This window comes from Marinobacterium sp. MBR-109, assembly GCF_040547565.1.
Lineage (GTDB): Bacteria > Pseudomonadota > Gammaproteobacteria > Pseudomonadales > Balneatricaceae > Marinobacterium.
Genome location: NZ_JBEPPZ010000010.1, coordinates 57672 through 114541, shown reverse-complemented (window position 1 = coordinate 114541; position 56870 = coordinate 57672). Strand labels below are relative to the sequence as shown.

The 56870-nt window shown below is 58.1% G+C and carries 54 protein-coding genes and 4 tRNA genes (2 of these 58 cut by a window edge); 32 read left to right on the top strand and 26 right to left on the bottom strand.

Translation table 11 applies throughout. The features are described 5' to 3' along the window. From ABIE60_RS13265 to ABIE60_RS13250, 4 genes are all read right to left on the bottom strand, one after another. Positions 1-371, bottom strand: partial view of an EAL and HDOD domain-containing protein gene (locus ABIE60_RS13265; protein WP_354470001.1) — the beginning only. The gene continues 877 nt to the left of window position 1, outside the view; only the first 371 of its 1248 coding nucleotides appear in the window; the start codon lies at positions 369-371; its stop codon lies beyond the left edge, outside the window. A 110-nt stretch (positions 372-481) separates the two neighbouring features. Next, a complete protein-coding gene (locus tag ABIE60_RS13260; protein ID WP_354470000.1) occupies positions 482-1021 on the bottom strand; it encodes a DUF411 domain-containing protein in 540 nt (179 codons plus the stop codon). An 83-nt stretch (positions 1022-1104) separates the two neighbouring features. After that, positions 1105-1500, bottom strand: coding sequence for a hypothetical protein (locus ABIE60_RS13255; protein WP_354469999.1), 396 nt, complete (start codon positions 1498-1500; stop codon positions 1105-1107). A gap of 83 nt (positions 1501-1583) precedes the next feature. Next, positions 1584-2483, bottom strand: coding sequence for a DUF1853 family protein (locus ABIE60_RS13250; RefSeq protein ID WP_354469998.1), 900 nt, complete (start codon positions 2481-2483; stop codon positions 1584-1586). 223 nt (positions 2484-2706) lie between these two features. Between ABIE60_RS13250 and ABIE60_RS13245 the strand changes: the two genes are divergently transcribed. From ABIE60_RS13245 to ABIE60_RS13235, 3 genes are all read left to right on the top strand, one after another. Further along, on the top strand, positions 2707-3297 hold the full coding sequence (locus tag ABIE60_RS13245; protein WP_354469997.1) for a class I SAM-dependent methyltransferase: 591 nt from the start codon (positions 2707-2709) through the stop codon (positions 3295-3297). A 181-nt stretch (positions 3298-3478) separates the two neighbouring features. Then, the gene (locus ABIE60_RS13240) at positions 3479-3619 is read left to right on the top strand and encodes a hypothetical protein (protein WP_354469996.1); all 141 of its coding nucleotides are present in this window, start codon (positions 3479-3481) and stop codon (positions 3617-3619) included. A 70-nt stretch (positions 3620-3689) separates the two neighbouring features. After that, positions 3690-4478, top strand: coding sequence for a TIGR00266 family protein (locus tag ABIE60_RS13235; RefSeq protein ID WP_354469995.1), 789 nt, complete (start codon positions 3690-3692; stop codon positions 4476-4478). 219 nt (positions 4479-4697) lie between these two features. Here the strand turns inward: ABIE60_RS13235 and ABIE60_RS13230 are convergent. Further along, positions 4698-4774, bottom strand: a tRNA-Arg gene (locus ABIE60_RS13230). Between the two features lie 288 nt (positions 4775-5062). Here ABIE60_RS13230 and ABIE60_RS13225 point away from each other — a divergent pair. The 5 genes from ABIE60_RS13225 (at position 5063) to ABIE60_RS13205 (ending at position 10456) form a co-directional block, all read left to right on the top strand. Then, positions 5063-5500, top strand: coding sequence for a c-type cytochrome (locus tag ABIE60_RS13225; protein ID WP_354469994.1), 438 nt, complete (start codon positions 5063-5065; stop codon positions 5498-5500). Between the two features lie 96 nt (positions 5501-5596). Then, positions 5597-6445, top strand: a complete 849-nt coding sequence (locus ABIE60_RS13220) for a DNA ligase (protein WP_354469993.1) — start codon at positions 5597-5599, stop codon at positions 6443-6445. 95 nt (positions 6446-6540) lie between these two features. Then, the gene (locus ABIE60_RS13215) at positions 6541-7437 is read left to right on the top strand and encodes a phosphate/phosphite/phosphonate ABC transporter substrate-binding protein (protein WP_354469992.1); all 897 of its coding nucleotides are present in this window, start codon (positions 6541-6543) and stop codon (positions 7435-7437) included. Beyond that, on the top strand, positions 7434-9566 hold the full coding sequence (locus ABIE60_RS13210; protein ID WP_354469991.1) for a putative bifunctional diguanylate cyclase/phosphodiesterase: 2133 nt from the start codon (positions 7434-7436) through the stop codon (positions 9564-9566). Before ABIE60_RS13215 ends, ABIE60_RS13210 begins: the two co-directional genes overlap by 4 nt. Then, a complete protein-coding gene (locus ABIE60_RS13205) occupies positions 9545-10456 on the top strand; it encodes a hypothetical protein (protein WP_354469990.1) in 912 nt (303 codons plus the stop codon). Before ABIE60_RS13210 ends, ABIE60_RS13205 begins: the two co-directional genes overlap by 22 nt. A gap of 17 nt (positions 10457-10473) precedes the next feature. Here the strand turns inward: ABIE60_RS13205 and hisF are convergent, their stop codons facing one another. Genes hisF through hisB form a run of 4 tightly spaced genes read right to left on the bottom strand, consistent with a single transcriptional unit; the run spans position 10474 to position 13296 of the window. Then, the gene (gene hisF, locus ABIE60_RS13200) at positions 10474-11247 is read right to left on the bottom strand and encodes an imidazole glycerol phosphate synthase subunit HisF (RefSeq protein WP_354469989.1); all 774 of its coding nucleotides are present in this window, start codon (positions 11245-11247) and stop codon (positions 10474-10476) included. Positions 11248-11258: 11 nt separating this feature from the next. Beyond that, positions 11259-11999 carry a 1-(5-phosphoribosyl)-5-[(5-phosphoribosylamino)methylideneamino]imidazole-4-carboxamide isomerase gene (gene hisA / locus ABIE60_RS13195; RefSeq protein ID WP_354469988.1) on the bottom strand — a complete coding sequence of 247 codons (741 nt, stop codon included), beginning with the start codon at positions 11997-11999 and terminating at the stop codon, positions 11259-11261. 52 nt (positions 12000-12051) lie between these two features. After that, positions 12052-12699: an imidazole glycerol phosphate synthase subunit HisH gene (gene hisH, locus ABIE60_RS13190; protein ID WP_354469987.1), complete on the bottom strand. Its 648-nt coding sequence runs from the start codon at positions 12697-12699 to the stop codon at positions 12052-12054. Between the two features lie 3 nt (positions 12700-12702). Further along, positions 12703-13296 (bottom strand): imidazoleglycerol-phosphate dehydratase HisB, encoded by a 594-nt coding sequence (hisB, locus tag ABIE60_RS13185; protein ID WP_091827547.1) that lies wholly within the window; start codon positions 13294-13296, stop codon positions 12703-12705. A 150-nt stretch (positions 13297-13446) separates the two neighbouring features. Between hisB and ABIE60_RS13180 the strand changes: the two genes are divergently transcribed. From ABIE60_RS13180 to ABIE60_RS13165, 4 genes are all read left to right on the top strand, one after another. Beyond that, positions 13447-15600, top strand: a complete 2154-nt coding sequence (locus tag ABIE60_RS13180) for an AsmA family protein (RefSeq protein ID WP_354469986.1) — start codon at positions 13447-13449, stop codon at positions 15598-15600. Beyond that, a complete protein-coding gene (gene mutY, locus ABIE60_RS13175; RefSeq protein WP_354469985.1) occupies positions 15597-16640 on the top strand; it encodes an A/G-specific adenine glycosylase in 1044 nt (347 codons plus the stop codon). The genes ABIE60_RS13180 and mutY overlap by 4 nt, the downstream gene beginning before the upstream one ends. A gap of 15 nt (positions 16641-16655) precedes the next feature. Further along, complete coding sequence (locus ABIE60_RS13170; RefSeq protein ID WP_206837742.1) at positions 16656-16928, top strand: oxidative damage protection protein; 273 nt, start codon at positions 16656-16658, stop codon at positions 16926-16928. Positions 16929-16983: 55 nt separating this feature from the next. Then, positions 16984-17059: transfer RNA gene (locus ABIE60_RS13165), tRNA-Phe, on the top strand. Between the two features lie 58 nt (positions 17060-17117). Here the strand turns inward: ABIE60_RS13165 and ABIE60_RS13160 are convergent. Then, positions 17118-19475 carry an EAL domain-containing protein gene (locus ABIE60_RS13160; protein ID WP_354469984.1) on the bottom strand — a complete coding sequence of 786 codons (2358 nt, stop codon included), beginning with the start codon at positions 19473-19475 and terminating at the stop codon, positions 17118-17120. A 202-nt stretch (positions 19476-19677) separates the two neighbouring features. Between ABIE60_RS13160 and ABIE60_RS13155 the strand changes: the two genes are divergently transcribed. From ABIE60_RS13155 to ABIE60_RS13125, 7 genes are all read left to right on the top strand, one after another. Continuing rightward, entirely contained in the window at positions 19678-20301 is a 624-nt protein-coding gene (locus ABIE60_RS13155) for a cation efflux transmembrane domain-containing protein (RefSeq protein WP_354469983.1), read from the top strand. Positions 20302-20759: 458 nt separating this feature from the next. After that, positions 20760-22208 (top strand): COG3014 family protein, encoded by a 1449-nt coding sequence (locus ABIE60_RS13150; protein ID WP_354469982.1) that lies wholly within the window; start codon positions 20760-20762, stop codon positions 22206-22208. Between the two features lie 18 nt (positions 22209-22226). Then, positions 22227-22643 (top strand): DUF1425 domain-containing protein, encoded by a 417-nt coding sequence (locus ABIE60_RS13145; protein ID WP_354469981.1) that lies wholly within the window; start codon positions 22227-22229, stop codon positions 22641-22643. After that, complete coding sequence (gene lpoB, locus ABIE60_RS13140; protein WP_354469980.1) at positions 22640-23263, top strand: penicillin-binding protein activator LpoB; 624 nt, start codon at positions 22640-22642, stop codon at positions 23261-23263. The genes ABIE60_RS13145 and lpoB overlap by 4 nt, the downstream gene beginning before the upstream one ends. Before the next feature lie 21 nt (positions 23264-23284). After that, entirely contained in the window at positions 23285-24715 is a 1431-nt protein-coding gene (locus tag ABIE60_RS13135; protein WP_354469979.1) for a DUF6844 domain-containing protein, read from the top strand. An 11-nt stretch (positions 24716-24726) separates the two neighbouring features. Next, positions 24727-25920 carry a hypothetical protein gene (locus ABIE60_RS13130; RefSeq protein WP_354469978.1) on the top strand — a complete coding sequence of 398 codons (1194 nt, stop codon included), beginning with the start codon at positions 24727-24729 and terminating at the stop codon, positions 25918-25920. A gap of 317 nt (positions 25921-26237) precedes the next feature. Continuing rightward, positions 26238-26369: a hypothetical protein gene (locus tag ABIE60_RS13125; protein WP_354469977.1), complete on the top strand. Its 132-nt coding sequence runs from the start codon at positions 26238-26240 to the stop codon at positions 26367-26369. Positions 26370-26473: 104 nt separating this feature from the next. On the opposite strand, the gene ABIE60_RS13120 is transcribed toward ABIE60_RS13125, so the two are convergent. From ABIE60_RS13120 to znuA, 3 genes are all read right to left on the bottom strand, one after another. Beyond that, positions 26474-26560: transfer RNA gene (locus tag ABIE60_RS13120), tRNA-Leu, on the bottom strand. Positions 26561-26636: 76 nt separating this feature from the next. Beyond that, positions 26637-26723 (bottom strand) — tRNA-Leu (locus ABIE60_RS13115). Positions 26724-26783: 60 nt separating this feature from the next. Next, complete coding sequence (gene znuA, locus ABIE60_RS13110) at positions 26784-27767, bottom strand: zinc ABC transporter substrate-binding protein ZnuA (RefSeq protein ID WP_354469976.1); 984 nt, start codon at positions 27765-27767, stop codon at positions 26784-26786. Between the two features lie 68 nt (positions 27768-27835). On the opposite strand from znuA, the gene ABIE60_RS13105 reads away from it, so the two are divergent. The 5 genes from ABIE60_RS13105 to ABIE60_RS13085 are packed head-to-tail and all read left to right on the top strand — an operon-like array spanning position 27836 to position 32405. Beyond that, positions 27836-28333, top strand: coding sequence for a Fur family transcriptional regulator (locus tag ABIE60_RS13105; RefSeq protein WP_354469975.1), 498 nt, complete (start codon positions 27836-27838; stop codon positions 28331-28333). Further along, on the top strand, positions 28326-29114 hold the full coding sequence (znuC, locus tag ABIE60_RS13100; RefSeq protein WP_354469974.1) for a zinc ABC transporter ATP-binding protein ZnuC: 789 nt from the start codon (positions 28326-28328) through the stop codon (positions 29112-29114). The genes ABIE60_RS13105 and znuC overlap by 8 nt, the downstream gene beginning before the upstream one ends. Next, positions 29107-29904, top strand: a complete 798-nt coding sequence (gene znuB / locus ABIE60_RS13095) for a zinc ABC transporter permease subunit ZnuB (protein ID WP_354469973.1) — start codon at positions 29107-29109, stop codon at positions 29902-29904. Before znuC ends, znuB begins: the two co-directional genes overlap by 8 nt. Continuing rightward, complete coding sequence (locus tag ABIE60_RS13090) at positions 29901-31238, top strand: MATE family efflux transporter (protein WP_354469972.1); 1338 nt, start codon at positions 29901-29903, stop codon at positions 31236-31238. The genes znuB and ABIE60_RS13090 overlap by 4 nt, the downstream gene beginning before the upstream one ends. Positions 31239-31298: 60 nt before the next feature. After that, a complete protein-coding gene (locus ABIE60_RS13085) occupies positions 31299-32405 on the top strand; it encodes a PQQ-dependent sugar dehydrogenase (protein WP_354469971.1) in 1107 nt (368 codons plus the stop codon). 2 nt (positions 32406-32407) lie between these two features. On the opposite strand, the gene ABIE60_RS13080 is transcribed toward ABIE60_RS13085, so the two are convergent. From ABIE60_RS13080 to prlC, 3 genes are read right to left on the bottom strand one after another with little or no spacing between them, the layout of a single operon-like run. Then, on the bottom strand, positions 32408-33034 hold the full coding sequence (locus ABIE60_RS13080; protein ID WP_354469970.1) for a DNA-3-methyladenine glycosylase I: 627 nt from the start codon (positions 33032-33034) through the stop codon (positions 32408-32410). Beyond that, the gene (locus ABIE60_RS13075) at positions 33024-33299 is read right to left on the bottom strand and encodes a YheV family putative zinc ribbon protein (RefSeq protein WP_354469969.1); all 276 of its coding nucleotides are present in this window, start codon (positions 33297-33299) and stop codon (positions 33024-33026) included. The genes ABIE60_RS13080 and ABIE60_RS13075 overlap by 11 nt, the downstream gene beginning before the upstream one ends. A gap of 11 nt (positions 33300-33310) precedes the next feature. Next, positions 33311-35341, bottom strand: coding sequence for an oligopeptidase A (gene prlC / locus ABIE60_RS13070; protein WP_354469968.1), 2031 nt, complete (start codon positions 35339-35341; stop codon positions 33311-33313). A gap of 116 nt (positions 35342-35457) precedes the next feature. On the opposite strand from prlC, the gene ABIE60_RS13065 reads away from it, so the two are divergent. After that, positions 35458-35997 carry a gamma carbonic anhydrase family protein gene (locus ABIE60_RS13065; RefSeq protein WP_354469967.1) on the top strand — a complete coding sequence of 180 codons (540 nt, stop codon included), beginning with the start codon at positions 35458-35460 and terminating at the stop codon, positions 35995-35997. Between the two features lie 6 nt (positions 35998-36003). On the opposite strand, the gene ABIE60_RS13060 is transcribed toward ABIE60_RS13065, so the two are convergent. The 7 genes from ABIE60_RS13060 to ABIE60_RS13030 all read right to left on the bottom strand — a co-directional run bounded on the left by ABIE60_RS13060 (position 36004) and on the right by ABIE60_RS13030 (position 44266). After that, the gene (locus ABIE60_RS13060; RefSeq protein WP_354469966.1) at positions 36004-38376 is read right to left on the bottom strand and encodes a Lon protease family protein; all 2373 of its coding nucleotides are present in this window, start codon (positions 38374-38376) and stop codon (positions 36004-36006) included. Between the two features lie 89 nt (positions 38377-38465). Further along, positions 38466-39296: a shikimate dehydrogenase gene (aroE, locus tag ABIE60_RS13055; protein ID WP_354469965.1), complete on the bottom strand. Its 831-nt coding sequence runs from the start codon at positions 39294-39296 to the stop codon at positions 38466-38468. A gap of 1 nt (position 39297) precedes the next feature. Next, the gene (hemF, locus tag ABIE60_RS13050) at positions 39298-40212 is read right to left on the bottom strand and encodes an oxygen-dependent coproporphyrinogen oxidase (RefSeq protein ID WP_354469964.1); all 915 of its coding nucleotides are present in this window, start codon (positions 40210-40212) and stop codon (positions 39298-39300) included. A gap of 186 nt (positions 40213-40398) precedes the next feature. After that, positions 40399-41463 carry a 5-(carboxyamino)imidazole ribonucleotide synthase gene (gene purK / locus ABIE60_RS13045; RefSeq protein WP_354469963.1) on the bottom strand — a complete coding sequence of 355 codons (1065 nt, stop codon included), beginning with the start codon at positions 41461-41463 and terminating at the stop codon, positions 40399-40401. A 3-nt stretch (positions 41464-41466) separates the two neighbouring features. Continuing rightward, positions 41467-41955, bottom strand: coding sequence for a 5-(carboxyamino)imidazole ribonucleotide mutase (gene purE, locus ABIE60_RS13040; RefSeq protein WP_354469962.1), 489 nt, complete (start codon positions 41953-41955; stop codon positions 41467-41469). A gap of 138 nt (positions 41956-42093) precedes the next feature. Beyond that, entirely contained in the window at positions 42094-43212 is a 1119-nt protein-coding gene (dprA, locus tag ABIE60_RS13035) for a DNA-processing protein DprA (RefSeq protein WP_354469961.1), read from the bottom strand. Between the two features lie 13 nt (positions 43213-43225). Further along, positions 43226-44266, bottom strand: coding sequence for a LysM peptidoglycan-binding domain-containing protein (locus ABIE60_RS13030; protein WP_354469960.1), 1041 nt, complete (start codon positions 44264-44266; stop codon positions 43226-43228). Between the two features lie 163 nt (positions 44267-44429). Here ABIE60_RS13030 and def point away from each other — a divergent pair, with 163 nt between their 5' ends. The 5 genes from def (at position 44430) to ABIE60_RS13005 (ending at position 50113) form a co-directional block, all read left to right on the top strand. Further along, complete coding sequence (gene def / locus ABIE60_RS13025; RefSeq protein WP_354469959.1) at positions 44430-44945, top strand: peptide deformylase; 516 nt, start codon at positions 44430-44432, stop codon at positions 44943-44945. 62 nt (positions 44946-45007) lie between these two features. Continuing rightward, entirely contained in the window at positions 45008-45958 is a 951-nt protein-coding gene (gene fmt, locus ABIE60_RS13020; protein ID WP_354469958.1) for a methionyl-tRNA formyltransferase, read from the top strand. Further along, positions 45951-47279 (top strand): 16S rRNA (cytosine(967)-C(5))-methyltransferase RsmB, encoded by a 1329-nt coding sequence (gene rsmB, locus ABIE60_RS13015; RefSeq protein WP_354469957.1) that lies wholly within the window; start codon positions 45951-45953, stop codon positions 47277-47279. Before fmt ends, rsmB begins: the two co-directional genes overlap by 8 nt. Then, positions 47276-48655, top strand: a complete 1380-nt coding sequence (trkA, locus tag ABIE60_RS13010) for a Trk system potassium transporter TrkA (RefSeq protein WP_354469956.1) — start codon at positions 47276-47278, stop codon at positions 48653-48655. Before rsmB ends, trkA begins: the two co-directional genes overlap by 4 nt. A gap of 9 nt (positions 48656-48664) precedes the next feature. Next, the gene (locus ABIE60_RS13005) at positions 48665-50113 is read left to right on the top strand and encodes a TrkH family potassium uptake protein (protein WP_354469955.1); all 1449 of its coding nucleotides are present in this window, start codon (positions 48665-48667) and stop codon (positions 50111-50113) included. On the opposite strand, the gene ABIE60_RS13000 is transcribed toward ABIE60_RS13005, so the two are convergent. Next, positions 50114-51010: a lysophospholipid acyltransferase family protein gene (locus tag ABIE60_RS13000; RefSeq protein WP_354469954.1), complete on the bottom strand. Its 897-nt coding sequence runs from the start codon at positions 51008-51010 to the stop codon at positions 50114-50116. 175 nt (positions 51011-51185) lie between these two features. On the opposite strand from ABIE60_RS13000, the gene glyQ reads away from it, so the two are divergent. Further along, positions 51186-52151, top strand: coding sequence for a glycine--tRNA ligase subunit alpha (gene glyQ / locus ABIE60_RS12995; RefSeq protein WP_354469953.1), 966 nt, complete (start codon positions 51186-51188; stop codon positions 52149-52151). Next, positions 52151-54199 (top strand): glycine--tRNA ligase subunit beta, encoded by a 2049-nt coding sequence (gene glyS, locus ABIE60_RS12990; protein ID WP_354469952.1) that lies wholly within the window; start codon positions 52151-52153, stop codon positions 54197-54199. The genes glyQ and glyS overlap by 1 nt, the downstream gene beginning before the upstream one ends. Positions 54200-54626: 427 nt before the next feature. On the opposite strand, the gene istB is transcribed toward glyS, so the two are convergent. Next, positions 54627-55382 carry an IS21-like element ISSpu5 family helper ATPase IstB gene (gene istB, locus ABIE60_RS12985; RefSeq protein ID WP_354469951.1) on the bottom strand — a complete coding sequence of 252 codons (756 nt, stop codon included), beginning with the start codon at positions 55380-55382 and terminating at the stop codon, positions 54627-54629. 11 nt (positions 55383-55393) lie between these two features. Next, positions 55394-56870 carry the 3' portion of an IS21 family transposase gene (gene istA / locus ABIE60_RS12980; protein ID WP_354469950.1) on the bottom strand. 65 nt of this gene lie beyond the right edge of the window, so only the last 1477 of its 1542 coding nucleotides appear in the window; the start codon falls outside the window, past its right edge; it ends in the stop codon at positions 55394-55396.

Below are 56870 nucleotides of genomic sequence, written 5' to 3'. Positions count from 1 at the left end.
CCCTGCTGCGCCAGCCCCTTCACTCGGGCAATGAACTCGGGCGTTATATCCGAGTGGCCCAGAATTTCCAGCACGAAATTCTGCTTCGGCAGTTCGGGCACATCATTGTTGAGCAGGAAGCTGTCCGTTACCTTGAGGAAACAGGGCAATGACTGAACCGACCCGCCCTTGGTGATACTGGAGTAGGTGCCCAGCAATACACCGAGGGTGGCATCTTCATCCTTCAGACCTTCAACAAAATTGCCATCCGTATCACGGAACAACAACTCGAAGGCGACCACATCCTGGCTCTTGGTATAGATGGGCTGTCGCGCCATCAACACCTGGAGCTGCTGTTCATCTGCCATGATCTGAGGGCCGGTCGACGCCACTGTTGACTCCTTGTAGGTAGACTACCTGTATCACATTCAAACGGGAGTTAGAGTATATCGACTCACTCCCGCAGAGAACAGAGCCCTTACTAAGCTATAGGTTACAGGCTTCAATACTGCTCGGCCTGCTCGTCGATGGTGGCATACACCTCGTAGCTGCCATCCTTTTTCACCAGCAGCACCTGGTAGGGACTGAAGCGATCATCGACTTCCATACCCGGACTGCCCATCGGCATGCCCGGCACGGCCAGCCCCAGTGCATCGGCGGGTGGCTGCTGCAGGAAACGCTGCATCAGCTTGGCCGGTACATGGCCTTCAAACAGGTAGCCCTGTTCGGACACGGCAGTGTGACAGGAGTGGTACTGCCCCTGCAGGCCCATATCCAGCTTCAGCTGGGTCAGGTTATCAGGGTGATGGGGCACTGAGTGAAAGCCTGCATCGTCGACATGGTCCATCCAGTCCACGCAGCAGCCACAGGTTGGACTCTTGTAAACGCGCAGGTTCATGGCATCCGCCCTGGCTTGCTGGACCGTTTCCTGCACTGCCGGCTTCGAGGCGTCTGAGGTGGTCTGAGAGTCGCTGCAGGCGCTCAGAAAGGCGGTAAATGTCACTAATGAAAGGGCCGCAAGGCCGGTACGATAGAAGGACATGGAATTTCTCCTCTGTGCGAACGCTCGGCCCACACAATGCTGTTTCAAGGGGAGGGAGCCAGGCTCCCGAAGCACACTTCAGATCAGTACGCGGGTCTGGGTGGCTGATAGCGGGAGAAAACCGGTGCATCCGGTGGCTGTAACAGATAGGTATGGCGGTGCACGTCCGCCGGTCGCAACAGCACCATCGGACTGCTCAGTACCAGCGCGCTGCCCTGAGCACAGTGGTCGGCGCAGTCAGCTTGAAGATTGTCGCAACAAGCCGCTTCATGAGGCTGCTCCAGATGGCAGCCGCTGCCCGAAGGCTGATGCGCAGTGATCATCGGTGACACGCAGTGATTACTGACAGGTTGCTGCTCGGCGGGAAGCGCCGCCTGAACCAGACTGAACAGCTGCAGCACCAGCACAGCCACCAGCATCAGAGCCACAAGGGCCTGAGGGCGATGGGAGTCAAAATGGTCAGTGCGGGTCTGAAACACGTCGGATTCGTCAATTGAGATCTCAGTGCCTAAGGTACCCACAAGCAGTCACGGGTTCAATGCTGCTGAGAGAACCGCTGGTACTAAGCTTTCTCCATGCTGGTATAAGGCCATCCATCCGGCACCAGAAAAAAACGCTTTGTCTCGCGCCATACACCGCTATTTCCATCCTGCCCCAACTGTGCAAACAGCTTTGGTGGGCCTCCGGCCGCAATGCGAGCGGCCTGCTCAAGCGCCAGCGCGCCATCCGGCCGGCACGTCTGATGCCAGGGGCCCAGCCAGTCAGGCTTGTTCAGCTGCACACTGGTTTCCAGCCGTAATTCACTTACCTGCGATGCTCGCAGCCAGTCGCCACGCAAGTGGTTCTCCGACACATTGGGCGGCAGCGGCAGCGCACTCTGCCCGGCTGGATAAAACAGGTACCCCGGCATCAACAACCGTGATCGTGCCGGCTGCGGCAACCCTTGTTCAGCCAGCATAGTCCGCGTGGCGGGCTGTTCAGCCATCTTCACCTGATGACCAAGCAGGCGCTCGGTTTTCAGATCCAGCCGATCACGGCTGTTGGGGCCGTACCAGTACGGGTCATCAGCCCCGGCCGCCAGATAGAATTTCACCGCGATTTCATGATGCTCTACCTCACCGCTGACCGGGTTGCGCAGGAGAAAATCCAGCTCTCCCAGTGTATGACCCTGTTCACGCACCTGAAGGTTGTGCCCCAGCAACTCCCAGCCCAGTACTCGAGTCATCAGACAGGCATACAGCTGCTCGAAGTACAGGCCAAGGCGCAGCTCTGCCGCCGTATTCAGTTGCTGCAGCAGGTCCGGGCATTGCGCCAGACGATCGATACGCTGTCTGTAGTCCTGCGGCAGCGCTGCTGTCAGGTCAAATACTCGCTCATGTCTTAACAGTGATGGCGCCCGGCAGAGCCAGTGCATATGGCGCAGGCTGCGCGGCAGGGACTCAATTTCGCTTGCCTTGTACATCAGCTTCTCCGCAGGCCCGGGCTCTTTATTCGGCATCATAGCCCATACTGATTCAGGTTTGCGGTTATAGTGATATGTCAAAAAACAAACCAGCTGATACATTATCCCGGTTCGGTTCTGCACCGTGCCGCTGAAACAAGCGTATCAATTTGACAAAAGGCCCCCGCAACACCGGCTCGATTCACTAAGGGTGAACCTGCCCGGCTTGAAATGAGGACACATCATGTGGGACCAACGCTACAGCAGTGACACCTTCGTCTACGGCACAAAGCCCAATGACTTTCTGGCCGAGCAGGCTCATCGCATACCGGCCGGCACCGTACTCTGCCTTGCCGAGGGGGAAGGGCGCAATGCGGTCCACCTGGCCGGGCTGGGTTTTGAAGTCCATGCCGTCGACCTTTCATCGGTGGGACGCGACAAGGCACTGAAGCTGGCACAACAGACCGGTGTTGATATTCGCTATGACGTGGGTGATTTGGCCCACCTGGAGCTGGGCGAAAACCGTTGGAGTGGCATCGTTTCCATCTTTGCCCACACGCCTTCAACCCTGCGCAGGCAGCTGCACGGCAAGATAGCGCAGGCTCTCAAACCCGGAGGCGTATTCATCCTTGAAGGTTTCAGCCTTGACCAACTGGCCAGCAGCGGCACGGGTGGGCCACAGAACCCCGACATGCTGATGTCACTGCACGAGCTGCGTGAAGAGCTGTCGGAACTTGACCTGCAGATTGCGCAGGAGGGGATCCGCCGCGTTGATGAAGGCGAGCTGCATCAGGGTGAATGCTGCGTGGTACAGATAGTGGCGGTGAAAGCCTGAAATATACAAACGCTATCTGAACGATAATTTTTAATAAATTCCATTGATTCGAAGTGCTCTGCAGAGTGGGTCCGTTACGTATAGTGCCTAACCGGTACATCTTTAACTGAATTCACGGCGCGTTAACAGGAAGAACATTCAATATTGAAACTCTTTTCAATCCCAAGAGCACTGCAGCAACATGCCCCCCCAAGCGGCCAGCATGATGGACAGCCGTCATACCCAGATGCAAACCGGACTGAGCCATATTCGTGAGGCCGGCAGCGCAATGCGGCAGGAAAGTGATCACCTGGGTCGGCTGGCGGCCAAATTCAGGTTGTAAATACTGATTTCGATCCTTTCCGTTATACTCCTGCGCAACAATACGGAGCAAACCGACAGGAGAAACCCCCATGCGTTGCCATGAAGTGGATTACGAGCTGATCGGCTCGGAGATGCAGCTGGTTGAAGTGGAGCTTGACCCGGGCGAGACCGTCATCGCCGAAGCCGGGGCCATGACCTATATGGAAGAGGAGATCGCCTTTGAAACCAAAATGGGCGATGGTTCCAATCCCGACGAGGGCCTGATGGGCAAGCTGTTCTCCGCCGGCAAGCGTGTATTTACCGGCGAATCGATCTTCACCACTCACTTCAGCAACCGCGGCAGCCACAAGCGCCGGGTCGCCTTTGCCGCGCCCTACCCGGGCAACATCGTGCCACTCAACATGGCCCTGCTGGGCGAAAAAGTGATCTGCCAGAAGGATGCCTTCCTCTGTGCTGCGCTGGGCACCCGCATCAGCATCACCTTCAACCGTCGCATCGGCGCCGGCTTTTTCGGTGGTGAAGGTTTCATCCTGCAGAAGCTGGAAGGCGATGGCATGGCCTTCATTCAGGCTGGCGGCACCGTGGTGGAAAAGAAACTGAACGGCGAAACCCTGCGCGTGGATACTGGCTGTCTGGTCGGCTTTACCGAAGGAATCGACTACGACATCCAGCGCGCCGGCAACCTTAAATCGATGGTGTTTGGCGGTGAGGGTCTGTTTCTGGCCACACTCAGAGGTACCGGCACTGTCTGGCTGCAAAGCCTGCCGTTCTCACGCATGGCCGACCGCATCCTGGCCCATGCTCCATCCAATGGTGGCAAGGATCAGGGCGAAGGTTCGGTGCTGGGCGGTATTGGGCGGGTGATTGGCGGGCGCTGAGTAGAGCTTTATTTATCCAGTACACACAAACTCGCCTACTACCCGATACCGATGGTCTTCGTCATCACTCAACTCAATGGGCAGGAAATGCTGTCCACTGTGATCAGATTGTGACCAAGCCGGAATTCAGACTGTGCAAGCTTTTCCACGCGCGCCGTAGCTCAGCTGGATAGCGTAGCTGTTCCGAAGGAACTCAATGAGATAGGGAGAAGTAAAAAATGGCGCGCCTGGAGGGATTCGAACCCCCGACCAACAGGATCGGAACCTGCTACTCTATCCAGCTGAGCTACAGGCGCGTAATAGAAGTGTTTGCGGCCCATATAGTACGGATCAGAGCCGTGTTTGCCAAGCGAATTCTAATCCCCCTGCCATCAGTCAGGTGATCTCTGCGACTAAAAGGCAGGTATAAAGTGGCACGGGAATGCTTCAACTCAATTTCCGTATGGGCTTTTTTGCCGGTATAATCCCGGGTCAGATTTTTGTGTGCGCAGTCATGTCTGCATCGGGTCCTGCCTCCACGGCATTTTCGACCGTCAGCCAGGCATCGCTGCCCCGCCAACTTACCAAGTGATGAGGTCGTGACTGTGAATAAATTTGCTGCAAAAGCTGCATCTGCACTCTGCGCGTTTGGTCTGGGCATGGCCCTGACTGTATCGGTTCAGGCTGCTACTCCTGCTGAAGAACAAATCATCGAACGCATCAAGCCTGTCGGTTCGGTCTGCGTTGAAGGCGACGAGAACTGTGGCGGTGCCGCTGCTGTTGCCGCCGCTGGCAGCTCTGCCGGTGGCCGCTCTGGTGAAGATGTATACAAGGCCAGCTGTGCAGCCTGTCACGGCACCGGCGTACTGGGCGCACCCAAGTTTGGCACCAATGAGATGCAGCTGCGTCTCGACGAAAAGGGCATGGAAACCCTGTTGACGCATGCTCTTAATGGCTTCAATGCCATGCCACCGCGCGGTACCTGCTCAAGCTGTTCCGATGAAGAGATTCAGGCGAGCATCGACTACATGCTGGAAAACTGATACCTCTCGGGTACTTTGACAAGGGCTGCTTCGGCGGCCTTTGTTGTTTCTGACCGGCACGGATTGCCGGCCAAATCTGATTCAAGGATGACGTTCATGTTCAAACCTGCCTCTGCCTTGCTGCTTGGACTTCCTTTCGCTCTGCAGGCAGCCCCGGCATCTTCGCACACCCCCATGCTTGCCACCTCGATTGGTCCTGACGTTGTGCAACCTGAAAGTCTGCATGACTGGCTGGTCAGTGAAAAATACGATGGTGTGCGCGCGTACTGGGATGGTCACCGGCTTTACAGCCGCAGTGGCTATCCGATCAAGCCACCCTCCGCAATTACGCAGAACTGGCCCGACACCCCGCTGGAAGGCGAGCTATGGATTGGCTATGGCCGTTACAGCGAGGTCGCAGCCCTGATCAATCGCCATCAGACAACCCCTGATGACTGGCAGAATGTTCGTTTCATGCTGTTTGATCTTCCACACTGGCCCGGCACTTTCCGCCAGCGCTCGGCTCGGCTTGAAGCCTTGATATCGACAACTGAAGCCGCCAACCTGGTGGCGATTCACCAGCACAGTGGGCTGGATCAGCCGGCTCTGGAAAGAATGCTGGACGCAACGATCAATCGCGGCGGCGAAGGGTTGATGCTGCACCGGGGCAGTGCCCTGTATCAGTTCAGCCGCAGCAGTGACCTGCGCAAACTGAAACGGCATCAGGATGCCGAGGCCATTGTGGTGGCTCATTTGCCAGGCAAAGGCAAATATGCGGGTATGCTGGGTGCGTTACTGGTCGAGCTGGAGGATGGGCGTCGTTTTCGCCTCGGCACCGGTTTCAGCGACGTAGAACGCGCTGAGCCTCCCCCCGTTGGCAGCCAGGTCACCTTCCGTTATGACGGGTTGACGACGCATGGGCTGCCACGTTTTGCCCGTTTTCTGCGAATACGTCGATCTGAATGACATCGCTCAAGCTCAGGGTATGCCTGTATATGGTTTTCATTCACGGGGTAACGTAGGATCAGTGTCTGTAGGGTCGACTTCTGAATGCGATAACCATGACACTTTCCAGTCTCACCATTGCCCCCTTCCGGTTGTGCAGCGCACTGTTTTTGCTGCTGCTCAGCATGCCCGTGGTTGCACAAACACTGGTAATCGCGCAGATCAGCGATCGGCCCAAGAAGGATTTTCGCCAGCTGCGACCGATGGTGCAGTTCATGGCAAAAGAACTTGAGGCGCATGGCTTCCGCCGCGGTGAAGTGCGCCTGTTTCCGGATTATGAGCAGTTGAGTGCTGCCATCAGGGCGGGCGAGGTTCACTGGGTGACAGAAACACCGTTGACCGCCGCACGCCTGGTGCAGGCAGAACTGGCAACACCATTGCTGCGCAAATGGAAACGAGGACAACGCTCCTACCAGAGCCTGATCTATGTACGTGCTGACAGTGATATCAACACACTGCAGCAGCTTAAGGGCAAAACAATTGCACTGGAGCATCAGGACTCTTTCAGCAGCTACCTGCTGCCCCTGATGGCGCTGCAGGCGGAAGGACTTAAACCACTCAAACTGGACAAGCCCGGTCAGCTCCCGCCTGCAGATCAGGTGGGTTATCTGTTCAGTCGCAATGAGAAGAACAATGTTCTCTGGGTCGACAAGGGCGTTACGGCCGCGGGAAGCGTGAACGATGGAGACTGGACAACGCCCGGCCGACTGCCTGCCGGTTTGACCGAAAAGATGCGAATTATCTACCGCTCAGAGCACTACCCGCGCGCATTTGAGCTGGTGACGCCGGCGCTGGCGCCCGCTGCCGCCCAGGCACTGGCACAGCGGCTGCTGACGCTTGATGACGAGCACAATGCACTACTGCAGCGCTATGAGCAGACCAGCCGCTTTGAACACGCCAGCGCAAAGGATATGCAATTGCTGCAACAGCTCTCTACCGGAATAGCGCCATGAAGCCACTGCGTTCATTGGCTGATCGATTGACGCTCAGTTTTGCGCTCGTTGCCTGTGTGCTGGTGGCGATTTTGATGCTGATTCTGCTGTCGGCATTCGGGCGTTTCAACCAGTTCACAACCGAAAGCGGCCAGCGCCATCTGTCCGAGGTGCTCAAAACTCAGCTGGAACAGGATGCTGCCCTGCTGGCCGATACCCTCAGCGCACAGCTGGATATCCCGCTGTATCACCTGGACCTGACCGAGATCGGAAAGCAGCTGCGGCAGGTACAGGCCCAGCCGGGACTTGATTATGTACTGCTGTTCGACCATGAGCTCAAACTGGTACACGATGGCTCAGAAGCGGTAGCCGACTACGGCCGCTCACTGGAAAGCCTCACCCAGGTTCCGGGCGATGCGGAACAGGCCTGGGTGGGCAGCACTCTGCACCTGCTCAAGCCGATACAGGTTTCTCGCCAGACTATCGGTCAGCTGGCACTGGCGGTGGACTTTACCCGTGCACTTGAAAATCTGACCGCGCACAGCCATGCCATCTCGGCAGAGGCTGCGCAGAAACAGCGGCAGCTGGCAGGCCAGCTGGTGATGGGGTCTGTGATCCTGCTGTTGCTTGCACTGCTGTTTACCTGGCTGTTCTGTCGCCGTCTGTTCCGCCCACTGCGTCAGTTGGCGGACAAAAGCCTGCGCTACGGAGAGGGTGACAAAAGCGTCAATTTTGGCATGACACAACAGGATGAGCTGGGTCAGCTCGGCAACGCACTGGAACAGATGCGGCGCAGCCTTGAACAAAGCCATCACCAGACCAACCAGCTTGCCTACCTGGACAACCTGACACAGCTGCCCAATCGACACTGGTTCCAGCAATCACTGGAACGGCTGCTGCAGTATGCGGAGCGCAACGGGCAGCGACTGGGAGTGGTGTTCATCGACCTGGATCATTTCAAGGAGGTGAACGATACCGCCGGTCACGACATGGGCGACCTGCTGCTGTTCGAGGCCGCTGCCCGACTGCGCAACCTGTTGCTGGAACTGGATGTCTGCGACCCGGAAACCGGTGAAGTACTGCTGGCACGCCTTGGCGGTGACGAATTCGTAACGCTCTATCCCGCACCCGAGCGCAGTGACCAGGTAGCCGAGCTGGCTGGCAAGGTTGCCGAGACCCTGGACCAGCCATTCCTGATCGATGGGCGCTATTTCAACATCTCCAGCAGCATTGGCATTACCCTCTACCCTGATGATGGCATCAGCAGCAGCGAGATCCTTAAAAACGCGGATATCGCCATGTATGCCGCCAAGCAGAGCGGCCGCAACCAGTACGCCTTCTTCTCGCCGCAGATGAATCAGGCACTGTCCGAGCGGCTGGAGATCCTGCAAGGCGTTCGCACGGCACTGGCAGAGTCCCAGTTTCATCTTGAATACCAGCCGGTAATTGATCTGCGCAACGGCCGTATCCGGGCCGCTGAAGCCCTGCTGCGCTGGAACCACCCAGAACAGGGCCTGATCTCGCCGGCACGCTTCATTCCGTTAATCGAAGATTCGGACCTGATGGAACCGGTTACCCGCTGGGTCGCTCACCAGGCCATCCATGATCTACTTGAGCTGCAAACGTTGTATCCCGGTTTTGTCATATCGATCAACATCTCCGGGGCCGCGTTGCATCAGGCCAGCACCCGGGAGTTTCTGACCGATCTGATCCAGAAGCAGGGCGTGCCGCCTCACTGCCTCAGTATTGAACTGACCGAGACCAGCATGATCCGTCATCTGGATGACTGCCGCGACACCCTTACACAGTGGAAAGATGCCGGGATCAACATCTGGATCGATGACTTCGGTACCGGTTACTCCTCACTGAGCTACCTGCATCAGCTGCCGATTGACGGTCTCAAGATCGATCGCAGCTTTATTCGTGAGCTGAGGCCCGAGTCTGATCACTCGCTGGTCGAATCGATCGTGACCCTGGCCCGCAGCATGAAACTCAAGACCGTGGCCGAAGGGATCGAAACCGACTCCCAACTGGCCTGCATCACCGCGTTGGGCAGCCACTATGGTCAGGGCTTTGGCCTCTATCGCCCCATGCGTTACTCATCCCTGAAACCGTTGCTGGAACAACAATGTACCGAAACCTGCTCCTGAGCGGCCTGCTGCTGGGTAGCCCGGCACTGGCGATGGATCTTGAACTGAAGACCGACCTGGAATACAGCCGCAGTCCCGAAACCCGTGAAATCCAGTACAAGAAAAGCGGCGCTTTTGATGAACTGGACGTAAAGCGCAAAACCCGCTGGGAAAGCAAATCCCTGCTCACACTGGGATTTTGGGAAGGTGAGCGCTGGGAGTGGCAGGGTCGATTGGGGATGAACTACCGCCGCACACAGGACATGAGCCTGGAGTTTCGTGAAAACGGCTCACTCAAGAACGACAAGAGTCGAACCGAGTGGCGTACCACACCCGTTATCGGCGCTGGCTTTCGGTACGATATCGGCCGTGCGCTGGGTGGCTACCGCTGGCGGCTGGACGGCTATCACGATCGTTTTATCGATGTAGCCTACAAGGCCACCAGCGTTGCACCGGATGCCAATCCCCGCAGTGGCCGCGGTACAGGGTATGAGTCGAAGCTACGCTTGAACGGCGAATACATGACGCCGATCAGCAGCCTGTTTCTGCAGCCCCGGCTGGAGGTAAAGCATCAGTATTTCAGCCAGTGGCATGACAGTGCCCGTGGCCGTGACGAAGCGGCCGAACAGGAGTTGCAGTACGAGGCCAGCCTCTGGCTGAACTGGATTCCGCCGCTGGATGGTTGGGAGCTGACTCTGGGCCCTACCTGGCAGCTGGAAGACAAGGCGGAGCGGGATCGGGACAGCCAGCAATGGAGCTGGGAAGACGAGGAGCGCTGGCTGGGACAGATCCGACTGGAATACGAGTCGCCCATGCCGGGGTTTGAATTCGAGTTCAAGATCGAGCGCCACCTGAACGGGCCCGATCGACGCGAGATGAAGTATCAGGCCGAGCTCAGCTACGAGTTCTGAGCCCGGCCTCAGCCGGTTTACAGACGCACTTCAATCCCGTGCTGGCGCATGTATTCCTTTGCCTGCGGGATGGTGTATTCATTGAAATGGAAGATCGAGGCTGCCAGAACGGCATCGGCCTTGCCCAGGGTGCAGCCTTCCACCAGATGGTCCAGATTGCCCACACCACCCGAGGCAATAACGGGCACATGCACCGCTTCACTGATGGCACGGGTCACGCCCAGGTCGTAGCCGTTTTTGACACCGTCCTGATCCATTGAAGTGAGCAGAATCTCGCCGGCACCATAGTCGACCATTTTCCTTGCCCATTCCACCGCGTCCAGTCCGGTCGGCTTGCGGCCGCCGTGGGTGAAGATCTCCCAGCGGTCGGGTTCGCCCGGCTGGCTGACCTTCTTGGCATCAATCGCCACCACGATACATTGGCTGCCAAATCTTTCCGCCGCTTCGCGCACGAAGTCGGGATTGGTCACCGCCGCGCTGTTGATCGACACCTTGTCGGCACCCGCATTGAGCATGGTGCGGATATCCTCGCAGGTACGAATGCCGCCCCCTACAGTCAGCGGAATGAACACCTGAGACGCCATTTTCTCCACGGTATGCACCATGGTGTCGCGGCCTTCATGGGTGGCGGTAATGTCGAGAAAGGTGATCTCGTCAGCGCCCTGTTCATCGTAGCGCTTGGCCACTTCTACCGGGTCGCCGGCATCACGAATATCGAGGAACTTGACCCCTTTCACCACGCGGCCGTTTTCCACGTCGAGGCAGGGGATGATGCGTTTTGCCAGAGCCATCTCGTGTCCTCTTACTTGGCAGTCAGCTGATCGCTCAGCGTCTGGGCCTCGGCCACATCCAGCGTGCCTTCATAGATGGCACGGCCGGTAATGGCGCCCAGAATACCCTGGTCAGCCACCGCCGCCAGCGCCTTGATATCGTCGATATTGGTCACCCCACCGGAGGCGATCACCGGAATACCGGCTTCACGCGCCAGCTCCACGGTGGCGTCCACGTTCACGCCCTGCATCATGCCATCACGGCTGATGTCGGTGTAGACAATGGCACTGACGCCATCGTTCTTGAAGCGCTTGGCCAGATCAACCGCCTTCACATCGGTGACTTCGGCCCAGCCATCGATCGCCACATAGCCGTCCTGTGCATCCAGGCCCACAATGATGTGGCCCGGGAACCGCTTGCACATTTCAGTCACGAATTCCGGCTCTTTCACCGCCTTGGTGCCGATGATGACGTACTCAACGCCGGCATCCAAATAGGCCTGAATGATTTCGGCAGAACGGATGCCACCACCGATCTGGATCGGCAGGTCAGGGTAGGCCTCCGCAATCTTCTTCACGATCTCGCCGTTGACCGGTTCACCGGCAAAAGCACCGTTCAGGTCAACCAGATGCAAACGACGGCAGCCGGCTTCGACCCATTTGGCGGCCATTTCGACCGGGTTGTCAGAGAATACGGTGGAGTCGTCCATGCGCCCCTGACGCAAACGAACACAGGCACCATCTTTAAGGTCAATCGCGGGAATAATCAGCATATCGGGTCAGGTCCAGAATAATCAGTCAAAAGTTGTCAGGCGAATGTTTATTTCAGGGGCGGCCATCCCAGTTGAGGAAGTTCTGCAGCAGCTGCAGCCCCACCTTCTGGCTTTTCTCGGGATGGAACTGCACCGCAAACACGTTATCGCGCGCGATCGCCACATCGAAGTCGACGCCGTAGTTACAGGAGGCCGCCACCAGCTCGCGCTGTTTCGCCTTTACGTAGTAGCTGTGTACGAAATAGAAACGACTGCCATCTTCTATGTTGGCCCAGAGCGGATGATCCTGAGTCTGGTAGACCTGATTCCAGCCCATGTGCGGCACTTTCAGACGCTCGCCGCTGGCATCTTTCAGGTCGTTGCCAAAGAAATTGACCCGACCCTCAAACTCACCCAGACAGTCGACACCGCTGTTCTCTTCGGAAAACTCCATCAGTGCCTGATAGCCGACACAGATACCCAGAAACGGCTTGCCCGACGCGATCGCTTCACGCACTTCGGCATCAACACCCAGGCGGCGGATCTCGGCCATACAGTCACGAATTGCCCCCACACCGGGCAACAGAACACGGTCCGCACTGCGCACCTGCTCCGGGTCAGCGGTTACCCGCACCTCAACACCGGGCTGAACATGCTCCAGCGCCTTGGCCACCGAGTGCAGGTTACCCATGCCATAGTCGATTACTGCAATACTGCTCATGACTTACAGGCACCCCTTGGTGGAGGGCATAATCCCTTCGCCACGCGGATCGAACTCCAGCGCCATGCGCAGAGCACGGCCGAACGCCTTGAAGACGGTTTCAGCCTGATGATGGGTGTTCTTGCCTCGCAGGTTATCGATATGCAGCGTCACCTGAGCATGGTTGACGAAGCCGTGGAAGAATTCACTGAACAGGTCAACATCGAAACCGCCCACACGGCCACGGGTGAAATCCACATGCATTTCAAGGCCGGGACGGCCGGAAAAGTCGATAACCACACGGGAGAGTGCCTCATCCAGTGGTACATAGGCGTGGCCGTAACGACGGATGCCTTTCTTGTCGCCCACCGCCTGCTTGAACGCCTGACCAAGGGTAATGCCGATATCTTCCACGGTGTGATGGTCATCGATATGCAGATCGCCGATGGCACTGATCTCCAGATCGATCAGGCCATGCCGGGCGATCTGATCCAGCATGTGATCCAGAAAAGGCACACCGGTATCCACATCCAGCTGCCCGGTGCCATCAAGGTTGATTGCAACACTGATCTGGGTCTCCAGCGTGTTGCGGGTTACCTGGGCTTTGCGCTCGGCCATCTTTCTCTCCGCCATGGGTTTTACCAAAACGATCATTATACATTCAACCGTCGCTTAACGGCAGGCTCATTGCCAACTGACAGAATCTGCCGCTGAGTTCCGCTATACTCGAATTCAGTTTAAACCCCAGGGAAAACACAGGGCCAATATATGAAAGCGATCAAGCTGATAGCCGTTATCTTCCTGCTGATCATTGCACTGCTGGTGGCGGCCGCCATCGCTGTGGTGACGCTGGTTGATCCCAATGACTACAAACCCCAGATCCGCGCTGCAGCGTTGAAGCAGGCCGGTATCGAGCTGGATATCGCCGGTGATATTGGCTGGTCCTTCTACCCCTGGCTGGCACTTGAGCTGAACAATGTTGGCGTGGGTTATCCTGAAAAACCGTCACTGGGCCAGCTTGCCCGGGCCGAAATTTCGGTCAGCATTCCGGCACTGCTGGGTGGCCAGCTGCAGATGAATCGTATTCTGATTGATGGCCTGCAGCTGGAGCTGGTACAGACCGCTGAAGGCAACAACTGGACAGGTGCAGCGGCAGAGAGCAGTACCACCTCACCATCACAGGAAGTGACCGAGTCTTCGGCAACCGCTGACCCCGGCAAGGCCCTTGAGATCGATATCGAGGCGATTGAGCTGAGCAACGCTGTACTGACCTTTACCGATCAGACCAATGACAGCCGCATCGAACTGAGTGACCTTAACCTGACCACTGGCCGCGTCAGTCTGGACCAGGCATTTCCGCTTGAGCTGAGCTTTGCCCTGCGCCAGTTTGCCGCCGACCAGCTGCAGCTGAGTACTCAGGCCAAACTGGATGCTGACATTACGCTGGACCTGGCCCAGAACCGCTACCGTCTGGACAACCTTAACTCCACCCTGAAGCTGATCGAGGGTGCGGCTGTTCCCGCAGCACTCGAGTTTGCGCTTGCTGCCAGCATCGATGCCCATATCAACGAGCAGCAGGTGGACATCACCGGCCTCAGCCTCAAGGCGGACCCGCTGACCCTTAACGGTGACATCAAACTGCGCAACTTCAGCCAGCCCGAACTCAGCGGCTCTTTGCAGAGCAACAGCTTCAACCCGAAGCAGCTGCTGACTCAACTCGGTCAGAGTGCACCGGAAACGGCGGACAGCAACGCCCTGACCAGCGCCTCCTTCAAGGCAACCCTTGGCGGTCAGGCCGGTACAGTACAGCTCAAACCGCTGACTCTGCAGCTGGATGATACCCGCCTGGACGGTGAAGCCAGCTTTGTACTCGACTCTCAGGTGATCGCACTCAAACTCAAGGGCAACATTCTTGATGCAGATCGCTATCTGCCACCGGCAACCGGCTCAGCCGCCAAAGGGTCGGACGGCACCGGCACCGACAGCAGCTCAACGGCTCGCAGCACTGGCTGGCCCAAAGACGAGATCATTCCACTGGAGCCCCTGCGCGCGCTGAACCTCAGTGCTGACCTTGATCTGGACAGTCTGAAGGTCAACGGCATCAACCTGAGCAAGTTCGGCTTGAGCCTGAGCGCTGACAACGGCCTGATTCGCCTGACCCGTTTCAGTTCCAGTGTGTTTGATGGCCAGGTCAATGCGACCGCTCGCATCGATGCGCGCAAGACACCGCTGCAACTGAGTGTCAGCAAACAGATCAGCGGTGTGCAGATCGGCTCCGTACTGCAGACACTCGCCGATACCGATGTGATGGCTGGCAAGTTCAATGCCAAGGCTGACCTGAGCATGAGCGGTCAGTCTATCCACGCCTGGGTCAACTCCCTCAACGGCACAGCCAATCTGGGCATGGCCGAGGGCCTGATCAAGGGGATCGATGTGGCCCAGTCCATGTGCCAGGGCATCAATAACCTGTCGGCACTGTGGATCAACGCCGAGCAGGTCGACAAAACCACCCCCTTTGCCGATCTGGGCGCCAATTTCAATATCCGCAACGGTGTGGTCAGCAATCAGGATCTCAAGGCCCAGCTGGATGCGATGGCACTGGCAGGGCGCGGCAGTATCAACCTGCCACAGCAGACGCTGGACTATCGAGTTGGCCTGACCATTGAAGACAACCTGTTCAACCAGAGCTGCTCCGTCAATGATCGTCTCGAAGGCGTTGAAATACCGGTCAACTGCAAAGGCGGTTTCTACGATGAGCCTGCCAAGTTGTGCCGCCTGGATACCAGCTTCATCTCTGACATCATCAAGGCGGAGGCCCGCCGCAAGGTTGAGGAAAAAGTCGGCACTCAGGTGGAAGACAAGCTGAAGGAGAAGCTGGGCGAAGAGGGCGCTGGCGTGCTGAAGGGGCTGTTTGGTCGATGACAGCAGAGCAGTTCCACAACGCCGTGCTGGCATGGTTCGACCGGCACGGTCGTCACGACCTGCCCTGGCAGGCCGAGAAAACCGCCTACTTCACCTGGATCTCCGAGATCATGCTGCAGCAGACCCAGGTGAAGACGGTGATTCCCTATTTCCAGCGCTTTGTGGAGCGCTTCCCGACCGTGCATGATCTGGCGGATGCCGAGCAGGACGAGGTGCTTCACCTCTGGACGGGGCTTGGCTACTACGCCCGTGCACGCAACTTGCACAAGACCGCCCGCATCGTCAGCCGTGAGCTGAGTGGAGAATTTCCGCACAGTGTCGAAGAGATGGAACAACTGCCCGGCATAGGCCGCTCAACGGCGGGTGCCATTGTGTCGATCTCGACCGGACAGCGAGCCGCCATACTCGATGGCAACGTCAAGCGGGTACTGGCACGCTTTTACGCCGTGGAAGGCTGGCCCGGCACACCCTCGGTGATGAAAGAGCTGTGGGACTATGCCGAGTACAATACCCCTTATGAACGGGTGGGTGACTACACTCAGGCAATGATGGACCTGGGCGCAACGCTTTGCACCCGCAGCAAGCCGAGTTGTCTGCTCTGCCCGCTGCAGCAAGGTTGTGAAGCCCGTGGCCTGAGCCTGACTGACCGCTTGCCGTCCCCTCGGCCGAAGAAAGTACTGCCGGTGAAACAGACGCTGATGCTGTTGATCCGCAATGAAGAGGGCGAAATCCTGTTGCAGCAGCGGCCGCCCAGCGGTATATGGGGTGGTCTCTGGAGCCTGCCTGAGGTGGCCGATCTGCGCGATGTACAGGCTGCGTTGGGACTTGAGCTTGATACAGCCGCGACCGAAGTGTTCGAGCCGATGCGCCATACCTTCAGCCACTACCATCTGGACATCACCCCGGCCCGAGTTGCGGTGAAAGACCCCACAAACTCTGTCATGGAAGGTGTGCCAGCACTCTGGTATAACGTGGACCAACCTGCAAATATCGGACTGGCCGCCCCGGTCAAGCGCCTGCTTGAACGCTACGCCAGCTGAAATCGGAGACAGCACATGACACGCACGGTTTTCTGCCGCAAGTACAAACAGGAACTGGAAGGTCTGGAGCGCGCGCCCTACCCGGGTGAGCTGGGACAGCAGATCTATGACAACGTATCGAAAAAGGCCTGGCAGGAGTGGACCGATCATCAGACCATGCTGATCAACGAGAAGCACCTGAGTCTTATGGATCCGGAAAGCCGCAAGTATCTGCAGCAGGAGATGGAAAAGTTCCTCTCCGGCGAAGACTACGACAAGGCTGATGGCTACGTGCCGCCGGAAAAATAATTCCACATGCGGGGCTTGACCACCTTCAGGCTTTCCGGTTTAATACGCCCCCGTTGCCCAGATAGCTCAGTCGGTAGAGCAGGGGATTGAAAATCCCCGTGTCGGCGGTTCGATTCCGTCTCTGGGCACCAGAATTCAACAAAAAAGCCTCGCGAAAGCGGGGCTTTTTTGTATCTGTCCGTTACACCTTCAGCGCTTGCCCGTCACCGGAGACCGCAGCTGTTGCACAGACGTACTGCGCCCGCAATAGGTCTGCTGCACCAACTCCTTGGGGACATTCACCATCAGCTCGGGGGCTGGCATGCCAATAAGTGCACCCTGTGAGAAGCTGATCCCGAGCCGCAGCACTTCCATCTGAATTTCGGGCGAGTGTACAAACTCCGCCACGGTCTCGATCTTCATGCTGCGAGCAAGGCCAACGATCCCGCGGGTAACCCGACGCGCATTGGTATCACTGTCCAGATTGCGGATCAGGCTGGCATCGATCTTGATCAGGTCCACCTGCAGCTGCAGCAGATGCTCGAAGTTGGAATAGCCGGTACCGAAGTCATCGATGGCAATGCGACAGCCGCGCTGCTTGGCCTGATCGACAAACTCTTTCACCTGATCGTAATTGTCGATACTGTCCGACTCCAGAATCTCGAATATCACCCGCGGACCCACACCCGTTTCATCCAGCTTTTCAAGAATGAAACCGGTCAACTCGATATCCTGCAGGTCACCATAAGCCAGGTTGATCGAGAATTGCAGCGGCGAGTCCTGAAAACGGGCAAAACAGCGCTCCACCATGATACGGGTGATATGACGGTCAAGCCGCAGCTTTCCGGCCACCCCCAGAAAATGGCCGGGGCTGGCCGGGTTGCCCTCGGCATCCAGCATGCGCACCAGACACTCATACTTGTCGATGCGACCGGTGGTGTTGTTCAGTATCGGCTGATACCAGGCCACCAGCCGCTCGCTGTCCAGCGCCTCGCGCAACTTGCCGGCCCAGATCTGGTTGTGCTCAAACTGCTGCTCCAGCGGCTGCGAGCCGTCATAGACACGATAGTGCAGCCCCTGCTGCCGTGCCTCTCGCAGTGCTTCTTTTGCGTGAATGAACAGACTGTGTTGACGCGGTGCATCGTACCAGGGCACGGCAGCACTCAGGGTTGCACTGAGGTTGATCTGATGGTTCTGCCAAAATACCGGAGCCTGACGCAGGCAGCGCAGCAACGCTTCCAGTTCAGCTTCAATCAGTTCCGGCTTGCGCCTCGGTGCCTGAATCGCAAATTCGTCACCGCTGAGGCGGTAGAGCCGGGTTCCATGCCACTCCATACTGCTGATATAGCCCTCAAGCCGCAGCGCAACTTCCTTGAGAATGTAGTCACCACAGGCATCTCCAAACAGGCCATTGATCTCCCGAAACCGGTCCAGGTTGATCAGTATCAGTGTCACACCACTCTCGTGCTGCAGCTCCTGCAACAGGCGGGCGCGGTTGGGCAGCCCGGTCAATTCGTCGGTGTAGGAGGCTTTCAACTCACGCAAAGGGGCGGTGACCTTGAACAGAATGGGAGCCGACAGCAGCAGAATCGCCAGACCACCCAGCAGCAGGATACGGTTACTGTTTTCCTGCAGAGGCAACAGCACCGCGTTCACTTCATCTCTTGGAACCGCCGCAGTCAGGCGCAGACCGGCACGCGTGGTGGCGTAATACAGCTCAAGCGGCTCTCCCGCTATCCGATAGGAGTCATGCTGCATGGAGGCTCGCACCGTTTCGAACATCAGGTGCTGCTCGATCTGGTCCAGTATCGCACCCGACTGGGCCTCGTCCTGCGGCTGTGCCTGACGCCGATCCTGACCCGAGCTGAGCCAGATTCGTGCACCCGAGCTGAAATCGGCCCTGTTGAGCAGGGCCAGCAGGCTTTGCGGCTGCCAGTCAGTGCTCAAAACGCCGATGACGCGGGAGCCTTCCAGCAACGGGCGGATCAAACTTATGACAGGCTCGCCACTGAGTGGATGGGTATAAATCGGGGTCCACCAGAAACGGTTCGGGCTCACACTCTCTGTCAGCAGTGACTCCCAGAACTCCTGCCGCACGTCCAGCCCCGCCTGCGCTGAAACGGCCTGGACACCATCCGCTGCACGATAGACCTGAGCACCGCTGAGTGCGCGATGGTTGCCCACTCCATACCATAATCCGACGCCTTCCAGTTCAGGACGCGCCAGCAGGCGCTGCATAAGCTCGGCTTCCTGGCGGTGGCTGGAGCTGTTTTTCAGGCTTTGTCCAAGTCTTGCCAGTTCCTGTGCAGCTTGTTCTATCTGCTGCAGGCGGCTGTTGACCCGGTCAAGACTGTTGGTAAAGGCCGTTTCGATCTGGCGCTGATGCAGCTCGGCCAGGGTACGCTGAGAATATTCCAGATTAAGGCGGGAGATCACCCAAAGCCCGGCAATGAACAGCCCGACCAGCAACAACAGCCCCCAGATAATCGACTGCTTGAGCGGGGCTGTTGCGCGTGGCCGTCTGGCAAGAAGGCGGGCCTTGGCCCGGTTACTGCTGCCGAAAGTCATCTCGGGTCTCCCATCCCTGTGGCCAGCAGACGAACTGCCGCTGTCCCTGTGGCAAAATGCTGGTCACCATTGTGCAACATGCCAACGTCATCGGCACCTTGCATGGATCAATGAACCCGTGGAAATATGTGCTCAAAGGGCAACGCAATGACACTGCAAGCCACTATTCTTTACCTTACAGACAACCGATGCGGGTGATCCCATGAGCTGCCAATGCGAACAGAATGCCGCTTTTGATGGTGCAACCTCGGCCTATCGACGAGCACTCTGGTGGGTCGTTCTGATCAATGCCGGCATGTTTTTGATTGAAGTCAGTGGGGGCTGGCTGTCCGGTTCCAAGGCACTGCAGGCAGACGCGCTCGATTTCCTTGGCGATACCTTTACCTACCTGATCAGTCTGCTGGTAATCGGCAAGGCCCTGAGCCTGCGCAGCAAGGTCGCCCTGTTCAAGGGGCTGACTTTGGGTCTGATGGGGCTCTGGGTGCTGGGGTCGACCCTCTATCGCGCCTTCTTCATGCTGACACCCGAACCGGTATTGATGGGCAGCATTGCCATACTGGCCTTCTGCGCCAATCTGCTCTCAGTCGTGATTCTGATGAAGTACCGTGACGGCGATGCCAACGTTCGCTCGGTCTGGCTCTGCAGCCGCAATGATGCCATCGGCAATCTGTTCGTGCTGGCAGCCGCGCTCGGCGTCTGGGGCACCTCCAGCGGCTGGCCCGATCTGCTGGTCGCACTGATCATGGCGAGCCTGTTCCTGCATTCGTCATTCCTGATTATTCGTCAGGCCCTGCGTGAACTGCGAACAGGTTACACACATGACTGAAATGCATGACCGAGCCTGTGGACAGCAGATCACTGCAGCTCTGTCTTCTGAAAGGGCTGTGGACCAACCATCTTGATTGTTATCCCCAGTATCGCTGCACAGAGTTGTGAACAACCTCGGTAAGGTTTTATGACAACCTGCCACAGCCGCCACCATATAAGGGTTGTGAAAAACTGGCTGTTTACTGTCCAGTTTGCCGAACAACCTGTGCCATACATATTTTATCCACAGATCGACCGATTTCAGGGCTCATGCGGATTAAATGGACGCCTTCAGGAAAAGCTGTGCACAACTTTGTTTTGTGGATAAGCATGCTCCGGATCTATATCAATACTCTGTTACCAGACACCAACAAAAGGGTTCAATCCACCTGGTTAAACTGCTAAATTCCCCAACAAATTTGCCGGCGCAAAGTGTCCGGCCACAGGATTTCGGTTTCAGGGAACAAGGAGTACACAATGGGAAACCACCCTCACCGGCTCAAGGGACTGGCGCTGGCATGCGCCCTGCTCACGCTTGGCGGTTGTCAAACACTCTCCAGCAAACAAAGCCTCGACAGTTACAACCAGCAGTTTGCCAGCGGTCAGTACCGCGAAGCGGCTGACTTTGCACTCAAATCCGGCGGCATCAATGAACAGGGCGAAAGCAAGAACCTGCTCTGGTCTTTGCAGGCCGGTACCGCTCTCAGTGCCAGCGGCGAGTTTGAGTTCAGCACACGGGTGTTCGACCACGCCGAAAATCTGATGAAAGATGAGGACACCGAAAGCCTCGGTCGCAAGGGGCTGGAAAAAGTTGCCGCCAACCTGGTCAACAACAACCTCAACCGCTACAGCCCGACTGTATATGACGGTGTCATGGTCAACACCTACAAGGCACTGAATAACATCTTTCTGCAGGACATGCAGAATGCACGCATCGAATTCAACCGCGCTGCCGACCGACAGCGACGCGCCGAAGAAACCTTCAAGTCCCGCATAGCCGAGCAGAAGGAGAAAATGGCAGAGGCCGAAGAGCAGGCCAATACCGACGATGGCCAACCTGCACCGGTAGACTTCGATAAAAGCCGCAAGGCGTCTGAAAACACCATCTACGAAAACTTCCCCGAGTTGAAGGAGTGGCAGGCATACCCCGATTTCGTCAATCCCTACACTGACTATCTGCACGGGCTCTATTTCATGCTGGCCAGCGCTGACCGCGAAGATTACGGCAAGGCACGCCAGTCACTCCGCCGCGTGGCCGGTATGAGCTCTGCCAACTCGGCCGTCAAGACTGACCTGATGGTGATCGACAACCTGCGCCGAGGCAAATGGAGCAAGGGGCGACTGAATCCTGCGGTGTGGGTCATCTTCGAGAACGGTGAAGGGCCGATGATCGATGAAACCCTGATCCCACTGCCGCTGTTCCTGCTCAACGATCAGGTTGAGTACTCCCAGATCGCACTGCCCAGGCTCCAGACACGCAATCAGGCGTATCCCTATCTTGAAGTCTATGCCGGTGGCAAATCTCAGGGCAAAACCGAGCATCTGGCCAGCATGGATCGCGTCATTCAAACCGAATTCAAACGTGAATTCCCGCTCAAGGTGACCGAGGCGATCGCCAGTACGCTGACCAAAGCCTTCATTCAGTATCAGGCACGCAAGGAGGGCGGGCTGGCCGGCAGCCTGCTGGCCGGAGTCTATCAGGCCGCAACAACCCGAGCCGACACGCGCAGCTGGACCAGTCTTCCCAAGGAAGTTCAGGTTGTCCGCCTGCGCAAACCAGCTGACGGCAAGCTGCAGCTGAAGGCACCGGGGCTTGCAGCCCCCGTCGAAGTTGAACTGCCGGATAGCCAGTTTACGCTGATCTACGTAAGAGCCACGACGCCGGGCAGCACGCCCACCTACCAGATTGCCGGATTTGACGCCTGACAAGGCAAGGATGCACCGATGAAAAAAACACTGACCGGCCTGCTGCTTGCAGCAGGCCTGCTGGCTGGCTGCCAGACCCAGCCCCAACAACCTGTTGAATGGCCCCAACTGACTATCGGCCCCAAGGCACGCAGTTACCTGCAAATTGAAGCGGTTCCCGAAGGCGTTGCCTCCGGCAATCTGCTGCGCGCCGGGGTACGGCTGTATAACCGGAGCCAATCCGAGCAAACACTGCGCTACCGATTCAGCTGGACCGATGCCAACGGCTTCGAGCTGCCCGGCATGGCTTCACGCTGGGAGCAACGCATACTGCGCCCGGGTGAACCTGTTGCCCTTGATCGGGTAGCACCCGGCCCGGCCGCAACCTCTTATCGCATCTACCTGTTTGATATCAATACTGGCACCGCCACTCATACACAAGGAATTGAACGATGAGCCATCCGAAACGCAATACGCTGATCAAGGCACTGGGCCTGACGCTGATAATGGGCGTCGCCGCCGGCTGTACACCGCAGACCCAGCTGCTGCCATCCGGCAGTGCCAACGAACCGATCACCATGGGACTCAGTGGCAGTGACTTTGAGCAGGCCGCTTCCGATGCAGTTCAGTCCATGCTCGGTTCCGGCGCGGTTGACCGCAACGATGGCAAGAAACACATCATGGTCGTGTCCACGGTACTCAACGACACCATGCAGCGCATCGACACCGATCAGCTGGTGAAAAAGATCCGCGTTGACCTGCTGCGCAGCGGCAAGGTGCTGACCACCACCGCCATCGGCCTCAACGGTGCCGAAGACAAGATGACCCAGGCCTATTCCGAGCTGAGCCAGTCACGCAAGATCGACCGCAGCAGTCTGGTGCAGCAGCGACTGACCGCTCCCAACATGAGTCTCTCCGGCAAGATCATCCAGCGCAACAACCGCGTCGACAAAAACAAACAGCTGGTCGAGTACTACTTCCAGCTCACCCTGACCGATCTGGCCAACGGCCTGGCAGTCTGGGAAGGCGAAACCCCGATCCGCAAGCTTGGCAGCGCCAAGGGCACTTCCTGGTAACCAACGTAAGGGATTACAAAGATGAAAAAACTATTCATACAGACCGGGCTGGCGCTGGCCATTGCTACCGCCATGACACCCTTGGTGCATGCAGAGGAAAGCACGGCTCCTGTGGCGGCAGAAACCGCCACCCTGAGTGATCAGGATGCAGATGCCGTTGCGGTTCAAATCGCCAACAGTGCCGCACCTGAAGTACTGGACCCGGGCCTGAAGCTTGAGCAGCTGATCGAAGACTTTGAATACTCCGATGCCGGTCAGGCGTTCCGCAGCCGCCCCGGCATGTTCTATACCACCGCCACTGCCTGGGTGATGGGAACACCGGAAAGCCGCGACTGGGGCAATGCGCGCGTCATGGCCTACAAGGAAGCGCTGCTGAAGGCTCAGGCCAAGTACATTGAGTCACTGGGCGTCAGCATCATGGCCGAGAGCATGACCAAGCTCTACAAGGACCCGACCCAGATGCCGCAGTTTTCACCAGAGGAACTGCGCGCGCCCAACAAACTGCTGGAGATGCTCGACAAGGCAGTCGCTGTCACCGGCGGCAAGCTGGACAATGAGTTGCGCGAACTGGGCATCGACCCGGAAGAGTTCAGCGCCGCTCCGCGTGAGAAAAGAGCCGTTCTGTTTGAGCGTTCGGTGAGTGAGCGCACCGTGACCCGTGCACGTCAGAGCCTGACCGGCGTGATTCCGGTGAAGAGCTGGGAAGCCTATGACGAAAACGGCAATCATGCCGTTGCGGTCGCCATTGTTGCTTCCGAGCGCTTTCGCCAGTTCGTCTATGACGTGACCCACAGCAAAGGCGATCTGGCACCGGACCCATCCAAGGCACTTTCGGTGCCGCTGATCGACATGCTGCGCAAGGATCGTGGCGCGCTGCTGAACGACTTCGGTATCCGTCGCATGTATGACGAGCACGGCTATCCGGTGCTGGTTTCCTTTGGCCAGTCCAGCAACCCTTACCGTGGCACGGAAGCTCAGCGCCGCGCGGATGAGCGTGAACTGTCCTATGCCGCCGCGCGCTCCGATGCCTATGCCAACTTTGCCTACCTGTTCAACTCCACCGGCTCATCAGAACAAAGCACCGGGCGCAGCATGAAACGTCAGACGCTGGGGCTGGTGCGGGCGGAAGGTCGTGATGTAACCGAGTCCGAACAGGAGACCATGGAGTTCGTACAGACCATGGATCAGGAGATCAGCGCCCGCGGCAGCGTTTCCAACCTGCCGGGAACCCGTGAGCTGTTCCGTTGGACCGCCAGCCACCCGATGCACGGTCATGAAATCAATGGCGTGGTGTATCTATGGCACCCGCTGGCAGAGCAGAATGCGCGCCAGCTACGTGATTTCAAACCTACACGCAACAACCAGTCGGGTCAGGCCAAGGCGGATGAGCGTCGCACCAATCAGGCCGGCACCAGCCAGAGCCGCAACCTGATGTCGGCTGACGACTTCTGAAGGAGGGGGCCATGCGTAATCTGATCAGAGCACTGATCACTTCTGCCATGCTGGGGCTCGCCACACTGGCAAGCGCGGCAGAGCAGGTGGTGGACGCCACCGGCTACGGCGCCAACCGCAATCTGGCCATTGCCGATGCTCTGGTCCAGGGGCTGCGACAGGCGACCGGTGTCAGCATCGAAAGCCGCGAGGTGATGCAGTCACTGGCCGGGCGTGTCAGCACCAGTGATGCCAACGGTGATCAGTCCACCACCTCGTTTGAGGTTGCCCGTCGCGGCGACCTCAGCCTGCAGACCAAGGGGCTGGTTTCTCGTTACGACATTATGGACCTGCAGCAGGAGCCGGACGGCAGTTTCCGTGCCGATGTCAGCGTCCACATTCTGAAGTACGAGAAGCCCGGCCTGCCGGCCGACAGCCGCCGCACCCTGGCGGTGATGCCGTTCCACAGTGACAAGCGCAGCTTCTCACTGCTGGGCGACAACACGCCGGTTGCACGCGTGGAAGCCGAGCTGCGCAACCGGATTCAGGACCAGTTCACCCAGTCTCGCCGCATGAACGTACTGGACCGTGAGTTTGGCGCCGAATTCCAGGAAGAGAAGGCGCTGTGGCTCAGTGACGATGCGGCACTGGCCGAAAAAGCCAAGACCGGCAACGTGCTGGGTGCCGATTACATCGTGGTGGGCAATATCCGCAACGTGCAGAGTACCCGCCACAGCAAGACACTGCAGCTGACGGGTGAGACGATTGTCAGCTACAGCGGCAGCGCCCAGCTGGATTACAAGATCATTCTGGCAGCCACACGCCAGGTGAAGTGGTCCGATTCGATCAACCTGAAGTTCAGCGATGGGGATATCCGCGCCATGCTGAACAAGTATGGATCTTCTCAGGCGGGCATTACCGCCCAGCTGGCTGACGAATTGACCCAGAAAGCGCTGGAGAATATCTATCCGATGCGCATTGTGGCGGTTCAGGGCAAAACGGTCGTACTCAACCAGGGTGGCAAAACGCTGAAGAAAGGAGACAGGCTGGATGTCTACTTCCTGGGCGAAGAGATGTTTGATCCCTACACCCGGGAGTCTCTGGGTCGGCTGGAGGAAAAAATTGCAGTGGTTGAAGTCGTGCGTGTAAACCCCAAGACCACCTACACCAAGGTGATCGACGGTGATGCCGAACTGATTGAACCGGAGTTCATTGTCCGGCGCTGATCAACCTCTCAAACAAAAAATGGACGGAAAAGGTGGCCCAGGCCACCTTTTTTATGCGAAGAATATACACTATGGCACCGACACGGAGATACGAAGCTGCACGCTTAAAAACAGTCAAGACTGGCATCCAGATGCCATAAATGACATACCCCCGCCTGTATTGCCCTGATCAGTCAACACCCGGTTGTTGCTAACATACTGAAAGTCATGGACTACCATGGATGGTGTTCAGGTTGGCACCGGGTTTGCAATACCCATGACAGATACAGGGTTAACAACACACTCTGTGCTCAACCGACCTGAATGAGGTATCTGCCATGAGTTATGCACATGAAGAGAAAGGCGTAGAAGTAATCGGAGTGGTGCCGTCAATCGCCATGGTACTGGCGGGATTGGTAGTGGCTATTTTGCCGGCGCTGGTGCAGCTCTATCTGCTGATAACTGGCTGAATTGCATTGAAGCAAGGCAACAGAAAGCCCTGGTGACATCTGGTGTTGTCGGGGTTTTTGTTTATCAATGGTTTCATCCCGGATGATCAGGAGCCTGATCGGGATGGTGCAGATGGGGAGACTCGAACTCCCACGCCCGTGAAGGCACTAGCACCTGAAGCTAGCGTGTCTACCAATTCCACCACATCTGCATTGGGTGTGACGTTTTAATGTGCGTTACCACTCAAATTGTCGCTTTCGAAGTGCCTGACATCCTGAGATGTAAGGTGGTGCAGATGGGGAGACTCGAACTCCCACGCCCGTGAAGGCACTAGCACCTGAAGCTAGCGTGTCTACCAATTCCACCACATCTGCTTCGAAAGTGGGGCGCATTATATAGCGCCCCATTGGGCTTGTGAAGCCCGTCTGCGATTTTTAATCCGCTTTTTTTGCCAGGCAACTGCGGAAACTGTCACTCATGCTCTGCAGATAATCCAGATAACCATCCGCACTGACGTCAATCGAACGCGCAAGCGGGTCAAGTTCACCCTGAGCAATCGGCAGGCCGCTGATAATTGCGTCCACCACCGCGCTGGTAAACTGGGGTTCGCTGAATACACAGACCGCGCTGGCCGTTTCAAGCTGCTGCCTGATCTCGACCAGGTGACGCGCGCCGGGTTTGCGGGCAGGATCAACAGTGAAGTAACCCAGCTGTTTCAGCCCATAGTGTTCAACAAAGCCTGAATACGCATCGTGGAATACAAAGAACCCCGCATCACGATAGGGGGCCAGCTCTTCGGCAATGGCACGCTCCTTTTGCTGCAGTGCACTGGCAAAGGCTTCATAGTTCTGCTGCAATTGTACCGAGTGCTGAGGCAGTGCCTGTTGCAGTGCCGGCAGTAACTGCTGTGCAATCTCCAGTCCGTTCATCGGATCCAGCCAGATGTGTGGATCATTGCCGGCACCATGATCATGGTGCTCCTCGTCATGTTCATCTGCCGCATGGCTTTCATGTTCCTGTTCGTGCCCATCATGATGGCCGTCATGGCCGTGATCATGATCGGAGGGCTCAGCCTCCTGATGCAGGTGCGCCTCAAGATCGGGACGCAGTGTTACAATCTTTGCATCGGTGCGCGCCAGTGGTCGCACCATGAACTGCTCCAGTCCGGGGCCAACCCAGATCACGACTTTCGCATCCGTCAATTTACGCATGTCTGAGGGCTTGAGTGCGTAATGGTGGGGTGAACCCTCTGCCGGCAGCAACACCTCCGGGCTGGTTACACCTTCGGTCAGAGCGGCAGTGATCAACTGCAGTGGCTTGATACTGGTGACAACCTCGGATGCTTGAGCCACGGGCGCCAGTGCCAGGGCAGAAAGCAGAGTCAGTGTCCGCAGGGGGCGGGCAGAATTGTGCAGCATGGTGTAAAGTCTCTTCAGGATGCTTTATAGGTTATAATATAACACATTGAATCGGATGTACCCACGTCATGACGACTGACTCGCTCGCCTTCGCGGCCGATCATAATCACCAGCACTGCATCGATCAGGCACTTACCCTCGCTCGGCAGATTTGCCGCGAGCGTCGCCAGCGTCTGACGCCGATCCGTGAACTGGTATTGAAGCTGATCTGGCAGAGCCACCAGCCACTGGGGGCATACGAGCTGTTGCCGGCACTGGCCGAGGCAGGCTTCAACTCAGCCCCGCCCACGGTATATCGGGCGCTGGAGTTTCTGCAGCAGCAGGGGCTGGTACATCGGATTGCATCACTGAACGCCTTTGTCGGCTGCCCTCATCCGGAACATCCACATCAGGGCAGCTTCCTCATCTGTCGGCGCTGCCGCTCGACCTCCGAGCTGGACTCAGCTTCGATTCATGCTGCACTTGAACAAAGTGCAGCTGCGCTTGGGTTCCTGGTCGAGCAGGAAACCGTCGAAGTCACCGGTCTTTGTCCCAATTGCCAGCGGCAGGAGCATTCACATGGCTGAACACGGACCGGACCTGGTCAAGCTCGATCAGGTCAGCGTACAGTTCAATCGCCAACCGGCACTGCAGAATATCAGCCTGCATTTGCATGATAACTGCATCACAACACTGATCGGCCCCAACGGGGCGGGCAAGACCACGCTGGTGCGGGTCATTCTTGGCCTGATCAAACCTTCAAGCGGCAATGTTTGGCAAAAACCACAGCTCAAGATCGGCTATATGCCACAGAAACTGCATATCGACCGTACCTTGCCTCTGTCGGTCGAGCGTTTCCTCAATATCCCGAGACCGGTTGATCAGGCTCTGATGCTCAAGGCGCTGGAAGATGTCGGCGCAGCCTATCTGCTTAAACATTCCATTCACAATCTTTCCGGAGGCGAGACCCAGCGAGTGCTGCTGGCACGCGCGCTGCTGCGTGACCCCGAGTTGCTGGTGCTGGATGAGCCGGTACAGGGGGTGGATCTGAATGGTCAGCTGGAACTGTACAAACTGATTGCCGATATTCGCAAACAACGCCAGTGCGGTGTACTGATGATCTCCCATGATCTGCATCTGGTAATGGCATCCACTGACCATGTGGTCTGCCTCAATCATCATATCTGTTGCTCCGGCAACCCCGAGCACGTCAGCAACGACCCCTCATTTTTGGAGCTGTTTGGTCCGGCACAGGCCAGTGCGCTGGCACTCTACAACCATCACCATGGCCACAGGCATGATGCCCACGGTGATATCATCGTCGACCACCCACAACCTGATAAATGTAGCGAGCATAACTGTGGCTGATTTTCTTATCCTGGCGCTGGCTGGCGGCATCGGCATTGCGGCACTGGCGGGCCCGCTGGGTGCCTTTGTGGTATGGCGCCGCATGGCCTATTTTGGCGATACATTGGCGCACTCTGCCCTGATGGGTATCGCGCTTGGATTCCTGTTTGATGTCAACCTGAACCTGGCAGTGGTCGCCTGCTGTGTACTGCTGGCGGTACTGCTGGTATCACTGCAGCGCCAGCATCTGGTGGCCACCGATACCCTGCTGGGCATCATGGCCCACAGTGCCCTGTCACTGGGTTTGGTCGCGGTTGCCCTGCTGGATAACGTGCGCATCGATCTGATGGAGTATCTGTTCGGTGACCTGCTGGCGATCGCACCGGCTGATCTTGGCTGGATTTACGGCGGTGGTGCCGTGGTAATGTTGCTGTTGTGGCGGCTGTGGAACCCCTTGCTGGCGATCACAATCAATGAAGAGCTGGCGCAGGTGGAGGGGGTACCCGTGGCACGGGTACGCCTGGGCCTGATGCTGCTGATTGCAGTGGTGATCGCGGTTGCCATGAAGCTGGTCGGTATTCTGCTGATCACCTCGCTGCTGATCATTCCGGCGGCAGCGGCTCGGCGCCTGGCCAATACTCCTGAGCAGATGGCGCTGTTCGCATCGCTGCTGGGGATGCTGGCGGTGGTCGGGGGGATCAGTGCTTCCTGGTTCTGGGATACACCCGCCGGGCCATCGGTGGTGGTCACAGCGCTGGTTGAATTTCTGATTCTGTATTCACTGCCGATGCGCTCGCTGCAGGGCAGATGAGCATCGCGCAACGCTGGCCGGACCGCGCCACCCATCGGCGGGTCTGGTCACTGGCCTGGCCCATGATGTTGTCCAATATCACGGTGCCGCTGCTGGGCCTGGTCGATACCGCCGTGATCGGCCATCTGCCCGAACCCCATCATCTGGGTGCCGTCGCGCTGGGCGGCATGATCTTCTCGATCCTTTATTGGGCATTCGGATTTTTGCGCATGGGTACCACCGGCATGGTGGCGCAGGCCCATGGCCGCGAGGATGGCGACCGGCTGCGCACGCTGCTGGGGCAATCGCTGGTACTGGGCGCATGTATCGGGCTGCTGATCCTGCTGCTGCGCACGCCGCTGACCACGCTGGCGCTGCAGCTGATGGGCCCCGAGTCAGATGTATTGACCGAAGCCACCCGCTATACCGAAATTCGGGCCTTTGGCGCACCCGCGGTGCTGTGTAACTTCGCTCTGCTGGGCTGGTTTGTGGGCATGCAGAATACCCGCATCGCCCTGACTCTGCTGACCAGCACCAACCTGCTCAATATGTTGCTGGACCTGCTGTTCGTGTTCGGGCTGGGCATGAAAGCGGATGGGGTTGCCCTCGCCACGGTGCTGGCCGAGTATTTCAGCCTGCTGCTGGGGCTATGGTTCTGTCGCCGTCTGCTGCTCAAAACCGCGGGGCAGTGGCTCTGGCCTCAGCTACGACGTCTGCGCGACTACAAGGCCCTGATTCAGGTAAACCGCTATCTGTTTGTGCGCACGGTCACCCTGCTGCTGACCTTTGCCTTTTTTACTGCCCAGGGCGCCCATCAGGGTACGGCGATACTCTCCGCCAATGCCGTACTGCTGAACTTTCTGCTGCTGATCTCCAATGCACTGGACGGCTTCGCCCATGCCACGGAAGCGCTGATCGGGCGTTCCGTGGGCAGGCATGACCGAAGTGAATTCAGACAAATACTCAGCTGTACCGCCTTCTGGTCGCTGGTCAGTGCGATTATGCTGACGCTGGTGTTCTGGCTCGGCGGCAACACGATCATTCACCTGCTGACCGACATCACTGAGGTACGCGAAATCGCCACCCGCTACCTGCCCTGGGTGATCATACTGCCGCTGATCGGTTGCTGGAGCTTTCTGCTCGATGGTCTGTTCATAGGCACCACTCAGGTCAAGGCGATGCAGGACACCATGCTGTTCTCGGTGTTTTGCGTATTTGCCCCCATCTGGTGGATAGCCCAGCCCATGGGCAATCACGGCCTCTGGCTGGCCTTCATCTCCCTGTTTTCGGCCCGTGGCATCAGTGGTGGCTGGGTGTTCTGGCGCATGCAGCGGCGCAATGTCTGGTTCGGTTGAGCTGGCGAAATCACGGCGTGGCAACCAGACTTATCCCGAACACAGGCAGGGGAGAACAGGATGCGCATTACACTGACTACAACACTATTGGCACTGAGCCTGCCGCTGGCTGCAGCGCCGCTGGAGCAACTCAAACTGCCTGAAGGCTACCGGATCGAGATCGCTGCCGAGGTGCCCAACGCCAGGCAGCTGGCACTGAGCCCCGATGGCACGCTGTTTGTCAGCACCCGGCGCGATGGTCGGGTATTTGCGCTGCAGGATCTGGACGGTGATCAACGCTATGAAACCCGCCATACTCTGCTGGAACGCAGACGCCTGCCCAACGGCATCAGCTTTGTAGATGGCGATCTGTATGTGGCCGAACTGACTCAGCTGATCCGGCTTATCGATGTGGAGTCACGACTGGATCAGCCACCCAAGCCCGAGGTGCTGCTGGACGGCCTGCCCGACATTACGCATCACGGCTGGAAATACCTGAAGCAGGGGCCGGACGCTGCCTTCTATTTCACGCTGGGCGCCCCCTGCAATGTCTGTCTGGAGTCCGACCCGCGCTTTGCCAGCATCATGCGCTTTGACCCCGCTACGGGTGAGGCCGCCCCCTGGGCACGGGGGGTGCGCAATACGGTGGGTTTTGACTGGCACCCCGAGGATGGAAGCCTCTGGTTTACCGACAACGGCCGCGACCATATGGGCGATAATCTCCCCGATGACGAGCTGAACCGAGCCGACCGCGCCGGGCTGCACTTCGGTTTTCCCTTTGTGCATGCCGATGGCGTCGCTGACCCCGAGTTTGGCAAGGGCGCCAATGCCATCGATGCAGAACCACCGGTGGCACTGCTGGGTCCTCATGTCGCGGCTCTGGGCATGAGCTTCTACCATCACAGGGATGGGGCCTTCGACAACGCGTTCCCCGACACCCCCAATACCACCGCCTTCATTGCTCTGCACGGCTCATGGAACCGATCCAGCAAAATCGGCTATGAGGTCATTCGAGTGAATACCGAGGGAGAAGAGGTGACGCGGACGCAAACCTTCATCAGCGGCTGGCTGCAGGGTGAGCGGGCCTGGGGACGCCCGGTCGATGTGCTGGTGCGGCCACAGGGTGATCTGCTGATTTCGGACGACAAGGCGGGGCTGGTGTATCGCGTCTGGTATCAGCCCGACTGAGATCAGTCGTTTGTTTCAAGCTTTAAAGTCGCTGCCAGTTCGCGGCAAACCGTATGACGTGTACAGTGAAGTAAGTGGTCATTCACCAACCCCACTGCCTGCATATAGGCATAGGCGATGGTGGGGCCAAAAAAGCGTATGCCTTCACGCTTGAGATCTTTCGCCAGCTGCACCGACAGGGCAGTCTGAGCCGGAATCTGCTCCAGCTGCTCAAAACCGGACTGGATCGGCTGACCATCAACATAACGCCACAGAAAGCGGGCAAAACTGCCGTGGTGCGCCTGCAGTCGCAGAAACACCCTGGCATTGCTGATCGAGGCTTCGATTTTGGCCCGGTTACGGATAATGCCGGGGTCAGCCAGCATCGCCGCCATTTCGGTCTCACCGAAACGGGCAACCCGTTCAGGATCAAAGCCACAATAGTGACGCCGGTAACCTTCACGCTTCTCCAGCACCGTGCGCCAGCTCAGACCTGCCTGAGCCGACTCCAGCACCAGAAATTCGAACAGCACCCGATCGTCCGTCTGCGGCACAACCCATTCATGGTCATGGTAGGCATGTTCCAGCGGGCTCTGCATCGCCCAGCCACAGGGCTGGTGCGATGCAGTATCGGGCTTGTCAGTGATCACGGCGCAGGCCGCCCGCATCAAGGATGCGGATCGGCTGAGGAGTGTCATCCGCCTTGGAGGCCGGTGCCCGATCCGAGCGTTCCCCGCTGACACGGGTTTCGATCTGTTCCGGATCAGGGCGGCCGTCCAGCCGCAGGGAGTCCGAGAAGCCGCACTTTACACACTCGCGGTATTCTCGCTCCTCATCACGGTACATTCTGACCGTATCCATCTCGCCACAGCGCGGACAAACCGCGCCGGCAATAAACCGCTTGCTTACACTCATTTTTCAACCTCTCAGCGGATACCGGAATGGCGCAGCAGGGCATCCACACTGGGTTCCCGACCACGGAAGGCCACAAACAGATCCATCGGATCACCCGAACCACCCTGTTCCAGAATTTCCTGACGGAAGGCGGCGCCGGCTTCCGCACTGAAGATGCCTTCCTCCTCAAAACGGGAGAAGGCATCTGCCGACAGCACCTCGGCCCACTTGTAACTGTAGTAGCCTGCGGCATAGCCACCGGCAAATATGTGACTGAAACTGTGCTGGAAGCGGTTTTCCGCCGGCGGACGGATCACCGATACCTGATCCCGTACCCGGTTCAACAGCGCCTGAATATCAGTCTTGCCCGGCTGATATTCATGGTGCAGGCGGAAATCAAACAGCGAGAACTCCAGCTGGCGCAGCATCATCATCGCCGACTGGAAATGCTTGGCGGCCAGCATCTTGTCCAGCAGTGACTGCGGCAGCGGCTCTCCGGTTTCATGATGACCTGAGATCAGCGCCAGCGCTTCCGGCTCCCAGCACCAGTTCTCCATGAATTGACTCGGCAGCTCGACCGCATCCCAGGCGACACCGTTGATGCCGCTGATATCCGCCTCTTCCATCTGTGTCAGCATATGGTGCAGACCATGACCGAACTCATGGAACAGGGTCGTCACTTCATCATGGGTCAACAGCGCCGGCTGGCCGGGCAGGGGCGGGGTGAAGTTGCATACCAGATAGGCCACCGGCAGCTGCAACTGGCTGTCACTCAGACGGCGACGCACACGACAGTCATCCATCCAGGCGCCGCCACGCTTGCCGCTGCGGGCAAAGGGGTCCAGGTAGCAGTAGGCAAAGGGCTCGCCGTTGCGCTTGAGCGCAAACAGACGCGCATCGTTGTGCCAGCTGTCGAAGTTCGACTGCTCTTCAACGTCCAGATCAAACAGACGACCGGCGATGGTGAACATGCCATCCAGCACTTTCGGCAGTGGGAAGTAGGGGCGCAGCTCCTGCTGAGAGATGTCATAGCGCGCCTGTTTCAGCTTCTCACCATAATAGGTGACATCCCAGGCCATCAGTTCTTCAATGCCATCACGTTCCTGAGCAAAGGCTTTCAGTTCGGCCAGCTCCCGCTCGGCAATCGGGCGGGTTTCCGTGGCCAGGTCTTCCAGGAAGCTCACCACCTGCTGTGGCGACTGCGCCATCTTGGTCGCCAGCGAGTAATCGGCATAGGTGTCGAAGCCCAGCAGCTGCGCCAGCTCGTGGCGCAGATCCAGAATTTCCTGCATCACCGCCGAGTTGTCCCATTCACCGGCCTTCGGCCCCTGATCGGATGCGCGGGTGCTGTAGGCACGGTACAGCTCTTCGCGCAGACTACGGCTGTCGGCAAAGGCCATCACGGCGTAGTAGGCGGGGAAGTCCAGCGTGATCACCCAGCCATCAAGCTCTTTCGCCTTCGCGGCCTCTTTGGCAGCGGCAACGGCATGGTCCGGCAGCCCGGCCAGCTCCGCTTCATCATCGATCTGTTTCCACCAGCCTTGGGTGGCATCGAGCACGTTCTCGGAAAACCGGGTGGTCAGCTCAGACAGGCGCTGCTGAAGCTCTGCATAGCGCTTCTGCTGGGCTTCCGGCAGAGCAATACCGGACAGGCGGAAGTCCCGCAGAGCATTATCGATCACCTTTCTGCGTGACTTGCTCAACTGCGGATAGGCACCACTCTGCGCCAGAGATTCGAACGCCTTGAACAGTCCCTGATGCTGGCCCAGCTCGGTCCAGTATTCGGACAGTTTCGGCAGGCAGGCATTGTACGCCTCACGCCAGGCATCGGAGTTCATCACGCCGTTCAGGTGCGATACCGGTGACCAGGCCTGTGCCAGCTCATCGTTGAGCTGTTCCAGTTCAGCCACCAGCGACCAGTCATTGCGCTCAGGATCAGCGGTCAGCGCCGCGATGCGTTCACGGTTGCGCGCCAGCAGGTCATCGACAGCAGGTACGGCATGCTCGGGTTTGATACGGCTGAACGGGGGCAGCAGGTGGGTCTCAAGCAGCGGGTTGGACATCGGTGTCTCCATCGGTTGCGGCCTTTCAGCGGTTGTACGTCTGCAGGCGTTCAAAGGTGCACTTTGCTATACAATGGGGCCCACAGTGCCTTATTTCAATCGATTCAGGAGCGGTTATGAATATACGCCCTTATCAGGGGATGACACCAAAACTGGGCGAGCGGGTGTTTGTCGACCCCAGCGCGGTTGTACTGGGTGACGTGGAGATCGGTGACGACAGCTCGGTCTGGCCGCTGGTAGTGATTCGCGGTGACATGCACCGCATCCGTATCGGTCGCTGCAGCAGCATTCAGGATGGCTCGGTACTGCATATCACCCATGCAGGCCCCTACAACCCCGATGGCTTTCCGCTGATCATCGGCGACCATGTCACCGTGGGTCATCAGGCGATGCTGCATGGCTGCACCATCGGCAACCGCGTACTGGTGGGCATGGGCGCCATGATCATGGACGGCGCCGTGGTGGAGGATGAAGTAATCGTGGGTGCCGGCAGCCTGGTGCCACCGGGCAAGACACTGAAAAGCGGCTACCTCTACGTAGGCCGTCCGGCCAAGCCCCAGCGCGAGCTGTCCCAACAGGAGCGCGCGTTCTTCACCTATACCGCCGAGAACTACTCACGCCTGAAGGACAAGCACCGCGCAGAGGACTGGGCCTGACATTCGTCAGGCCTTGGCCTTGGCGATCTCCCGCAGCCGCTTCACCACCTGCGCATTGATGCTGCGCTGAGTGAAGTGGCCGTCCTGCTTACGCACTCCGGCAGTACGGCCCATCAGAATTTCCAGACACTCGTCCACGCTGGCTACGGCATAGATGTGAAACACGCCATCTTCCACGGCCTTGACCACCTCGGCTTTCAACATCAGATGGCGCACGTTTGCCTTCGGAATGACACATCCCTGCCAACCGGTCAGGCCGCGTGTCTTGCACAGATGAAAAAAGCCTTCAATTTTTTCATTTACGCCCCCGATTGCCTGCACTTCACCATACTGGTTAATGGAACCGGTAATCGCATACTGCTGTCGGATCGGAATATGGGTCAGGGCAGAAATCAGGGTACAGATCTCTGCCAGTGAAGCGCTGTCACCATCCACATAGCCATAGGACTGCTCCATCGCCAGACTGGCCGACACCGCCAGCGGAAAATCACTGGCGTAGGTGTGGCCCAGAAAACCCGACAGGATCAGCACCCCCTTGGAGTGGATCGGCTGGCCCAGTGTGACTTCACGCTCGATATCGATAATGCCCTTGTTGCCCGGATGCACGGTTGCGGTAATGCGCGCCGGGCTGCCAAAGGACACATCCCCCACCTGCAGCACCGTCAGGCCGTTCGACTTGCCGATCGCCTCACCTTCGGTATCGATCAGCACCGTTTCGTTCAGAATACTTTCCAGAATTTTCTCTGACAGCCTGCCGGTACGGCGCTCCTTGGCTTCCAGGGCCAGTTCTACATGCTCGGCGTTGATCAGGGCGTCATTCTGTTCACGACGGCGGAAGTCCGACTCACAGAGCAGGTCGACCAGCTCTCCCACATGGGCAGACAGCAGCTCCTGATCACCGGCCAGGCGTGAGCTGTGCTCCACCAGGCGAGCGACCGCACGGCGGGTGAGCGGAGCCAGATTCTCTTCATGTGCCAGCGTTTTCATCAGTCGAGCGTATTGGCGTATGGAGTGCGGGGTGCGGTGCACGTCTTCGTCAAAGTCCACCACCACCCGGAACATTTTTTCGAAGTCGTGATCCAGCTCCTGCAGCAGGTAGTAGGTGTCACGCTCGCCCACCAGCACCACCTTCACCTTGAGCGACGCCGGATGTGGGCTCAACGTTATGGCGCTGATACCGGTGTATTCGCTGATCGGATTTTCAATGCGGATCTCATGGGATTTCAGTGCTCGCTTGAGTGCGCTGTAAACGAACGGTTGCTCCAGCAGCTTCTCGGCCTCCAGCACCAGATAGCCGCCATTGGCACGATGCAGGGCCCCTGAACGGATCAGGGTGTAGTTGGTGACCATCGAGCCCATTTCACTGACGTATTCCACCCGACCAAACAGGTTCTCGTAGCTGGGGTGCGCCTCGAACACCACAGGGGCACCTTTTGTCTTGTGGTTGTCGACCAGCAGATTCAGGCCATAGTTCTGCTCGAGGTACTCCCGCCGCATGGCATCGGTTTTCGCTTCCAGCGGGCTATCATCACCGACCACCTCGGACGAATTGCGGATCAGGTCACGTTCGATGTGATTGAGGTAATCCACAATGCTGTTGATGTTGGCATACTTCTCCCGCAGCGGCTGAATAAGCGGCTGCACGGCCTGTCGCGAGGTTTCCCGATCCAGCACTTTCATCTGTTCGGCCGCGGCCCGGCGCCAGACAGGCAGCCCCGTCAGGCTGTCATTGAGCATCTCTTCCAGTTCGGAAATATGACTCTGGATGGCATCCCGCTCCTCTTCCGGCAGTTGCGAAAACGCGGCTTCATCCATTCCCTGACCGTTGCTGACCGGAGTAAAGCCCACTGTCGCGCCATCGCGGTAGACGGCAATGCTGTACTCGCGCCCCTTGCGCTCGACCTGATCAAGGGCGTCATCATAGTGACGATTGAACTCGCGTTCGATCTGACTCTTCATGCGCTGGTAGGCCGGATTTTCAAATGCAGCCGGCAGCTCGGTCAGCACCGTATCCAGCAGCTGACGAATGTCGCGCTTGAGTTGGGAAGCCCGCCCGGCGGGCAGTTCAAGCACGACGGGGTAGCGGTTGTCATTCAGATTGTTGATGTAGCACCAGTCGCTGGGCTTGTTTTGTTTCTTGGCCGAACTTTTCAGGCTGTCCATGGCGAAGGAGAAGCGGCCGGTATGCGGATTGCCCATCACAAAGAGGTTGTAACCCGGCCGCTGCATGCCAATGCCAAACGCCATCGCCTCGATGGCGCGGTCCTGACCGAAAAAGCCGGTAAAGGGCTCCAGTGACTCGGTGGTTTTGAAGGGGAGGAGTTCGGGATCGCAGTTGCGATAGAGCGCCTCGGGCGCCAGGGGCAGATGCTTGTCCATGCGCGCACTCCGCAGACAGAGAATGTTTCTCTGTTATACCGCCTCACAATTGATTGATGCAAGGCGGTTGCGGGAAAAGGCTTTGAAATTCAGCGGGCTGCCAGAGACTCGCGCAGCGCCTGAATGACAGGAGCCGTATCGGGACGCACACCGCGCCAGATCAGGAAGGCTTCAGCGGCCTGCTCGACCAACATCCCCAGACCGTCCATGACCCGGCCCGCGCCCTGTGCCTGTGCCCAGCGGCAGAACGGAGTGGGTTCGGCGCCATACATCATGTCATAGCAGGCCGTGTGAGCACTTACTGTCGCTCCGGGAACCGGTGGCAGCTCTCCCTGCAGGCTGGCAGAGGTACCGTTGATGATCAGATCAAAGGCAGTCGCCGGAATCGCATCAAAACCACAGGCTGTCACGCAGGCAGCCGGATCGAACAGCTGCGCCAGCACCTCGGCCTTGGCTGGAGTGCGGTTGGCGATCAGGATAGAGCTTACACCCGCGGCCAGCAGCGGCTGCAATACGCCACGCACGGCGCCACCGGCACCGAGAATCAGCACCCGTGCACCCTCAAGGTCGACTTCATTATTGTCGGCCAGATCACGCACCAGACCGATACCATCGGTGTTGTCACCGGCAAGGCGGCCATCTTCGAGGCGATACAGGGTATTGACCGCGCCCGCCAGCTCGGCGCGCTCACTGCGCCACTGTGCCAGTGCCCAGGCCCGCTGCTTGAACGGCACCGTGACATTCAGCCCCTTGCCGTCCCCCTGCAGAAAATCCGCGACAGCCGCTTCAAACGCATCCTCATTGATCTGCTCGGCGCTGTAGCTCAGATCCTGTGCCGTCTGCTGCGCAAAACGGGCATGAATCTGCGGCGATTTGCTGTGGGCTATCGGGTTGCCGAACACGGCGTAACGGTCGGTCATGTCACACATCCAGCCAGTTGCGCGGTTTCAGGTAACGTTCATACAGCACGGCTTCCTCGGTATCAGGCTCAGGCTGCCAGTTGTAGTCCCAGCGCACCTCCGGTGGCAGTGACATCAGAATCGACTCGGTGCGACCACCGGACTGCAGACCGAACAGGGTACCGCGGTCATACACCAGATTGAACTCCACATAGCGACCGCGACGGTGCAACTGGAAATCACGCTGACGTTCGCCATAAGGCGTGTCCTTGCGCTTCTCGATAATCGGCACGATCGCCGGTACATAGGCATCGCCGATGGCACGCATCAGGCCAAAGCTGTCGTCAAAGCCCAGCTCATTAAGGTCATCAAAAAACAGACCTCCGATACCACGCGGCTCCTGACGGTGCTTGAGGTAGAAATAGTCATCACACCACTGCTTGAAACGCGGATAGATATCGTTTCCGAAAGGAGCACAGGCGTCGTGCGCGACCTGATGCCAGTGTCGACAGTCATCGTCGTTACCGTAATAGGGGGTCAGATCGAAACCACCGCCAAACCACCAGACCGGCGCCTCACCTTCCTTCTCTGCTATGAAGAAGCGCACATTGGCATGGGAAGTCGGTACATAGGGGTTGTGAGGATGAATGACCAGCGACACCCCCATGGCCTCAAAGCTGCGGCCGGCCAATTCGGGGCGATGTGCCGTTGCCGACCCCGGCAGGGCCTTGCCATGGACATGTGAAAAGTTGACGCCACCTTTTTCGATCACGGCACCTTTGGTAATCACCCGGCTGCGACCACCGCCGCCTTCTGCTCGCTCCCAACTGTCTTCCATGAAGCGTGCTCCACCATCAGCCTGCTCAAGCGCAGTACAGATCCGTTCCTGCAGATCCAGCAGGTAGCGTTTTACTTCTTGGGTATCAGGGGCGGACATATACAATCTCCATTACTGACAAAGTAAGTATTTACTTTCAATGCAGAGCTTTATATTTTGAGGATTCTATCGGAAGCTTACAGTATCTGCAGTACAACAAGACAAGGTTGCAATAAATAGATACCTACAGGCGCAGTACATACTTACTTCGCCTGTAGACCTATTAAAACACATTGAATGAACAGCTCAACTTGCCAATTGAGCCAGTGCCCACTCGGCAACCACGCTGTCTTCAGCATCCAGCAGGGCACTCAACGCCTGCATGCTTTGGGTAAGAGTGCGCGCATCGGGCCGACAGATGTTGACGTGACCCACTTTACGTCCTGGGCGGATCTCCTTGCCGTACCAGTGTACATGGGCTCCCTGTACACCCAGCCATTCAGGCTTCCAGTTGCGACCCAGCAGGTTATACATGACCGAGGCTCCGCTCACCTCCGGGGTAATCAGCGGCAGCCCGGCCAGTGCACGCAGATGCAGCTCAAACTGACTGATGCTGGCGCCTTCCTGTGTCCAGTGACCTGAGTTGTGCACTCGAGGCGCCAGCTCATTCACCAGCAGCTTGCCGTCGACCACGAAACACTCCATCGCCATAACCCCGATGTAGCCTTCGTCATCCATAATGCGGCCAAGCCAGGCTTCGGCATCACGCTGCTGCTCTGCCGGAACCGGCAGGCCTGCAATGCTTGCACGCAGAATGCCATCCTGGTGCCAGTTGCAGGTGAGGGGATAGAACACCTTTTCACCTGCGGCATTACGAGCACCGACCAGTGAAACCTCATGACTGAACGGAATCATGGCTTCGGCAATGCACTCACCCGCCCACTCGGCTTCGGGCTGATCGCCCTTCTGCCAGCGCCACTGGCCACGGCCGTCATAACCGCCACGGCGGCGCTTGACGATGACACGCTCACCAACAGACTCCAGCTGCCCCTGCAGGTCACCTTCTTCCAGCGATAGCCAGGGGGAAGTCGGTACCTGTAGACGATCAAGCAGCGACTTCTGCCGCTGACGGTCGATCACCATATGCAGGGCAACCTTGTTGCGGAAATTGGGGTGCTGCTTCAGCTGCAGGCCGCTGATGCTGTCCGACCAGTGCTCGATTTCGACCGTGATGACATCATCCGGACGCAGATCCAGTTGTACGTCCGCGTTGGGATCAACCGGCATCACCTCCAGCTGCATCGGCGAACCTGCCTGCTGCAACATCTGACCCAGCTGGCCGTTACCGGCTACAACGATTCGTGGCAACATCACTCAACCTCGCGGATCGGGGTTATCAAGTACAGCTTGCGTCTGAGCCTGACGCCAGTCAGCCAGACGCTGAGCCAGAGCCGTGTCTTCGGTCGCCAGGATCTGAGCCGCCAGCAGGCCTGCATTGAATGCACCGGCACCACCGATAGCCAGAGTACCCACTGGAATGCCGCGCGGCATCTGCACAATTGACAGCAGGCTGTCCTGACCGCTGAGCGCCTTGCTCTGTACCGGAACACCCAGTACCGGTACCAGTGTCTTGGCTGCAATCATGCCCGGCAGGTGCGCGGCACCGCCAGCACCGGCAATGATCACCTTGAGACCGTTGTCTGCAGCGGTTTCGGCAAAGCGGAACATCTTGTCCGGAGTACGATGGGCGGACACCACTTCAGTATGATATTCGACACCCAGGGTATCCAGAATCGTTGCAGCCTCTTCCATGGTGGGCCAGTCTGAACGTGATCCCATCACGATCGCCACTTTTGCGCTCATCGGTTATCTACTCCCGTCATCACTCTGATTGCGCTGGCAGCTTGGGCACCAAAGCGCGATCCGGTCGGGTTTTCCGGCCAGACCGGAAAACGGAAAAGCGGAATTATAGCAAGCACCGACACAAAATTCCCCACTGGATCAACGGATACGACAGACGCGTGAGCTGGCCAGGGTGATCAGCCCCTCAAGTTCCAGCTGCATCAGCAACGCCTGCAGGCGAGACAGGGGCAAGCCTGACTCACTCACGAGGTGGTCAAGCCAGAGCGGTTCCCAGGGAATGTGTTGCAACAGCTGCTGCAGCTCGGGTGACAGTGAAGCATCCGGCAGCGGGGTCGCCTCACGGGCCGGCTTCTGCTCCGGTACCATAAGCCCCAATATACTGCCCAGCTGTTCAACGACCTGGGCGATGGTTTCAACCAGCGTTGCCCCCTCACGGATCAGGGCATGGCAGCCACGGCTGAGCGGGTTATGGATAGAGCCAGGGATGGCGAATACTTCACGCCCCTGTTCCAGTGCCTGCCGTGCCGTGATAAGCGAGCCGCTTCGCAGCGCGGCCTCCACCACCAGAGTCCCCACCGACAGACCACTGATAATGCGGTTGCGACGCGGAAAGTGCCCCTGCAGCGGCGCTGTTCCGGGTGGATATTCGGATACCAGCGCACCGCCACTGGCCAGAATCTGTTCTGACAGTCGTTGATGGCGACGCGGATAGATGCGATCGACACCGGTTCCGAGCACGGCAACCGTCGCGCAATCGGCGTCCACACACGCCTGATGTGCCGCCGCATCGATGCCCAACGCAAGACCACTGCAGGCAATGACGCCGGACTGCGCCAGTGCGGACGCAAAGTCATACGCCAGCTGCACACCGCTTCGACTGGCATGGCGGCTGCCGACAACACCCAGCTGCGGCACGTTCAGTGCCGTCACTTCGCCCTTGAGCCACAATGCCAGTGGCGGGTCCGGAATGGCCGCGAGCAACTCGGGATAGTCGGCATGGTCGAGCCCCAGCACCTGAATTCCCAGCGTGCCAGCCTGCTGCCAGAGTTGATCGGCCTCGGTGAACAACGGGCCTTGGTATTGAAACTGGTGTATCGCCTCGAGTGTATCGCGGCGCAATCGAATGGTGGGGGGCAGGGTGATCTCGGCTCTGAGCAGCCGGGTGATGCAGAGGCCTTCCTGGCGGAGTCGCGCCAGCGTTGCCGGGCCAATACCCGGCAGTTTGCTGGCTGCGATCCACTCCCTTGGATCGCTCATAACTGTTTTTTCCTTAACGTCCGGGTGTGCGCAGCTCGTCGCCGACAGAGATCACATTGGTCGCCTTGAGCACCAGGCCATAGCTGACCCGCTCAAACGCCTTGAACACCATCAACTCACCGGCACGCTCGGCAGGCAGCGACAGAATCTCGCCACTGACCGGATCCTTCACCTGTTCGCCTTTCTTGTAGACCGCAAACACATGGCCGGGCTCGACACCATCCGCTGCCCCAAAGCTCAGTGCAACAGCGTCAAACTGACCCACCTTGGCTACCCCGCCCAGCACGTCAATGATAACGGCGTCGGACAGATCGGGGCCGGGCTGCGGGTGGAAGACCGACTGAATTCGCTCTTCTCCGCTGGGCAGAAGGCGGTCCAGCTTGCGAACCTCTTCACGACTGCTGCGAAGGTCCAGCGTCAGGATATCCTCATCCCGGGCTGTGATTCGGGCATCGGCCACCTTGTACAGCTCAAAGCCAAGAAACTCGCCTGTTACCGGGTGATGGTACTCACGCGCCGGGCGGTAAAGACTCTGGATCCGGATCTCTTCATCAACCGGGGTGCCACGGGCGTAAACTCGATCACCCGCACCGGCGATGATGCTTTCGTTGCGCCCGCCAATCACATAGGGTGCGGCCTCAAGCACATCCTGATCCGTTACGATGTTGTCATTCAGAAAACTGGCGACGTCACGCAGAGGAATGGCCGGAATCGGCTGCTCCAGCGGCTGAACTCTGACCTGCGGGCTCAGTTTGCGAATGCCGCGTTTCAGCCCCAGCCTCGGCTGGCCATCAACCCAGGTCAGGTACACCACATCACCCGGGTAGATCAGGTGAGGGTTGTCGATCTGCGGGTTAACGTTCCAGACTTCAGGCCAGCGCCAGGGGCTCTGCAGAAATCGACCTGAGATGTGCCACAGGGTATCTCCCTTGACCACCACATATTCCGTCGGGTGTCCGTCCTGGAGTTGTATCCGGTCGGCACGTTCCGCTGCGGTCGCAACGCCTGCCCACATCAGGCAAGCTCCGACCAAGCCATAAAGCAATCCTCTCATTATTCAGCTCCCTTGTACGTTTCTGGCCCGGGCAACCCGCCACACGAGCGTGCTTGAAGGCCGCAAAGCAATGCATCAGGCAAGTTATTCAGTATAATGATGGCAGATCAAACTTTTTGCCACTAAACAGCCGGATTTTAACCTCCGACAAAGCAGATTACCTATGGCCAAGCTCAATATTCTTGAATTTCCTGATCCGCGTCTACGCACCATCGCGGAACCCGTCGAACAGGTGGATGATGCGATTCGTCAGCTGGTCGATGATATGTTTGAAACCATGTACGACGCACCGGGTATCGGTCTGGCCGCCACTCAGGTGAATGTGCACAAACGTGTCGTCACCATCGACATCTCTGAAGATGGCAGTGAGCCTCTGGTGCTGATCAACCCCGAGTTCACCGTACTGCAGGATGTGCTGGAACAGATGCAGGAAGGCTGTCTCTCTGTGCCCGGTTTCTATGAAGATGTTGAGCGCCCCAATCGCATTCTGCTCAAGGCGCTGGACCGTGACGGAAACCCGTATGAGCTGGAAGCGGAAGGGCTGCTGGCCGTATGTATCCAGCACGAGCTGGATCACCTCAACGGCAAACTGTTTGTGGACTATCTGACTGCGCTCAAGCGCAATCGCATTCGCGGCAAGCTGGAGAAAAAGCACCGGCTTGAAGCCCATCAGGCCTGATCCGGCCAAGCGTTCTGAAACAGGTTTGCACGCGCAAGCCTGTTTTTGTATGGAGCCCAACCATGAGTGATACCCCGCTGCGCATCATTTTTGCCGGCACGCCCGATTTCGCTGCCAGCTGCCTCGAAGCCCTGCTCAAGACTGAACATGACATTGTGGCGGTTTATACCCAACCGGACCGCCCGGCCGGGCGTGGCCGCAAGCTCCGCCCCGGCCCGGTCAAGGCGCTGGCTCAACAGCATGACCTGCCGGTATTTCAACCTCTGTCACTCAAGGACCAAGCTGAACAGCAGGCACTGCGCGAACTGAACGCGGACCTGATGGTGGTGGTGGCCTATGGCTTGCTGCTGCCACAGGCAGTCCTGGACGCACCACGTCTGGGCTGCATCAACGTACACGCATCCCTGCTGCCGCGCTGGCGCGGAGCCGCTCCAATTCATCGCGCCCTGCTGGCCGGTGACGACACCACCGGCATCACCATCATGCAGATGGACGCAGGCCTTGATACCGGTGACATGCTCAGCAAGGTCGAATGCCCGATTCTGGCTGACGATACCAGCGGGCGCCTGCATGATCGTCTGGCCGAACTGGGCGCAAGAGCTCTGGTAGAGTGTCTAGCGCCTCTGGCAGCCGGCATGCTCACCCCGGAAAAACAGGATGACAGCCAGGCCTGCTACGCGCACAAGCTGGAAAAACAGGAGGCGCAGGTCGACTGGTCACAACCGGCAGAGCGGATCGTGCGCGGCGTGCGCGGGTTTAACCCCTGGCCAGTCGCATACACTCGCCTTGGCGAAGACAATCTTCGCATCTGGTCTGCAGCCGCCGACCCACATGGCAGCAATGCCACACCCGGCACCATCATCGAGTCCTCTGCCGACACCATCCGAGTGGCAGCAGGTGAGGGCAGTGTATTGCTGACCGAACTGCAACTGCCCGGCGGCAAGCCTCAGCCGGTCAAAACGCTCATGAACGCCCATCAGGCACGCTTTGCAACGGGAGTTAAACTTGGCTGATTCCATCAATGTACGCGCCCTGGCCGCTCAGGTACTGGCCCCCTTGCTGCGCCAACACGGCTCACTCAGCAGCCACCTGCCCGACGCCCTGCAACACTGTCCGGAACAGGACCGCGCTCTGCTGCAGCAGCTTTGCTTTGGCACCATGCGTGAGCTGTTTCGACTTGAAGTCATTGCCGACAGCCTGCTTAAAAAGCCCTTTCAGGACCGCGACTATGAGCTTCAGGCGCTCTTGCTGATCGGGCTGTGGCAATTGCGTCACAGCCGTATTCCGGCCCACGCCGCATTGAATGAAACCGTGGATGCCACTTCCGCTCTCAACCATGACTGGGCCCGCAAGCTGATCAATGCAGTACTGCGCCGCTATCAGCGTGAAGCCGAGCAGCTGGAAGCAGGGCTTGCCAGCAATCCACAGTTCCGCTGGAACCATCCCCAGTGGATGGTCAGCAAACTTGAGCACAACTGGCCCGAGCACTGGAAAACCATTCTTGAGGCCAACGATCAGCAAGCCCCAATGACCCTTAGGGTTAATAAGCGCCAACTTACTCTGGAGAGCGCTCAAACTAAGCTCCAAGAGGCCGAGATACTCTCTTCACCAGGGCAGTTCAGTGATACGGCACTGGTGCTGGAACACGCGGTAGATGTGCGTCGCATCCCCGGCTTTGATCAGGGTCTTTTCAGTGTGCAGGACGAAGCCGCCCAACTGGCAGCCGGTTTGCTGGATGCCAGAGCAGGGCAACGGGTACTGGACGCCTGTGCCGCGCCGGGAGGCAAGCTGTGTCACCTGCTCGAAGCCACACCCGGGCTGCAGGACGTGGTAGCCGTCGAGCTTGAGCCGGCCCGCGTGCAGCGCATGACAGACAACTTGATGCGACTGAAGCTGGAGCTGGAGTGCCGACTGCTGACCGCCGATGCAACCAGCCAGGACTGGTGGGACAGGCAGCCCTTTGATCGCATTCTGATCGATGCCCCCTGCAGCGGTTCCGGCGTCATTCGCCGTCACCCCGATATCAAGCTGCTGCGCCGTGGCGAAGACATTAACGCACTGGCACAGGTGCAACTCAACATCCTCAATAACCTCTGGTCGATGTTGTCACCGGGCGGGCGTCTGGTGTACGCCACCTGTTCGGTGTTCAGTCAGGAGAATGAGCGCATCATTGAGCGCTTCCTGAAGCAGCGGCCCGACGCATGCCACGTACCGATCAATGCCAACTGGGGTGAAGCAAGGCCTTACGGTCGCCAGCTGTTTCCGCAGCCCGCTGGCCATGACGGTTTCTATTATGCTGTTCTGATCAAAGCAGAGGAGCCCGCAGCTTCATGAAAATCATTATCCTGGGTGCCGGTCAGGTCGGTGGATCTCTGGCTGAACACCTTGCCAACGAAGCCAATGACATCACCGTAATTGATACCGATGCGGCTCGGCTGCGTGAACTTCAGGATCGGCTCGATATCCGCACGGTAGAAGGCAAGGCCTCCTATCCATCGGTGCTGGGTCAGGCCGGGGCACAGGATGCGGACATGCTGATTGCCGTCACCAACAGTGACGAAGTCAACATGATCGCCTGTCAGATTGCGCGAGGACTGTTCAATATCCCCACCAAGATTGCACGTGTGCGCGAACATGACTACCTGCAGAAAGATCAGGCCATATTCAGTGGTGACAAGGGTATTCCGGTTGATGTCCTGATCAGTCCCGAAGAGCTGGTTACCCAGCATATCAAGCGCATGATTCAATACCCCGGCGCACTGCAGGTACTGGACTTTGCGGGCGGGCAGGCTCAGCTGGTAGCGGTCAAGGCCTACTATGGCGGCCCGCTGGTTGGCCGTGAGATCTCCTTCCTGCGTTCGCACATGCCCAACATCGACACCCGCGTTGCCGCCATCTTCCGCCAGGATCATCCCATGATCCCCAAGGGGGACACCGTAATTGAAGCCGATGATGAGGTGTTTTTCATCGCCGCACGGCGTGATATTCGTGCAGTCATGAGCGAGCTGCGCCGTCTGGACCGATCCTACAAGCGCATCATCATTGCCGGCGGAGGCAATATCGGCGCCCGTCTGGCCAGCTCCATTGAAAACGACTACCAGGTCAAGCTGATCGAGCACAACCTGTCACGCTGCAACCTGTTGGCCCGCGACCTCAACAACACCATTGTGCTGCACGGCAGCGCCTCCGATCGTGATCTTCTGATTGAGGAAAACATCGAAGACACGGATGTATTCTGTGCCCTGACCAACGACGACGAAGCCAATATCATGGCCTCCATGCTGGCCAAGCGTCTGGGTGCGCGTACCGTCATGACACTGATCAACAACCCCGCCTATGTTGATCTGGTTCAGGGCGGGGTGATCGACATCGCCATTTCACCCCAGCAAACCACCATTGGCGCATTGCTGACGCACGTCCGCCGCGGTGATGTGGCAGCCGTACACTCGCTGCGCCGCGGCGCTGCTGAAGCACTGGAGGCGGTTGCCCATGGTGACCGCAAAAGCTCCAAAGTGGTTGGACGCGCAATCGAGGAGATCGACCTGCCGCCGGGCACTACGATCGGCGCCATCATTCGCGGTAATGAGGTCTTGATCGCCCATGACGATCTGGTCATCGAAAACGATGATCATGTCATTCTGTTTCTGGTCGACAAGCGACGTATTGCTGAAGTCGAGCGCCTGTTCCAGGTCGGTCTGGCTTTCTTCTGAGGCGACAGCATGCACTTTCAGGTCATTTTACGAATTCTCGGCATACTGCTGATGATCTTCAGCATCACCCAGCTGCCGCCGCTTGGAGTGTCGCTGTTCTATGAGGACGCCACTCACTGGGCGTTCATCTCCGCCTTTGCCATTACGCTGGCGACCGGCTTCATTATCTGGGTCCCGGTCTATACCGCCAAACAGGAACTCAGTATCCGTGATGGTTTTCTCGTTACCGTGCTGTTCTGGACGGTTCTGGGCGTGTTCGGTTCGCTGCCCCTGATGCTGGCCGAGTCACCGGGACTGACAGCGGTTGATGCCGTTTTCGAGTCGATCTCGGGCCTGACCACCACCGGTGCCACCGTAATGACGGGACTGGATCAGCTGCCACGCTCCATTCTCTATTATCGTCAGCAGCTGCAGTGGCTTGGCGGCATGGGGATCATCGTGCTGGCGGTTGCCATTCTGCCAATGCTCGGTATCGGGGGAATGCAGCTTTACCGTGCTGAGGCGCCGGGGCCAGTCAAGGACAACAAGCTGACACCACGCATCACCGAAACCGCTAAGGCACTCTGGTATATCTACCTGTCCCTGACCATCGCCTGCGCAGCGGCGTATTGGCTTGCGGGCATGACGCCGTTCGATGCCATCGGGCACAGCTTTTCCACGGTCGCCATCGGTGGCTTTTCCACCCATGACGCCAGCATTGGCTATTTCGACAGCGCCGTTATCGAGTCGATCGGCATCTTCTTTATGGTGGTGGCCGGCATCAACTTTGGCCTGCACTTTTTTGCCTGGCGGCATCACACGCTGACGCACTATCTGAAAGATCCCGAGGTGCAGTTTTATCTGTCACTGCTCGGTCTTGTGATCCTGCTGACGCTGTTCGTGCTGGTAATGACTCATACTTATCCCGCCGTCGAAGCGTTGCGCAAGGCGGCTTTCATGGTCGTCTCCATCGCTACAACCACCGGCTACGCCACCGCAGACTTTGCCAGCTGGCCCGCCATGCTGCCCTTCATGCTGTTCGTGCTGGCGTTTGTCGGCGGCTGTGCCAGCTCAACGGCCGGCGGCATGAAAGCCATTCGTGTCCTGTTGATCCTGAAGCAGGGCTATCGTGAGATTCTGCGCCTGATCCACCCCAATGCCGTGATTCCGGTCAAGCTCGGGCAGAGGCCCATACCGGACCGTATTCTGCAGGCGGTGTGGGGGTTCTTTTCGGTGTACCTGATTGTATTCGTGATTATGCTGATCGCACTGCTGGCCACCGGTCTTGACCAGATCACGGCCTGGTCAGCCGTAGGTGCAACCCTCAACAACCTGGGCCCCGGGTTGGGCGATGTATCCGCTCATTTCGGCGGCCTCAACGCAACGGCCAAATGGATTCTGTGTCTGGCCATGCTGCTGGGTCGTCTTGAAGTGTTCACCATGCTGGTACTGTTCACGCCCGCCTTCTGGCGCCGGTGATCAGTCGTAAAAGCGTGGTGCACCTTCAGGCTGATGACTGAAGCGGCGGTATTCCCATTGATACTGGGCGGGCAGGGCTCGTACGCAGGCTTCCACGGAGCGATTCATGGCCGTGGCAGCCTGTTCCAGATCCTTACTGTTGATCTCGGGGTCAGCCCGACGAAAGTGCAGATCAAACCCCTCGGCCTGTGGCAACCGCTCGGCATAGCCACAAATCACGACCGCACCGGTCTGGGCGGCCAGCTGCGGTAACAGCTTCATGGTCAGGGCCTGATTGCCAAAGAAGGGCACATGAATACCGCCGCTGGCATCCGGCTCCTGATCCGGCAGGATACCCACCATCTCGCCACGGCGCAGTGCTTTCATCACCATTCGCACACCACGGGTATCAGCCGGAGCCATTCGGGTTCCCAGCCGTGCCCGCATGCGCTTGATCAGGTCGTCCATAAGCTTAAGCCGTGGCGGTTTGTACATCGCGGTAAAGGGGTAGTGGGCCGATAGCCACAGGTTAAGCACTTCCCAGTTGCCCAGATGAGGGGCTATCAGAATGACGCCCTTGCCCTCTGCAACAGCACCGCTGACTATTTCTTCATTATGAATGTGACGGATTTTCTTCAGTGTGCGCTTGGCCGGCCACAGCCAGGCCATCCCCATTTCACAGAATGAGCTGCCGGTCTGTCTCAGGCTTTCACGCACCAGTTGATCCTGCGCATCCGAGCCAAGTTCGGGAAAGCAGCGGCTGATATTGCGCCGGGTCTGAAACGTCATCTTGGCGCTGTCACCCTTGCGCCACAGACGACCTCCCAGCCAGCGCCCCAGCCCCTGTGAGGCCTTCAACGGCAGCAGAGACAGAAGTCCAAGCACCAGAACCGCCAGTATCGCCTTGATCTGTTTCAAAGTGTTCTCCGTCAAATTCATATGCTCAGTCGTTGATTATAAATCACTGTCACGGCCCATGGCGAAAATGACGCGGGTGAGGCGTCTTGGCTGTGCATTCAGTGATCGTGCAACAGGTCATAAAACCTGCAGATCATGTATAATTCGGCTCTTATTTCGACCACATCCAACAACAATGGTGATTTCCGTGACTGACAAGGTGACTCCAGACGTTAGCACATTCCAGGGACTGATCCTGGCCCTGCAACAATACTGGGCCGAACAGGGCTGTGTCATCGTGCAGCCACTGGACCTGGAGGTGGGCGCCGGTACTTTCCACCCCTGTACGTTCCTGCGCGCCATCGGCCCCGAGACATGGCGCTCTGCCTATGTGCAGCCAAGCCGCCGTCCAACCGATGGCCGTTATGGTGAGAACCCCAACCGCCTGCAACACTACTACCAGTTCCAGACTGTGCTCAAACCCTCTCCCGACAACATCCAGGATCTGTATCTGGGTTCACTGGAGCGACTGGGGATCGATCTGTCGATCCATGATGTGCGCTTTGTCGAAGACAACTGGGAATCACCCACTCTGGGTGCCTGGGGCCTTGGCTGGGAAGTTTGGCTCAACGGCATGGAAGTAACCCAGTTCACATACTTCCAGCAGGCGGGCGGTCTTGAGTGCTATCCGGTCACCGGTGAAATCACCTACGGGCTTGAGCGTATCGCCATGTATCTGCAGGGTGTAGACAGCATCTACGACCTGATCTGGGCGCGCTATCCGGACGGCAGCACCGTGAGCTATGGTGACGTATTCCACCAAAACGAAGTTGAGATGTCCGCTTACAACTTTGAACATGCTGATGTACCGGCACTGTTTACCAGCTTTGATCACTATGAATCCGAGTGCCAGAAGCTGCTGGCTGCCGATCTTCCGCTGCCGGCCTATGAGATGGTGCTGAAGGCCTCACACACCTTCAACCTGCTGGATGCCCGCCATGCCATCTCCGTTACCGAGCGCCAGCGTTATATTCTGCGTGTGCGGACGCTGGCACGCGATGTCGCCAGTGCATATTTCGAGAAACGCCGCGCGCTTGGTTTCCCGCTGGCCCCTGAAGCGATCCGGGCAGAAGTCCTGTCTGCCTGCGAGGAGGATAAGTAATGTCTCAGCACGATTTCCTGGTTGAACTGGGCACCGAAGAACTGCCACCCAAGGCGCTTAAAACACTCTCTGCTGCCTTCCTCAATGGCATCACTGCAGGCCTTGATGCAGCCGGCATCGCCTATACTGCTGCAACCCCTTTTGCGTCACCACGTCGTCTGGCCGTTCTGATCAACAGCATCCAGCCACAGCAGCCCGACCGCAGCATCGAGAAGCGCGGCCCCGCCACTCAGGCCCCCGAAAAAGCCGTACAGGGCTTTGCAGGCTCCTGCGGTGTCGGCATCGATCAACTCGAAGTGATGGAAACACCCAAAGGCAGCTACTACGTATACCGCGGCGTCGAGAAAGGACAGAGTACCGTTGCCTTGCTGCCTGACATCATCAATGAATCCCTGCACAAGCTGCCCATCCCCAAGCGCATGCGCTGGGGCTCATCGCGCACCGAGTTTGTGCGCCCGGTGAAATGGCTGGTCATGCTGCTGGGTGATGAAGTCGTTGACGCCGAAGTGCTTGGCCTCAAGGCTGGACGCAAGACCCGCGGCCATCGCTTCCACTACAACCATGAGATCGAGATCATGGTGCCGGCCGACTACCAAAAGACCCTGCTGGATACCGGCAAGGTCATTGCTGACTTCGCTGCGCGACGTGAAATGATCCGCGAACAGGTCGTTCGTGAAGGCGAGCGCATCGGCGGCACAGCCCAGATTGACGAGGATCTTCTGGATGAAGTGACAGCACTGAACGAGTGGCCAGTCGCGCTGACCGGTCGCTTTGAGGAGCGCTTCCTCGACGTTCCAGCCGAGGCACTGATCTCCTCCATGAAGGAGAACCAGAAATACTTCCACGCGCTGGATGCCGAAGGCAAACTGATGCCTTACTTCATCACACTGGCCAACATCGAATCCAAAGACCCGCAGCAGGTTATTGAGGGTAACGAGAAAGTCATTCGCCCGCGCCTTGCTGATGCCGCATTCTTCTTTGACACCGACAAGAAGCAGCCGCTTGAGACCCGTATCGAAAAGCTCAAGAGTGTTGTTTTCCAGCAGCAACTCGGCACCATTTTCGAGAAGACTCAGCGCATCGAAGGGCTCGCCTCAGCCATTGCCAATCTGATTGGTGGCGATAGCCAGTACGCACAGCGCGCTGCCTCTTTGAGCAAGTGCGACCTGATGACAGACATGGTGTTTGAATTCACTGAACTGCAGGGCTTGATGGGGTATCACTATGCACTGCATGATGGCGAAGCCGAAGAGGTCGCTCAGGCACTGGATGAGCAGTACATGCCCCGTTTCGCCGGCGACAGCCTGCCCTCAACTCGTACAGGCATCGCACTGGCCATCGCTGATCGACTGGACACCCTGACCGGCCTGTTTGGCATCAACCAGCCGCCTACAGGCTCAAAGGATCCATTTGCCCTGCGTCGTGCCGCACTGGGCGTTCTGCGTATCATTGTAGAGCACAAACTCGACATTGATCTGCACGAACTGCTCAGCATCGCCGTTGCCCAGCACAAGGATCTGCCTGCCGCTGACGGCCTTGTCGATCGTGTACTTGATTTCATGCTGGACCGTTTCCGTGCCTGGTATGACGACCGCGGCATCAGCGCCGAGACCTTTCTTTCAGTGCACGCGCTTCGGCCCACCAGCCCGCTGGACTTTGACCGCCGCATTGATGCCGTTAACCATTTCCGCAATCTCCCGGAAGCGGCGGCGCTGGCTTCTGCCAACAAACGGGTCAGCAACATTCTGGCAAAGCAGGGTGGTGACATTTCCACTGACACAAACTCTGCACTGCTGCATGAAAAGGCTGAACGTGATCTGTGTGAGCAGCTTGACGCCATCGAGCGCGAGATAACCCCTCTGTTTGAGCGTGGCGAATACCGGAACGCCCTTGAGCGACTTGCTCAGCTGCGCCAGAGCGTCGACAGCTTCTTTGATCAGGTGATGGTGATGGCAGACGATGAAGCCCTCAAGCTTAATCGTCTGGCCTTGCTGGCTCGACTCCGCCGACTATTCCTCGGCGTTGCCGATATCTCACTGCTGGGCTGACCTGATCCATGTCCTCAAAAAACCCCGCATTGCGGGGTTTTTTTATTGCTCGCGCCAATGTTCCACGTGGAACATGCTTCGTTTCAATGACTAATATTAAATAGCAAGTCAGTGTTCCACGTGGAACATTAAAACAAGAATAGAGTAGTTGGCTTAGGCAAGGTGAGGCTTATATCAAAAAGGGGGTTCACATCCTACAGGATGTTATCAATCTCAGGAGAGCTCGTCGCCGAGTTTATTCCAGCAGCGGAATGAACTCATCTGTATCACCGCTTACTTTGGGAAATAATCCAGCTTTCCAATCCGCCTTAGCCTGATTGATTTGCGTAAACCGCTGAAGGTTGCCACCCATTCCACGTGAAGCCTGCCACTCGGACCAGAGCAAGGCTGCCACCCATCGGGGCGTAGCGACGCGGGGTTTCTCTTCTTACTCCGAAGTCTCAGTGGCCGTCAACTTTGCCTGCTGTTTTCGCATGGATTCGCCCCGCAGGTTGATCTTGTAGGCGTTGTGCACGAGCCGGTCCAGGATGGCATCCGCCAGAGTGGCGTCACCGATCACGCCATGCCATTCCTCGATGGGTAGTTGGCTGGTCGCGATAGTGGAGCGCCTGCCATGCCGGTCCTCCAACACCTCCAGCAAGTCTCGCCGGTTCTCTGCGCTCAGCTTCATCAGTCCCCAGTCATCCAGGATCAGCACGTCAACCTTGGCCAGACTGATCAGGAGCTTTGAGTATTGGCCATCGCCCTTGGCAATGGTCAGCTCTCGTAACAGCCGCGTCAGGCGCACGTACTGGGCGGTGTAACCCTCCCGGCAGGCTTTGTGTGCCAGAGCACAGGCCAACCAGGTTTTCCCGACCCCTGTGGGGCCGGTGATGAGTATGTTCAGGTGTTCCTTCACCCACTTGCAGCTGGCCAGGTTCTGGATAAGCCCTTTATCCAGGCCCCGTGAGTTCCGGTAATCAATGTCTTCGAGGATCGCGGTGTGTCGCAGCTTGGCACGTCGCAACCGGCTGCTCATTCGACGGTTCTCGCGTTCAGTCATTTCCCGGTCGACCAATAGTCCAAGGCGCTCCTCGAAGCTCAGGTCGGTAATGTCAGGAGTAGCTGACTGATCCGCCAGAGCGGCGGCCATGCCGGTCAGTTTGAGGGCGTGGAGCTTATCCAGCGTAGGATGCTTTAACATGTCAGATTCCTTCAGTGGTAGTACGCAGGGCCGCGGATGTTGTCGTGTGTGTCGGGCAAGGCCAGTTCCTGTTGCTCTTCCAGTGGCTGCTCATCCAGACGGTGTTTGAGGATCGATTCGATGCTCTTGTATCGGCAACTGCCCAGCATCAGGGCGCGTTGGCAGGCATGTTCTAATCGTGTCTCGCCATAGCTCTGGCCCAGCCGGAGAATACCCAGACAGGAACGATAGGCCTGTTGAGGATGCTTTCTCGCCCCCAGCGCTGTGCGGATGAGCTTTTCGGTTGCCGGTCCGATCTTGGCCGCCCAAGCGATCAAGCGTTCCGGTGACCACTCGCCGGCCTGGCGATGGGACTCCGGCATGTGAGCAGTGATGGTGCTATGCCGGCCCTTCTGATCAGAACGCCGGTGGCTAGCGACTCGGTCACCCCGGTAGAAGCATTCGATGGTGTTGTGGGTCATCCGGACCTCCACCTCTTTCTTGATTAGGGTGTAGGGCACCGAGTAGTAATGGCCGTCGATGGCGACGTGGTAGTCGATGTGTACCCTGGCTTTCTTCCACTCCGCGTAGACATACGGCTCTGCCGGCAACGGTTGTAGAACCGGTTGGTCCAGCTGTTTGAAGTGGTCGAGCCGGCACCCGGGCAGCTTGCGGAAGCGGCGTTTGTTAAGCCGCTCCAGCAGCTCACGGATGGTGGCGTTGAGTTGCCCCAGAGAGAAGTGCTGACGGTGACGCAGAGCCGCCAGGATCCAGCGCTCGACGATCAGTACACCGCCTTCCACCTTGGCCTTGTCACGGGGCTTGCGAACTCTTGTCGGGACAACGGCCACACCATAATGGCCAGCCATATCCTGATAGGTCGGGTTGAGATCCGGCTCGTAGCGATGGGCCTTGCTGACGCCGGAGCGGAGGTTGTCCGGAACCACCAGTTCCGGCACTCCACCCAGGAACTCGAAGGTCCGGATGTGGGAGCCGATCCAGTCCGGTAAGGTCTGGCTCCAAGTCGCCTCGGCATAGGTGTAATTGGACGCACCCATCACCGCCACAAAGACTTGCGCCTCATGGATCTCACCGGTGGTGCGGTCAATGACGGGAACGGTCTGTCCGGCATAGTCTACGAACAGCTTCTCCCCGGCCCGGTGATCCTGGCGCATGACCAGATCCAGCTTACCCTGCCAGGCCCGGTAATGGTCGCAGAACCAGCTGTATTGGTAGCCATCCGGATTGGCTTCCCGGTATTCCTGCCAGAGCAGGAACAGGGTGACGTTCTTGCCCCGGAGCTCATCATGGATGCGCTGCCAGTCTGGAATGCCCCTGGCCTGTGCCGGCAAAGCCGGTGGTGGCGGGAACAATCGCTGCTCCAACTGAGCTTCACTCAGACCCTCTGGCAACGGCCAGCCAAGATCTGCTTCAGCAGCACGCCGGAGATACTCGCTTACGGTGGGGCGGCTGACGCCGCAGGCGGCGGCAACCTGACGGTTGCTCAGC

What these genes read in the sequence shown, in the direction of transcription:
- ABIE60_RS13240 (WP_354469996.1), top strand. Translation starts at nt 3,479, where the DNA reads ATGCCCCCCCAAGCGGCCAGCATGATGGACAGCCGTCATACCCAGATG.
- ABIE60_RS13125 (WP_354469977.1), top strand. Translation starts at nt 26,238, where the DNA reads ATGAGTTATGCACATGAAGAGAAAGGCGTAGAAGTAATCGGAGTGGTG.
- mutY (WP_354469985.1), top strand. Translation starts at nt 15,597, where the DNA reads ATGACAGCAGAGCAGTTCCACAACGCCGTGCTGGCATGGTTCGACCGG.
- ABIE60_RS13085 (WP_354469971.1), top strand. Translation starts at nt 31,299, where the DNA reads ATGCGCATTACACTGACTACAACACTATTGGCACTGAGCCTGCCGCTG.
- ABIE60_RS13245 (WP_354469997.1), top strand. Translation starts at nt 2,707, where the DNA reads ATGTGGGACCAACGCTACAGCAGTGACACCTTCGTCTACGGCACAAAG.
- ABIE60_RS13090 (WP_354469972.1), top strand. Translation starts at nt 29,901, where the DNA reads ATGAGCATCGCGCAACGCTGGCCGGACCGCGCCACCCATCGGCGGGTC.
- hisH (WP_354469987.1), bottom strand. Translation starts at nt 12,699, where the DNA reads ATGAGCAGTATTGCAGTAATCGACTATGGCATGGGTAACCTGCACTCG.
- hemF (WP_354469964.1), bottom strand. Translation starts at nt 40,212, where the DNA reads ATGTCCGCCCCTGATACCCAAGAAGTAAAACGCTACCTGCTGGATCTG.
- ABIE60_RS13155 (WP_354469983.1), top strand. Translation starts at nt 19,678, where the DNA reads ATGAGCTGCCAATGCGAACAGAATGCCGCTTTTGATGGTGCAACCTCG.
- glyQ (WP_354469953.1), top strand. Translation starts at nt 51,186, where the DNA reads ATGGTGATTTCCGTGACTGACAAGGTGACTCCAGACGTTAGCACATTC.
- hisA (WP_354469988.1), bottom strand. Translation starts at nt 11,999, where the DNA reads ATGCTGATTATTCCCGCGATTGACCTTAAAGATGGTGCCTGTGTTCGT.
- ABIE60_RS13060 (WP_354469966.1), bottom strand. Translation starts at nt 38,376, where the DNA reads ATGGACAAGCATCTGCCCCTGGCGCCCGAGGCGCTCTATCGCAACTGC.
- fmt (WP_354469958.1), top strand. Translation starts at nt 45,008, where the DNA reads ATGAGTGATACCCCGCTGCGCATCATTTTTGCCGGCACGCCCGATTTC.
- ABIE60_RS13135 (WP_354469979.1), top strand. Translation starts at nt 23,285, where the DNA reads ATGAAAAAACTATTCATACAGACCGGGCTGGCGCTGGCCATTGCTACC.
- ABIE60_RS13145 (WP_354469981.1), top strand. Translation starts at nt 22,227, where the DNA reads ATGAAAAAAACACTGACCGGCCTGCTGCTTGCAGCAGGCCTGCTGGCT.
- ABIE60_RS13105 (WP_354469975.1), top strand. Translation starts at nt 27,836, where the DNA reads ATGACGACTGACTCGCTCGCCTTCGCGGCCGATCATAATCACCAGCAC.
- ABIE60_RS13260 (WP_354470000.1), bottom strand. Translation starts at nt 1,021, where the DNA reads ATGTCCTTCTATCGTACCGGCCTTGCGGCCCTTTCATTAGTGACATTT.
- ABIE60_RS13075 (WP_354469969.1), bottom strand. Translation starts at nt 33,299, where the DNA reads ATGAGTGTAAGCAAGCGGTTTATTGCCGGCGCGGTTTGTCCGCGCTGT.
- ABIE60_RS13150 (WP_354469982.1), top strand. Translation starts at nt 20,760, where the DNA reads ATGGGAAACCACCCTCACCGGCTCAAGGGACTGGCGCTGGCATGCGCC.
- znuA (WP_354469976.1), bottom strand. Translation starts at nt 27,767, where the DNA reads ATGCTGCACAATTCTGCCCGCCCCCTGCGGACACTGACTCTGCTTTCT.
- ABIE60_RS13130 (WP_354469978.1), top strand. Translation starts at nt 24,727, where the DNA reads ATGCGTAATCTGATCAGAGCACTGATCACTTCTGCCATGCTGGGGCTC.
- znuC (WP_354469974.1), top strand. Translation starts at nt 28,326, where the DNA reads ATGGCTGAACACGGACCGGACCTGGTCAAGCTCGATCAGGTCAGCGTA.
- ABIE60_RS13250 (WP_354469998.1), bottom strand. Translation starts at nt 2,483, where the DNA reads ATGTACAAGGCAAGCGAAATTGAGTCCCTGCCGCGCAGCCTGCGCCAT.
- dprA (WP_354469961.1), bottom strand. Translation starts at nt 43,212, where the DNA reads ATGAGCGATCCAAGGGAGTGGATCGCAGCCAGCAAACTGCCGGGTATT.
- ABIE60_RS13220 (WP_354469993.1), top strand. Translation starts at nt 5,597, where the DNA reads ATGTTCAAACCTGCCTCTGCCTTGCTGCTTGGACTTCCTTTCGCTCTG.
- trkA (WP_354469956.1), top strand. Translation starts at nt 47,276, where the DNA reads ATGAAAATCATTATCCTGGGTGCCGGTCAGGTCGGTGGATCTCTGGCT.
- aroE (WP_354469965.1), bottom strand. Translation starts at nt 39,296, where the DNA reads ATGACCGACCGTTACGCCGTGTTCGGCAACCCGATAGCCCACAGCAAA.
- ABIE60_RS13215 (WP_354469992.1), top strand. Translation starts at nt 6,541, where the DNA reads ATGACACTTTCCAGTCTCACCATTGCCCCCTTCCGGTTGTGCAGCGCA.
- ABIE60_RS13205 (WP_354469990.1), top strand. Translation starts at nt 9,545, where the DNA reads ATGTACCGAAACCTGCTCCTGAGCGGCCTGCTGCTGGGTAGCCCGGCA.
- glyS (WP_354469952.1), top strand. Translation starts at nt 52,151, where the DNA reads ATGTCTCAGCACGATTTCCTGGTTGAACTGGGCACCGAAGAACTGCCA.
- ABIE60_RS13005 (WP_354469955.1), top strand. Translation starts at nt 48,665, where the DNA reads ATGCACTTTCAGGTCATTTTACGAATTCTCGGCATACTGCTGATGATC.
- istB (WP_354469951.1), bottom strand. Translation starts at nt 55,382, where the DNA reads ATGTTAAAGCATCCTACGCTGGATAAGCTCCACGCCCTCAAACTGACC.
- ABIE60_RS13160 (WP_354469984.1), bottom strand. Translation starts at nt 19,475, where the DNA reads ATGACTTTCGGCAGCAGTAACCGGGCCAAGGCCCGCCTTCTTGCCAGA.
- lpoB (WP_354469980.1), top strand. Translation starts at nt 22,640, where the DNA reads ATGAGCCATCCGAAACGCAATACGCTGATCAAGGCACTGGGCCTGACG.
- ABIE60_RS13065 (WP_354469967.1), top strand. Translation starts at nt 35,458, where the DNA reads ATGAATATACGCCCTTATCAGGGGATGACACCAAAACTGGGCGAGCGG.
- ABIE60_RS13210 (WP_354469991.1), top strand. Translation starts at nt 7,434, where the DNA reads ATGAAGCCACTGCGTTCATTGGCTGATCGATTGACGCTCAGTTTTGCG.
- def (WP_354469959.1), top strand. Translation starts at nt 44,430, where the DNA reads ATGGCCAAGCTCAATATTCTTGAATTTCCTGATCCGCGTCTACGCACC.
- ABIE60_RS13170 (WP_206837742.1), top strand. Translation starts at nt 16,656, where the DNA reads ATGACACGCACGGTTTTCTGCCGCAAGTACAAACAGGAACTGGAAGGT.
- purE (WP_354469962.1), bottom strand. Translation starts at nt 41,955, where the DNA reads ATGAGCGCAAAAGTGGCGATCGTGATGGGATCACGTTCAGACTGGCCC.
- purK (WP_354469963.1), bottom strand. Translation starts at nt 41,463, where the DNA reads ATGTTGCCACGAATCGTTGTAGCCGGTAACGGCCAGCTGGGTCAGATG.
- prlC (WP_354469968.1), bottom strand. Translation starts at nt 35,341, where the DNA reads ATGTCCAACCCGCTGCTTGAGACCCACCTGCTGCCCCCGTTCAGCCGT.
- hisF (WP_354469989.1), bottom strand. Translation starts at nt 11,247, where the DNA reads ATGGCTCTGGCAAAACGCATCATCCCCTGCCTCGACGTGGAAAACGGC.
- ABIE60_RS13235 (WP_354469995.1), top strand. Translation starts at nt 3,690, where the DNA reads ATGCGTTGCCATGAAGTGGATTACGAGCTGATCGGCTCGGAGATGCAG.
- hisB (WP_091827547.1), bottom strand. Translation starts at nt 13,296, where the DNA reads ATGGCCGAGCGCAAAGCCCAGGTAACCCGCAACACGCTGGAGACCCAG.
- ABIE60_RS13030 (WP_354469960.1), bottom strand. Translation starts at nt 44,266, where the DNA reads ATGAGAGGATTGCTTTATGGCTTGGTCGGAGCTTGCCTGATGTGGGCA.
- ABIE60_RS13180 (WP_354469986.1), top strand. Translation starts at nt 13,447, where the DNA reads ATGAAAGCGATCAAGCTGATAGCCGTTATCTTCCTGCTGATCATTGCA.